59 protein-coding genes and 2 pseudogenes (2 of these 61 only partly in view) are annotated in these 57,671 nt (G+C 42.8%); 12 read left to right on the top strand and 49 right to left on the bottom strand.

The features are described from left to right. The 4 genes from EDD69_RS01245 to EDD69_RS01230 all read right to left on the bottom strand — a co-directional run. Window positions 1–552: the 5' portion of a Rok-like winged helix domain-containing protein gene (locus EDD69_RS01245; protein WP_132947148.1), read on the bottom strand. It extends 195 nt beyond the left edge of the window; the window shows 552 of its 747 coding nt (coding positions 1–552); it begins with the start codon at window positions 550–552; its stop codon lies off the left edge, out of view. A gap of 97 nt (window positions 553–649) precedes the next feature. Beyond that, on the bottom strand, window positions 650–1,024 hold the full coding sequence (locus EDD69_RS01240; RefSeq protein WP_043905169.1) for a DndE family protein: 375 nt from the start codon (window positions 1,022–1,024) through the stop codon (window positions 650–652). Then, window positions 1,012–3,027, bottom strand: coding sequence for a DNA sulfur modification protein DndD (gene dndD / locus EDD69_RS01235; protein WP_132947147.1), 2,016 nt, complete (start codon window positions 3,025–3,027; stop codon window positions 1,012–1,014). Before dndD ends, EDD69_RS01240 begins: the two co-directional genes overlap by 13 nt. Further along, window positions 3,028–3,210, bottom strand: a complete 183-nt coding sequence (locus tag EDD69_RS01230) for a DNA modification system-associated small protein (RefSeq protein ID WP_132947146.1) — start codon at window positions 3,208–3,210, stop codon at window positions 3,028–3,030. It abuts the gene before it with no gap. A 105-nt stretch (window positions 3,211–3,315) separates the two neighbouring features. On the opposite strand from EDD69_RS01230, the gene EDD69_RS01225 reads away from it, so the two are divergent. Then, on the top strand, window positions 3,316–6,150 hold the full coding sequence (locus EDD69_RS01225; RefSeq protein ID WP_132947145.1) for a PD-(D/E)XK nuclease family protein: 2,835 nt from the start codon (window positions 3,316–3,318) through the stop codon (window positions 6,148–6,150). Then, the gene (locus EDD69_RS01220; RefSeq protein WP_132947144.1) at window positions 6,137–8,188 is read left to right on the top strand and encodes a UvrD-helicase domain-containing protein; all 2,052 of its coding nucleotides are present in this window, start codon (window positions 6,137–6,139) and stop codon (window positions 8,186–8,188) included. Before EDD69_RS01225 ends, EDD69_RS01220 begins: the two co-directional genes overlap by 14 nt. Here the strand turns inward: EDD69_RS01220 and EDD69_RS01215 are convergent. The 9 genes from EDD69_RS01215 to EDD69_RS01175 form a co-directional block, all read right to left on the bottom strand. Then, a complete protein-coding gene (locus tag EDD69_RS01215) occupies window positions 8,185–9,261 on the bottom strand; it encodes a nuclease-related domain-containing protein (RefSeq protein WP_132947143.1) in 1,077 nt (358 codons plus the stop codon). The two genes, EDD69_RS01220 and EDD69_RS01215, sit on opposite strands and share 4 nt — an antisense overlap. Before the next feature lie 191 nt (window positions 9,262–9,452). After that, window positions 9,453–10,316 carry a hypothetical protein gene (locus tag EDD69_RS01210; protein WP_132947142.1) on the bottom strand — a complete coding sequence of 288 codons (864 nt, stop codon included), beginning with the start codon at window positions 10,314–10,316 and terminating at the stop codon, window positions 9,453–9,455. 108 nt (window positions 10,317–10,424) lie between these two features. Beyond that, window positions 10,425–11,216: a malonyl-ACP O-methyltransferase BioC gene (gene bioC, locus EDD69_RS01205; RefSeq protein ID WP_132947141.1), complete on the bottom strand. Its 792-nt coding sequence runs from the start codon at window positions 11,214–11,216 to the stop codon at window positions 10,425–10,427. Then, window positions 11,206–11,901, bottom strand: coding sequence for an alpha/beta fold hydrolase (locus EDD69_RS01200; protein WP_132947140.1), 696 nt, complete (start codon window positions 11,899–11,901; stop codon window positions 11,206–11,208). Before EDD69_RS01200 ends, bioC begins: the two co-directional genes overlap by 11 nt. Window positions 11,902–11,943: 42 nt before the next feature. Next, a complete protein-coding gene (gene bioF, locus EDD69_RS01195; RefSeq protein ID WP_132947139.1) occupies window positions 11,944–13,119 on the bottom strand; it encodes an 8-amino-7-oxononanoate synthase in 1,176 nt (391 codons plus the stop codon). A 469-nt stretch (window positions 13,120–13,588) separates the two neighbouring features. After that, window positions 13,589–13,972 carry a VOC family protein gene (locus tag EDD69_RS01190; RefSeq protein WP_207893231.1) on the bottom strand — a complete coding sequence of 128 codons (384 nt, stop codon included), beginning with the start codon at window positions 13,970–13,972 and terminating at the stop codon, window positions 13,589–13,591. After that, window positions 13,969–14,736, bottom strand: a complete 768-nt coding sequence (locus EDD69_RS01185) for a YhfC family intramembrane metalloprotease (protein WP_132947137.1) — start codon at window positions 14,734–14,736, stop codon at window positions 13,969–13,971. Before EDD69_RS01185 ends, EDD69_RS01190 begins: the two co-directional genes overlap by 4 nt. After that, entirely contained in the window at window positions 14,733–15,872 is a 1,140-nt protein-coding gene (locus EDD69_RS01180; protein ID WP_132947136.1) for a glycerate kinase, read from the bottom strand. Before EDD69_RS01180 ends, EDD69_RS01185 begins: the two co-directional genes overlap by 4 nt. A gap of 11 nt (window positions 15,873–15,883) precedes the next feature. Beyond that, the gene (locus EDD69_RS01175; protein WP_132947135.1) at window positions 15,884–16,318 is read right to left on the bottom strand and encodes a hypothetical protein; all 435 of its coding nucleotides are present in this window, start codon (window positions 16,316–16,318) and stop codon (window positions 15,884–15,886) included. Window positions 16,319–16,440: 122 nt separating this feature from the next. Between EDD69_RS01175 and EDD69_RS01170 the strand changes: the two genes are divergently transcribed. The 4 genes from EDD69_RS01170 (at window position 16,441) to EDD69_RS01155 (ending at window position 19,997) form a co-directional block, all read left to right on the top strand. After that, complete coding sequence (locus EDD69_RS01170) at window positions 16,441–17,673, top strand: aminopeptidase (protein ID WP_132947134.1); 1,233 nt, start codon at window positions 16,441–16,443, stop codon at window positions 17,671–17,673. A 173-nt stretch (window positions 17,674–17,846) separates the two neighbouring features. After that, on the top strand, window positions 17,847–18,833 hold the full coding sequence (locus EDD69_RS01165) for a hypothetical protein (protein WP_243643004.1): 987 nt from the start codon (window positions 17,847–17,849) through the stop codon (window positions 18,831–18,833). Window positions 18,834–18,845: 12 nt separating this feature from the next. After that, window positions 18,846–19,124, top strand: a complete 279-nt coding sequence (locus EDD69_RS01160) for a hypothetical protein (RefSeq protein ID WP_424565317.1) — start codon at window positions 18,846–18,848, stop codon at window positions 19,122–19,124. A gap of 96 nt (window positions 19,125–19,220) precedes the next feature. Next, window positions 19,221–19,997, top strand: coding sequence for an EcsC family protein (locus EDD69_RS01155; RefSeq protein WP_132947133.1), 777 nt, complete (start codon window positions 19,221–19,223; stop codon window positions 19,995–19,997). 24 nt (window positions 19,998–20,021) lie between these two features. Here EDD69_RS01155 and EDD69_RS01150 read toward each other — a convergent pair whose 3' ends face one another. Together EDD69_RS01150 and EDD69_RS15175 are read right to left on the bottom strand one after the other, a co-directional pair. Further along, entirely contained in the window at window positions 20,022–21,680 is a 1,659-nt protein-coding gene (locus EDD69_RS01150) for a glycerol-3-phosphate dehydrogenase/oxidase (protein WP_132947132.1), read from the bottom strand. 120 nt (window positions 21,681–21,800) lie between these two features. Further along, a complete protein-coding gene (locus EDD69_RS15175; protein ID WP_165871696.1) occupies window positions 21,801–21,959 on the bottom strand; it encodes a hypothetical protein in 159 nt (52 codons plus the stop codon). A 131-nt stretch (window positions 21,960–22,090) separates the two neighbouring features. Between EDD69_RS15175 and EDD69_RS01145 the strand changes: the two genes are divergently transcribed. Further along, the gene (locus EDD69_RS01145; RefSeq protein ID WP_424565316.1) at window positions 22,091–22,540 is read left to right on the top strand and encodes an Hsp20/alpha crystallin family protein; all 450 of its coding nucleotides are present in this window, start codon (window positions 22,091–22,093) and stop codon (window positions 22,538–22,540) included. Between the two features lie 83 nt (window positions 22,541–22,623). Here the strand turns inward: EDD69_RS01145 and EDD69_RS01140 are convergent, their stop codons facing one another. Next, a complete protein-coding gene (locus EDD69_RS01140) occupies window positions 22,624–22,956 on the bottom strand; it encodes a YppG family protein (protein ID WP_132947130.1) in 333 nt (110 codons plus the stop codon). A gap of 156 nt (window positions 22,957–23,112) precedes the next feature. On the opposite strand from EDD69_RS01140, the gene EDD69_RS01135 reads away from it, so the two are divergent. Both EDD69_RS01135 and EDD69_RS15170 read left to right on the top strand, forming a co-directional pair. Further along, window positions 23,113–23,319, top strand: a complete 207-nt coding sequence (locus EDD69_RS01135) for a YppF family protein (RefSeq protein ID WP_132947129.1) — start codon at window positions 23,113–23,115, stop codon at window positions 23,317–23,319. 59 nt (window positions 23,320–23,378) lie between these two features. Further along, window positions 23,379–23,546 (top strand): hypothetical protein, encoded by a 168-nt coding sequence (locus EDD69_RS15170; RefSeq protein ID WP_165871695.1) that lies wholly within the window; start codon window positions 23,379–23,381, stop codon window positions 23,544–23,546. Between the two features lie 24 nt (window positions 23,547–23,570). Here EDD69_RS15170 and EDD69_RS01130 read toward each other — a convergent pair whose 3' ends face one another. From EDD69_RS01130 to EDD69_RS01120, 3 genes are all read right to left on the bottom strand, one after another. Next, entirely contained in the window at window positions 23,571–23,795 is a 225-nt protein-coding gene (locus tag EDD69_RS01130; RefSeq protein ID WP_132947128.1) for a hypothetical protein, read from the bottom strand. A gap of 325 nt (window positions 23,796–24,120) precedes the next feature. Next, complete coding sequence (locus EDD69_RS01125) at window positions 24,121–24,459, bottom strand: ArsR/SmtB family transcription factor (RefSeq protein WP_132947127.1); 339 nt, start codon at window positions 24,457–24,459, stop codon at window positions 24,121–24,123. Between the two features lie 13 nt (window positions 24,460–24,472). After that, window positions 24,473–26,218, bottom strand: a complete 1,746-nt coding sequence (locus EDD69_RS01120) for a SulP family inorganic anion transporter (RefSeq protein WP_132947126.1) — start codon at window positions 26,216–26,218, stop codon at window positions 24,473–24,475. A 243-nt stretch (window positions 26,219–26,461) separates the two neighbouring features. Here EDD69_RS01120 and recU point away from each other — a divergent pair, with 243 nt between their 5' ends. Further along, on the top strand, window positions 26,462–27,055 hold the full coding sequence (recU, locus tag EDD69_RS01115; RefSeq protein ID WP_132947125.1) for a Holliday junction resolvase RecU: 594 nt from the start codon (window positions 26,462–26,464) through the stop codon (window positions 27,053–27,055). Window positions 27,056–27,073: 18 nt separating this feature from the next. Next, window positions 27,074–29,737, top strand: a complete 2,664-nt coding sequence (locus EDD69_RS01110; protein ID WP_132947124.1) for a transglycosylase domain-containing protein — start codon at window positions 27,074–27,076, stop codon at window positions 29,735–29,737. A 16-nt stretch (window positions 29,738–29,753) separates the two neighbouring features. Here the strand turns inward: EDD69_RS01110 and EDD69_RS01105 are convergent, their stop codons facing one another. From EDD69_RS01105 to EDD69_RS01015, 19 genes are all read right to left on the bottom strand, one after another. After that, complete coding sequence (locus EDD69_RS01105) at window positions 29,754–30,248, bottom strand: YpoC family protein (RefSeq protein ID WP_132947123.1); 495 nt, start codon at window positions 30,246–30,248, stop codon at window positions 29,754–29,756. After that, the gene (gene nth / locus EDD69_RS01100) at window positions 30,248–30,898 is read right to left on the bottom strand and encodes an endonuclease III (RefSeq protein ID WP_132947122.1); all 651 of its coding nucleotides are present in this window, start codon (window positions 30,896–30,898) and stop codon (window positions 30,248–30,250) included. Before nth ends, EDD69_RS01105 begins: the two co-directional genes overlap by 1 nt. Window positions 30,899–30,911: 13 nt before the next feature. After that, window positions 30,912–31,595, bottom strand: a complete 684-nt coding sequence (locus tag EDD69_RS01095; RefSeq protein WP_132947121.1) for a DnaD domain-containing protein — start codon at window positions 31,593–31,595, stop codon at window positions 30,912–30,914. Between the two features lie 65 nt (window positions 31,596–31,660). Further along, complete coding sequence (asnS, locus tag EDD69_RS01090; protein WP_132947120.1) at window positions 31,661–32,953, bottom strand: asparagine--tRNA ligase; 1,293 nt, start codon at window positions 32,951–32,953, stop codon at window positions 31,661–31,663. 112 nt (window positions 32,954–33,065) lie between these two features. Beyond that, window positions 33,066–34,250: a pyridoxal phosphate-dependent aminotransferase gene (locus EDD69_RS01085; protein WP_132947119.1), complete on the bottom strand. Its 1,185-nt coding sequence runs from the start codon at window positions 34,248–34,250 to the stop codon at window positions 33,066–33,068. 16 nt (window positions 34,251–34,266) lie between these two features. Further along, window positions 34,267–34,743, bottom strand: a complete 477-nt coding sequence (locus EDD69_RS01080) for a cell wall elongation regulator TseB-like domain-containing protein (RefSeq protein WP_243643003.1) — start codon at window positions 34,741–34,743, stop codon at window positions 34,267–34,269. A gap of 12 nt (window positions 34,744–34,755) precedes the next feature. Next, entirely contained in the window at window positions 34,756–34,926 is a 171-nt protein-coding gene (locus EDD69_RS01075) for a YpmA family protein (protein ID WP_132947117.1), read from the bottom strand. A gap of 181 nt (window positions 34,927–35,107) precedes the next feature. Continuing rightward, a complete protein-coding gene (locus tag EDD69_RS01070; protein WP_132947116.1) occupies window positions 35,108–35,890 on the bottom strand; it encodes a ComEC/Rec2 family competence protein in 783 nt (260 codons plus the stop codon). 55 nt (window positions 35,891–35,945) lie between these two features. Continuing rightward, window positions 35,946–38,600: an ATP-dependent DNA helicase DinG gene (dinG, locus tag EDD69_RS01065; protein WP_132947115.1), complete on the bottom strand. Its 2,655-nt coding sequence runs from the start codon at window positions 38,598–38,600 to the stop codon at window positions 35,946–35,948. Between the two features lie 41 nt (window positions 38,601–38,641). Beyond that, the gene (panD, locus tag EDD69_RS01060; RefSeq protein ID WP_132947114.1) at window positions 38,642–39,025 is read right to left on the bottom strand and encodes an aspartate 1-decarboxylase; all 384 of its coding nucleotides are present in this window, start codon (window positions 39,023–39,025) and stop codon (window positions 38,642–38,644) included. A gap of 17 nt (window positions 39,026–39,042) precedes the next feature. Further along, window positions 39,043–39,891, bottom strand: coding sequence for a pantoate--beta-alanine ligase (gene panC, locus EDD69_RS01055; RefSeq protein WP_132947113.1), 849 nt, complete (start codon window positions 39,889–39,891; stop codon window positions 39,043–39,045). Then, window positions 39,888–40,724 carry a 3-methyl-2-oxobutanoate hydroxymethyltransferase gene (gene panB, locus EDD69_RS01050; RefSeq protein WP_132947112.1) on the bottom strand — a complete coding sequence of 279 codons (837 nt, stop codon included), beginning with the start codon at window positions 40,722–40,724 and terminating at the stop codon, window positions 39,888–39,890. Before panB ends, panC begins: the two co-directional genes overlap by 4 nt. Window positions 40,725–40,970: 246 nt before the next feature. Further along, window positions 40,971–41,954: a biotin--[acetyl-CoA-carboxylase] ligase gene (locus EDD69_RS01045; RefSeq protein WP_207893230.1), complete on the bottom strand. Its 984-nt coding sequence runs from the start codon at window positions 41,952–41,954 to the stop codon at window positions 40,971–40,973. Further along, a complete protein-coding gene (locus EDD69_RS01040; RefSeq protein ID WP_132947110.1) occupies window positions 41,924–43,129 on the bottom strand; it encodes a CCA tRNA nucleotidyltransferase in 1,206 nt (401 codons plus the stop codon). The genes EDD69_RS01045 and EDD69_RS01040 overlap by 31 nt, the downstream gene beginning before the upstream one ends. Beyond that, a complete protein-coding gene (gene bshA, locus EDD69_RS01035) occupies window positions 43,126–44,262 on the bottom strand; it encodes an N-acetyl-alpha-D-glucosaminyl L-malate synthase BshA (RefSeq protein WP_132947109.1) in 1,137 nt (378 codons plus the stop codon). Before bshA ends, EDD69_RS01040 begins: the two co-directional genes overlap by 4 nt. Then, window positions 44,259–44,969 carry a bacillithiol biosynthesis deacetylase BshB1 gene (bshB1, locus tag EDD69_RS01030; protein WP_132947108.1) on the bottom strand — a complete coding sequence of 237 codons (711 nt, stop codon included), beginning with the start codon at window positions 44,967–44,969 and terminating at the stop codon, window positions 44,259–44,261. Before bshB1 ends, bshA begins: the two co-directional genes overlap by 4 nt. Window positions 44,970–44,974: 5 nt before the next feature. Then, window positions 44,975–45,376: a methylglyoxal synthase gene (locus tag EDD69_RS01025; RefSeq protein WP_132947107.1), complete on the bottom strand. Its 402-nt coding sequence runs from the start codon at window positions 45,374–45,376 to the stop codon at window positions 44,975–44,977. Between the two features lie 13 nt (window positions 45,377–45,389). Continuing rightward, the gene (gene dapB / locus EDD69_RS01020; protein WP_132947106.1) at window positions 45,390–46,184 is read right to left on the bottom strand and encodes a 4-hydroxy-tetrahydrodipicolinate reductase; all 795 of its coding nucleotides are present in this window, start codon (window positions 46,182–46,184) and stop codon (window positions 45,390–45,392) included. Next, window positions 46,181–46,516 carry a nucleotide pyrophosphohydrolase gene (locus EDD69_RS01015; RefSeq protein ID WP_132947105.1) on the bottom strand — a complete coding sequence of 112 codons (336 nt, stop codon included), beginning with the start codon at window positions 46,514–46,516 and terminating at the stop codon, window positions 46,181–46,183. The genes dapB and EDD69_RS01015 overlap by 4 nt, the downstream gene beginning before the upstream one ends. Before the next feature lie 129 nt (window positions 46,517–46,645). Here EDD69_RS01015 and EDD69_RS01010 point away from each other — a divergent pair, with 129 nt between their 5' ends. Further along, window positions 46,646–47,515, top strand: coding sequence for a YitT family protein (locus EDD69_RS01010; RefSeq protein ID WP_132947104.1), 870 nt, complete (start codon window positions 46,646–46,648; stop codon window positions 47,513–47,515). 25 nt (window positions 47,516–47,540) lie between these two features. Here EDD69_RS01010 and EDD69_RS01005 read toward each other — a convergent pair. The 11 genes and pseudogenes from EDD69_RS01005 to EDD69_RS00950 form a co-directional block, all read right to left on the bottom strand. Then, window positions 47,541–47,729 (bottom strand): annotated as a pseudogene (locus EDD69_RS01005) (sporulation protein YpjB); the annotation flags it as partial. Between the two features lie 30 nt (window positions 47,730–47,759). Next, a complete protein-coding gene (locus tag EDD69_RS01000; protein WP_132947103.1) occupies window positions 47,760–48,062 on the bottom strand; it encodes a hypothetical protein in 303 nt (100 codons plus the stop codon). 133 nt (window positions 48,063–48,195) lie between these two features. Continuing rightward, window positions 48,196–48,860: pseudogene (locus EDD69_RS00995) on the bottom strand (pre-toxin TG domain-containing protein); the annotation flags it as partial. Between the two features lie 213 nt (window positions 48,861–49,073). Beyond that, window positions 49,074–49,679 (bottom strand): class D sortase, encoded by a 606-nt coding sequence (locus EDD69_RS00990; RefSeq protein ID WP_165871694.1) that lies wholly within the window; start codon window positions 49,677–49,679, stop codon window positions 49,074–49,076. A gap of 95 nt (window positions 49,680–49,774) precedes the next feature. Next, window positions 49,775–51,178 carry an LPXTG cell wall anchor domain-containing protein gene (locus EDD69_RS00985; RefSeq protein ID WP_132947101.1) on the bottom strand — a complete coding sequence of 468 codons (1,404 nt, stop codon included), beginning with the start codon at window positions 51,176–51,178 and terminating at the stop codon, window positions 49,775–49,777. Window positions 51,179–51,206: 28 nt separating this feature from the next. Further along, window positions 51,207–53,087 carry a hypothetical protein gene (locus tag EDD69_RS00980; RefSeq protein ID WP_132947100.1) on the bottom strand — a complete coding sequence of 627 codons (1,881 nt, stop codon included), beginning with the start codon at window positions 53,085–53,087 and terminating at the stop codon, window positions 51,207–51,209. 1,211 nt (window positions 53,088–54,298) lie between these two features. Beyond that, on the bottom strand, window positions 54,299–55,078 hold the full coding sequence (ypjB, locus tag EDD69_RS00970; RefSeq protein WP_132947099.1) for a sporulation protein YpjB: 780 nt from the start codon (window positions 55,076–55,078) through the stop codon (window positions 54,299–54,301). 62 nt (window positions 55,079–55,140) lie between these two features. After that, entirely contained in the window at window positions 55,141–55,713 is a 573-nt protein-coding gene (lhaT, locus tag EDD69_RS00965; protein WP_132947098.1) for a lipoprotein heptaprenylglyceryl N-acetyltransferase LhaT, read from the bottom strand. 166 nt (window positions 55,714–55,879) lie between these two features. Then, window positions 55,880–56,647: a menaquinol-cytochrome c reductase cytochrome b/c subunit gene (locus tag EDD69_RS00960; RefSeq protein ID WP_132947097.1), complete on the bottom strand. Its 768-nt coding sequence runs from the start codon at window positions 56,645–56,647 to the stop codon at window positions 55,880–55,882. A gap of 25 nt (window positions 56,648–56,672) precedes the next feature. Next, on the bottom strand, window positions 56,673–57,347 hold the full coding sequence (qcrB, locus tag EDD69_RS00955) for a menaquinol-cytochrome c reductase cytochrome b subunit (RefSeq protein ID WP_132947096.1): 675 nt from the start codon (window positions 57,345–57,347) through the stop codon (window positions 56,673–56,675). Between the two features lie 3 nt (window positions 57,348–57,350). Further along, on the bottom strand, window positions 57,351–57,671 hold the 3' portion of the coding sequence (locus EDD69_RS00950; protein WP_132947095.1) for a Rieske (2Fe-2S) protein. Its footprint extends 189 nt past the window's final position; only the last 321 of its 510 coding nucleotides appear in the window; the start codon falls outside the window, past its right edge — the gene reads right to left on this strand; the stop codon is at window positions 57,351–57,353.

The following is a 57,671-nucleotide window of genomic DNA, read 5'->3' as shown; positions in this document are numbered from 1 at the left end:
ATCAGGAAGAACTAAATAAGTTTTATGACTAAATAGTTTATATGAGCAGGCTTGCCCGAATCCTGTAATTAACTGATTAGTATCAATTTTTATCTCTGCAGAAACAATTTCAGTTGGAAGCGGTATTATCGATCTATATTCACGAATTCCAATTACATCTGGCGTTCCCCATTTTTTCCTCAGAATATTTCCACCTAATGAGATGGCTTTACTACACTCCTCGATTTCATTTTCGAGCCATTCAGCAAAGGCATCGTAAAAATATTCTTCTTTTATTTTTTGTTCCCCAGCTATACCTTTATTATCATCAAACTCATTAGTACCCGAAATATAGTTAATATGCTTAAAATACCCTCTATCAATTTTTTTAACTTGATCTGTGAATTGCTCTAATTTTGGGATAACATTCTTTATATTGCTTTCGTGAATATCCGGACATTTATTTTCTATTGACTTTTTTATTTGAGAATATCTTAATCCCTCTGGGTGTTGCGTTAGAAGTTTTATAATTTCTTCGACAACACGACTTTGGTTTGTTTTTCTATTATTCAAATATCCACACCTCTACAATTAAAATATTCTAATATTTTTATTGAACTATGTATGTAAGGGCTACTAACGTTGAGTTAAGTAGCCCTTAAAATTATTATTATTTCCCATGTTTTTGTACCAAATACAGCAAATAACTATCAGCGTTTGAGAGTTCATTCATCTCTTGTTCCATAATTTCAAGCCCTTGCTCAACACAGCTGAGAATAAGCTTGTCCAATTTCGTTTCATCAATTTGTGTTTGTACCTTATCGATAATTAAATGTTTAACTAATAACGCTTCATCACCTTTTGCGATAACACTAGTCGGGAACTCAAAGTTTGAATGTTCCCTTTTGATTTCTTGAATTGTTTCTGATTCCGTTAAACCTTTGGCAAATGCTAGTCGAAGCACCTCTGGGCGTTCCATTTCTAACTCAGTCATTGCCCGCTCGAGAATTTGATACCCTTTTTTTGATAATTTTACGCCAGCCATGGATTTGTCACCTTCTCAAAGAAGTAACCTTCTTCAATTTTTGTATACTTTTCTTGTTCATCAAAAGTTAATAAGTATGATTTTTCAATAAATGGAGCTAACTCCTCGTAGAAATCTTTAGTAATTTCAGTATCCGTTGATAAAATAATGACTTGATCGCTTAATTTAGTAAAGTAATGATGTACAAGATTAGCCCTATGAATACTGTCTAGACGAGCAAGCGGTGTATCAATTACAAATGGAATTTGTGTTCCAGATACTTTCGTAAGTGCCCAAATCATCGCAAGAGCAATTAACTGCTTTTCCCCCTCTGAACGTGACATTAAATCGATTTCTTTTCCTTCTTGGTTATAAATTGTCAACGTAAATTTTTCTGGGTGGAACGTCACTTCGCCAAACTCGTTCTTACGGAACATTTGCTCTATGATCGTTTCTACCTCTAATTTCAGTTGCCTTGCTTTTAACAATGTCACTTGGTCAATGAATTCTTGCGTAGCATCGCGGAGTCGATTGATTAAACTGATTTTTTCTTCGATTGGACCAAGTTCACTTTTAACTCGCTCTTTTTCGGTAATTTCTCGTTGGATTCGAGCGTGTTCATCACGCAGTTGGCGAATAAGCGTAAATAATTGTTTTCTTCTTGCACGAAGTTCCCCCAATTGCTGATTGCATTCTTTAATTTTTTCATCGATTTCTGATGTATCAATTTCATCAGGTGCATCATCTAATTGTGCTTGATACTTTCGTAACATCTCTTCTGCCTTTTGCATTTCTTCTATAATTGGCTTAATATTTCTTGACTTCGCCTCAGGATAATTGGCAAGCGTTTGATAATCTTTGTTTGATAGATCATGAATTACTTTAACTTCTTCTTTAAGAACGTTTCTCTGGATGTTATTTAATTGCGCCCAAATTTCTTTGCCTTTTAATTTCAACTGTATTTTTTGTTTTTCTGTTAATGGCGGGTCAACAGTTATATCTAAAAGCTTAACAATAAAATTATCATATGGAGTAAATTTTAACTCCTCGCGATATTTGGCTTCTAAATATTCCTTTTCTCTTTTAATGTTTTGCTTTAACTTACGAATCGCTGGCAATAAAACAAGTTGTTGTAAGTCTTTTTCCTTAAATTTTTTGAAAAAGCTTTTGTATTGTTTTAGTTTCTCTTCATATTCTCCAATCCAACGGCTAAGCTGTTGCTTTGTTGCACTAGAATGAGAAATGATCTGTCTGCGTTCACGTTGTAACTCTGATTCTTTTTCACTTAAAATTGCCACTTGTTCATTTACTTGATTTTCTTCTTCTTCGTATTGATCTAATTTTTCATTAATTTCCTCTAGACGATCTAATAAAGCTTCGATATCCGCATCTTTTACTTGTTTTCGTAAGTCTCGTGTTAATTCATTTGAGATGTGATCCAGGTCTTTTAATAATTGATTGTATAGCTCTAATGATACAACCTTCTGAATCGCATGGATTGTTTCAGCACGGTCCTGTTCACCAACTAAATCACGAATTTTCTCAGCATCAAAAATAAAAAATTGTGATACATCCATTGGAATGCGTTGGTCAATAAAATCATAAAAGGCTTGTTCAGTTGTAACAATTTCTCTAACCCTTTGTAAATCCTCATTTAATTCATATACTCTGCGCGTTTCTGTGAGTTGTGTATGGTTAAAGGTGACTTCAATGGCATATGTACCAGTTTCATCGGTGAAAGCTAATTCCACAGAACCTTCATTTCCGCCCTCAGCAATATGTTTTTTATTTACCGCATTTCTCATTAACTCAGCATATTCTTTCGGTTTGAATTTTCTTCGCCCATAAAAGCAAATAAAAATAGAATTTATTAAAGATGTTTTTCCATGACCGTTTAATCCACCAATTAGAACAATATTTTTTTTATGTATTGAAAAATCTTTTTTGTTTTTATCCCTAAAATAAAGAATCTGTTCACCATAGTAAGGTCGATAATTTTTAAACTTAATATATTCAAATATCATCTATTTCCCTCCTTCCACCCATTCATTAATTTTATTTTTAATGTCTCTGTAAATCCCTGTTCTTCTTTCCATATTACGATCTGCGTATTCTTTTTCTATTTTGAATAGTTCTTTAAAATAAAATGGCTTGAGTTGATATTTTTCACATAATTCTTCAATAATTTTTTCTTCTTCCTTATGCATTTTTCTTCACCATCCAATATATTATACTGAATCATATTGTCTAGTTCTATTGTAGTATTATACTATAAAAGTTGGTAGAAACTTAATATATAGGTGGGATTAAACTTGAAAATATTGTGCTCTCCAAATACCGAAGACATTGAAACATGGCTAAAAAAACACATTGACATTACTAAAAAGAGAAAAATTTTACATATCGTACCTACACTCATCTTATATCGCAGAAGATTACAATCTTATAAATCAACAGTTCCAAATGAATTCTACGGTCTTAAGTTAAAAGAAATTGAACAAAAGCTTCGCCAAAAATATGTTGATTTATATGAAATGGATCAATTTTTACAAGAACTTATCATAAAAAGTAATTTAACAGTTCTCTCAAAAAGAGAATCTTCTATTATTGTTGAACGGATTTTACAACAAAATGAGACCACAAATAATTTAGCTTGGAAATCATCTATTCAAGAAATTACCGATTGTTTTTTAATGCTTTCACAAACAGGATTAAATATTCAAGAAATTCGTAATTTGGATCAAACTCCTTCTTGGCAAACCATTTGTGATTTATATGAAACATATCTAAACGAACTTATTAAACAAAATGTTTTAGATTTTGGCCAAGCATCTATAAAGCTTCTTCAAGAACATGACTTTAGAGATTTTGAAATGCTAATACTAGACGGAGCCTTTTTACCAATCTTATCAAAACATCACTTACTTATTGACCGTTTTAACGCTTTAAACAAACCAATAGTTTGTTTTCTTCCAGTTGATCTAGACGTAAAAGATCATCCAGCTTTTGAAGCAATAAAAACAACATATCAAAATTATGTTGCTTTCTCTAAATGGCAGTCCATCAAATCTGAAGAGAAAAAACATAATGTTGTGGAAAAGTTATCAAGCTCCATTTTTCACTCTAAAATTGATGAAGTTGATGATCTTTCTGTACAAATCGTTCGTTTTACTTCCGCAGAAGAAGAATTGGATAGAATTGTTGAACGTGCTGCGCAGTTAATTCACCACAAAATGACGACAGCTAATAAAATTGCGATCGTTACACCTAATCCAATGGAATTAAGACCGATTGTTCGAGAATTATCAGAAATATATGGCCTTGTAGTGGAAGCACCGGATAGACCGCTTATTCAATTACCTCATGGAAGAGGGATTAATAATCTTTTCAAAATTTATACAGATGATCGGCTTGAAGCATTCAATATTGATCATATTTTTGATGTTAATATTTTCACCGAATTATTACATTCAAAGCTTATAAAAAATTCCGAATCATTAATTGAACCTTTTGAGAAATTAAAAGTATTTTTTGAAGATTGCCAATCATTCGCCGATTGGTATTTTACAATTGAACAACTCATAAATGCCAAAGAACAATTAACAGAAAATTTTAGTTATCATCCTCTATTTTATATCGATAAACAAACTTTGATTCACTTAAAAGAAACAATTGAGATAATTGAAAAAGTTAGTTCTGATCTAATCTCTGACAAAGAAACTACTTTCCAAGATCATATGACTCATATGATTTCGTATATCAAAAATTCGCCGTTTATTAATGATTTAGATTCGGAAATCGAAAGCCGTTTGTTAAAAATCACTAATCAATTATCTTTACATCGGCAATTAACAATTAATCGAGTTGAATTTGCTAGAAGAATTCATGCCATTTTAACTGATAAAGGATTTGAATTGGAAGAAAACATACAAAAACAATTGGATAAAATACTAGTAACAGGTCCAAACAACATTGAGTTCCAAGAGTACGATTATATTTTTCTTGCACGCTTTACACAAAATATGTATCCTGATGTGGTTAATTATAAGTGGCCTATCACGTCTACTATTGAGAGAAAAATATTAAATCAAACAACTAAACAACATTTCCCTAATGATACATCCTTAATTCACTACTATCTTGACCGTTCTATGTATTATTTTTACATTGTACTGAATGCAGCCAAGAAAAATTTAACTATTACGTATTCTAAATTCGAAAATGGTATAGAGTTAACCCCATCCCACTATTTAAATGATATTGCAGAAACTTTTGGCATTGAGGAAAGTGAAAACTCAAAAGAAACCATTGAAGATCTACTTATAAAAGCGGGACTTCTATTCGAAGGAAGCATTATACCTCATAATATTAAGATATCTCAAAAATTACCACAAATAAAACCATTAGATGAAAATGAAATAATCACTATAGAGGACATAGCAATTTATGAATTTTGCCCGAGAAGATTTTATTATGAGAAAACACTATCTCATGAACGTGTGTATTCTACAATATTTCATATACAAAATTTTGCTATTTCATGTTTACATGAAGAAGCTATTACAAAACTTGTGGAAAAATTTCCGACTATTTCTGCAGATGACTTAAATCGAATTGAACGTACAATCCCCACTATTATTGATGAAGCAGAATCAAAGATTAAAGTGTTTTTCCCAATCGGCCAACGGTTTTGGGAAGACGTCAAAATTAAAACAAAAGTGCATTTATTGAACCTAATTGAGCGAATTTTATCGCAAACTGATCATAAATATGCAAATTTATCATTGAAAACGCAGAGTCATCAAATAAAAATTGGCCCTTATACTTTCTATGGAGAAAGACAATTACAAGTCAATTACCCTACGTCTACACACTATTACGCAATTAAAAATATGAAAAAGATCTTATCGTTTCATACTAACGAACATTGGGACGAACAAAAAAGGTTAAAAGAAATAAAAAACAATTATTTTAATTTGCTAAGCAACTTTTGCCGAAAAGAATCTGTTGCAGAAAGTTCGTTACATTATTATGCTGAAAAAATTGCCTTAAGTGATTTTCCGAAAAGGACTGGAGCCCATTGCAACTATTGCGTATTTCAAAATGCTTGTAGAGAAAAGGAGATTCACGAAAATGAGGTTGACTGATGAGCAGAAGGCAGTCATTAATGAAAATAGTAAAAAAATTTTAGTCAAAGCTGGTGCAGGTACAGGAAAAACAGAAATTCTCACTCGCAGAATTATACGATTAATTGAAGATGACCCAACATTATCTATTAGAGATATGGCGATTATTACCTTTACGAATAAAGCAACCGAAGAGCTTCAATCCCGATTAAAAAGATTGTTTTATCGAAAGTGGAAAAACTGCACTTCAATAGCAGAAAAAAAAAGATTTCGCTATGAATTAGAATCTTTAAATTCATGCCAAATATCAACAATTCACAAATTTTGCCGAGCGATTTTAGATGAAATTGGTCCATATTACAGTAAAGACGTTCTATTCAGTCCCAATTTTCAAATAAAGCCAGATTCTCATAAAAAGGCAATAGACGATGTTTTTGAAATTTGGATCCAGCAAAAGAAAGAACAACAGAAATCTATTGAACATTTAAATATTATGCCCATTCATAAATTTAAAGAAGTGGTTTCCAATGCTTACGAGTTGCTTCGTACCAAGGGACTTGATATTGCTAAAGTAATTAAACAGACAAGACGTTATGCCAATTTAGAAGATCCAATTCAAAGAAAATTAAAGATAGAATTAATTGAGCTAATCGAGCAAGTTTATGAATACCACTTAAAGCTTAAATATCACTCTCTAGATATTGATGATTTACTTGAATACTGTTATAAAATTCTCAAGGAGAATCCAAATATATTAGAAAGGGTAAAAAATAAATATCGCCATATATTTATTGATGAATTTCAAGACACCTCTTTGTATCAAGCACAAATGATTCAATTGATATGTGACGACTCAGAGAATGCACCTTCCCTATTTGTTGTTGGTGACCTAAAACAATCGATATACGAATTTAGGGGAGCAGATACGGATTCATATAGCAAAATTGAGAAGTGGATCAAGGAAAAAGGTGTTGTTTTATCCCTTTCCACAAACTGGCGCTCCGAACCTGATCTTGTGGTATTTGTAAATAAAATATTTGATAATATTAAAGAAAATAAAAAATATGTTTTCTATCACGATCCTTTAAAACCTCGAAAAAATAAAACTAAATTGGATTTTTCCAAAATTTCTGAATGGATTTTATGTAACGGTGAAGAATCTCAAGCAAAAAAAGTAGCTGAGTGGCTTAAAAATGAACTAAAACATAAGGACGCCAACAATTTTTGCTTACTCTTTCGAAAGAATTTTGAAATGAGATCATTCATTGAGGAATTCACTAAACAAGGTATCCAGTTTCGCGTAGTTGGTAGTGGCGATTTTTTCAATCAAAAAGAAATTATCGATTCATTAAAAATCATTCAATATTTAAAGAGCCCTTACCTAAAACAATATTTCGTAGAAGCAATTAATACAATTTTTATCGATAAGGAAACTGATTTACAAAATCTTTATGAAAAAATTCATAGTCATTTAGACACGTTTACACCCGCTCAAACGCTCGACTTTATTTATAAATTTACTAAAATACGCGAGCGCAGCTCCACACAAGTATATGCAAACTTAATCAAATTAAAACAATTAGCTCGCAAACTAAGCTTTAATGAAAATATAACATTGTATCAATTTGCTGAATGGCTTTCAGCAATGGTTCAAGCAGGTAAAGATGAACCGCAAGCTGATGTTCCTAAACAGGAATCTAATAACTATGTAACTTTCATGACAATTCATAAAGCGAAAGGGCTAGAGTTTCCAGTTGTCATCTTACCAAATTTAGATCAAAGTATTAGTCAACAAGCTTTAAATCCTGAAATACTATATCATCGGGATAAAGGTACGCTTGAATTTTCTTATGAAAAATATTACTCCCAAGCAGGATGGAGAATCCTATCTAGAGGGTATGATGAAGCAGTTTCATTAAACCAGTACCATACTTATTCGGAAGAGTTGCGTGTTTTATATGTCGCTTTGACAAGAGCGAAAGAAAAATTAGTTTTTGTAGGTAATGAGCGATGCCCTAAAGATAAAATTTGCTACCAGAATTGGATAAGAATCGATTAGCTGGATGCTAATCGATTCTTTAATTTTTCTGTTAAAAACGATTTTTTATTTGAGGTAAGAACAATATTGGTTTGTTTTTGCTGATAGTTTTCAATTAAACGTTTCAATTCCTGATAATCTTCACCGCCGCGAATCGTGTTAATATCAAGTACAAATAAATAATCAAATTTTATACTATAATTTACCTGTTTTATATCTGTAATATTGATCGAAAATGACTGATTTGATGGGTAAAGATTACGACTTTTTAATAAATCTTTAATAAATTGTTTAAGCGTCCCCACTCTGAGAGAGCGATTTACTGGAAAAACAATTCCTATCGTCCTCGCTGCCTCTAAACGAATTAGATGATTAATTTTATTAATAACAAAATAGATTTCATCGACATAGTTATCAAATGAAATATATTCGACCTTAAAGTTAGAAATTTCTTCATCTTGTCCATAAAAGTATGAACGTGTATTTTCATTAACAGTAAAAGTAAAATTTGGATAAATGCATTTCTTTACAAGATTTGCTTCTCTTTCAGTCAATCCTTCTGAAATAAATAATAATTCAGTTAATCTAGAAATACGTTCTCCTAAATGTGACGTTATATCTTCCTTAGAAAATATCTGTTCTTTTGGAATTATACGGTCAATCTTTAGTTCACTAATATCATCTAAAGATAAATTTGGAAAAACACAAGCTGATAATACAGGTATTTTTAACTTTCCTTGATACTTACCATTTTCCTCTAGCAACTCGTTTTCTTGTGATAGTAATGTTATCAATTCATTTCGATATTCAATAGCTTGTTTTAGTGGCGATTTAACACTTATGACCCTATTCTTCTTCTTTATTTTCCAAAAATCAGGGTTAACTTCTTGTATAATTGATTTTGTGTAATCTTTTACCTCTAGAATGATAATTCCTTGATATTCATGAAATAAAATTAAATCAGGTTGCTTACCTAAAATGACTGGCTCATAATAAATAGTCCATAAAACTTCTAATGTCTCTTCCAGTGTCTCAACGATCCGTCTTTCCCCATTGGTTCGAAATGTTGGATTTTTAGGAATGACTTTTGCCATTTCACATTACACCCATTTGAGTTTTTTACTATTTTATCACATTGTTTAGTAACTAGCACCACACTCATCCACACAAAATTCCCTCATGTGTAAAAATCCCTAACAACCAATTGCTTTATCAGATAAATGGCCTTAAAGGGTCTCTCTAGCCCTGGAAGATCATCGTTACTAATATTCCCCTATCAACTCACTTATCCAATCCCGAATAGTTTCATGCATGCTTGTTTACATTCTTCTTTTACGTATTTCATGAACGCGTCTGTTGGCGTGAAGCCTGTTTCGTCCCAGCTTCCGATCCATTCTATATTTTCTGGAGGAATGGATTCGAAAAACAGGATTTCATCATATCCTTGAACATAGCGATCCTTTTTTCGTGTTCGTCGATCATACTTGATGTAGTCTTCTAACGAACAAGAATAGCTCCAATATTTTTTCCCGACATCCTCTTTAATGAAGCGGAGACGTTCTTCATCCGTAATCGGACCGTCAGATATGCAAAAGCCTCCGTACAATTGGCTTCCCATCCAACCTTTTGTGTTTGGCAGCTTCACTGCATAGAGATCGCTTGGCGGCGGATAGCCCAGCATAAGCAAATGGTCAATTGGCATTTCTGGATACAAATAAAGCGCATTGACGCGCTGGACCCAGTCAGGAATCCATTTCGGTTTAATGCTTTCTAATAGCGCACTTGCATGGTACACATCAGATGAAACCATTGGAGAATTGGGAAGCAATCCTTTTTCCAAAATCGACTGCCTATTTTCCTGTGGCGAAATATGATAAGCAATCCTTGATTCGCGAACATCTGCAAGCATTTTTTTGCCTTTATATGCTATGCGGTATCCTCGCCTAATGAGCTCAGAGATTTGATGATTCTCTACTTGATCGCGAAACCATTTTTGCATCTGTTCATGCAATTCCTTTCGAGAACGGCCGGTGAACCAAACAACATCCTCCTCTTCGAAACCGTTCGCTTCCATATAAAGTTTTCCATCGTCTTCATACAAATCTGCTTTAAGAACCCAATCACCGTAACGAATCCGAACTCTCTTCATCATTGGTCTCTCCTCTCAAGATGCAACGACTGATACAGCCACTGTCCTAAACAACAAACTACAAAAAGGATCGCATTTTGTCTACTATTCTCGTAAAAAACACCCGCCTCATAGGCGGGTGATGTCGATGAATAAACAGTGGTATGTCGCAAAGATCTGGCCGTTTTCGGAAAAGCGATGTTCGTATTCGCGCATCATCGCTTTGAATACGGATGGACGCTGGCAATATCGACCTGTCGTGCTGTTGGTGGCGCCGATTTTGCGCAATGAAAGGAAGAAGTCGCGAACGGATGGGAAGCGTTCGATTTCGATCGTTTCGGCTGCGCTGATGGCGGCGGATGGAATGGCGCACTGGCATCGGCCGAGTAATTGATTTAGTGTTGGAAATGATTGTCCGATGCGAAGCGGTTCGTTTAGATTTTGCGTCTTAAGCGCACAGGCGAACGATGTGTGCAGCTCGTGAAACGTGCGTGCGCCAAATGTTGAAAAAACCAGTTGTCCGCCGTCGTTTAATGCGTCATAGAGGCGCAAAAGCGTGCGATCTAGATCGTTGAGCCATTGAAATGTCGCGTTGGAGATGATGAGATCGTACCGTTCGGACAGTTCGATTTCTTCGATGTCGCCGCAAATCCAATTGATCTGTTCAGCATCAAGGCGTTGTTTGGCGACGGCAATCATGCCGGGCGCTAAGTCGACAGCGGTGATGCGGGCGTGTGGAAAGTGACGGCGAAGCTTTTCGGTGAGATAGCCTGTTCCACAGCCGATTTCAAGAATGCGTTCAGGACGGATGGTGATTTGGCCGAATAGAGCATTCGCCATCTTTTTTTGAACGTTGGCAAATTGGTCATATGTTTGGGCATTCGTACTAAACCGTTTTTGCAGTAATTGTTTATCGATCATCTTTTTCACCTACAAACCATTGAATGAGTTGGGCGCATTCGTCCGTTTTTGTAACAAACGGAACGTGGCCTGTGTTTGAAAGAAGCGCGAGCGTTGCCGCGCGTGCGCGTGCGGCAATGTAACGCGACGCATCCGGCGGACAGATCGCATCTCGTTCACCGTGAATGAGCAGCATCGGCACATGAATTTTAGGTAAAAGCGAACGAGCATCCGCCGTTAATAAATAATCAAGTCCGATGAGCAGCTCCTTCGTTCGGTCGCGATGAAAATAATCGGAAAGGTCGGCGTTTTCCTCTTCCGTCAGCAGAGAAGCCAAAAAAGCATGGATTGTCTCACCGGGATGGCGCTGAAGCTGTTTTTTCATCCGCTCAACGATGCGCGGATGCCATCCTGCGTCGTAGCCTGCCGCCGTCACAAAACGGCTCGTTCCGCCGATGAGAACGAGATAAGAAACAAGTTCAGGGTTCTCGTGCGCCATTTCGAGAGCGACGAGCGAGCCGAGCGACCAACCGATGAGCACCGAACGAGCATGGAGCGCTTGTTTGGCACGTTCACGAAAAGAGGAAATACTTTCGATGCCGCCCCATTCAATGAACGATACATCTCCTAAATGACGCAGAGAGCGTGCGAGCGAAGCGAAAATCTCCCCTTTCATCCCCCAGCCTGGAATAAAAACAATGTTCATGCGATAACACCCATTTCGTTCATGCGATAACACCCATTTCGTTCATGCGATAACACCCATTTCTTTGCCGACAAGGGCGATTTGTTCGAGCGCCCAGTCGATCTGTTGTTTCGTAAGCGTCGCCATGAGCGAGAAGCGAATGCGCGCGGTGCCTTCTGGGACGGTTGGCGGACGAATCGCAACAGCCGCAATGCCGCGTTCTTGCAGCCTCTCGCTGAAACGGACGGTTCGTTCGTTGTCGCCGATGATGATCGGCACGATCTGCGTTGTGCTTGCGCCGATGTTGAATCCGAGGCGCTTCAGTTCGTTGCGAACGTAATCGCTATGGGTAAACAAGTTTATGCGGCGTTCGTGTTCTTGTTGGACGATGGAAATCGCTGCTCGAATCGATCCGAGCACCGCTGGCGGCAAGGCAGTTGTAAAAATAAAGGCGCGCATATGATTGATCAAATAGTCAATGAGGTATTTCTTTCCTGTCACATAGGCGCCAAATGTGCCAAGCGCTTTGCTGAAGGTTCCCATGTGAATATCGACGTGTTCAGCAATGCCGAGGTGATGGGCCAACCCTTCTCCTTTTTCTCCGTAGAGGCCGCTGCTGTGAGCTTCATCGATCATGAGAATCGCGCCGTATTTTTCTTTGAGGGCAACGAGTTCGCGAAGAGGAGCGATGTCTCCATCCATGCTGAAAACCGTGTCGGTAACAATGATTTTCAGCTTATGCACAGGTGTTTTTTTCAAAAGCGTTTCAAGATGGTCGATGTCGTTATGGCGATAGCGCTTCAGTTCGGCGCGGCTTAAAATGGCGCCGTCAACGATGCTGGCGTGGTTGAGTTTATCGCTAAAGATGACATCCTCACGGCTTGCTAGTGCGGAAAGAATGCCGACGTTGGCGGTGTAACCGCTGTTGATGATCAGAGCAGCTTCGGTTTCTTTCCATTTCACTAACGCTGCTTCGGCTTCCTCATATAGCGCATGGTTGCCGACAATGAGGCGCGAGGCGGTGGCGCCTGCACCGTATGTTTGCATCGCACGAATGCTCGCCTCGATGAGCCGTTCGTCATCCGCTAAGCCAAGGTAGTTATTGGAAGCGAGATTCAGCAACTTTCGCCCGTTCATCATCACCCAACCTTCATCCGAACGCTCCATGCGCGGAAGTTTCCGCTTTTGTGCTTTCTTCTCCAGTGTTGCTAATTGCGCGTTTATGTTGTCCTGCCACAAACCTCCCTCTCCCCCTCCAATTGTAAACCTTTATAATTTTAAAGTTTACATTATCGTATCATAGACAAAACATTCAGACAATTATTTTTTATGACCTCTTTAAAAACAAAGCTCTTTCAATGTTGATCTTCATCAAAAGAAAAAAAGACCGCTTTATTGCGGTCTTCGGTTGTTCTTATTCAATGAAAGCATTCGTTAGTTAAATAAGAACCTTTTCATTAAATTTTTTCAATGCTTCTCCAAGGCGAATTAAAGAGATGATTTCTCCGGTGTGATTTCCATCCTTTATCGCATGATTGAGACATAACTTTAAATATATTTCTCACGAAGATATTGATTGGAGTCAAAGTAAATTATTTCAGTTAATGAAGAAAGCTCTTCCTTTAAACTTGTTAAATTCATTCATTTATTTGTTTATTTAGAACAATGTTTTATTCATACATATCATGATTCCATCAAAAAAGCTGCCTCATTCATCGAGGCAGCTTACTTTTTGGAGAAATTCAATGCGATTTTGGAACGGGTCGCGGAATGAAAAGCGAATGACGCCTGGAATCGGTTTTTCGTCTTGCGTCGGCACGCCGTGTTCCTCCAAATATCGGCGCGCACCGAATACATCCTCTACTTCAAATGCCGGATGGCTTTTGCTGTTGTATCCTTCTCGATTCTCCACGCCAATGTGCAGTTCCACATCTCCGACTTTGTACCAAAGCCCGCCGTTCCCTTTTAGTGAATTCGGTTTTTCAATTTCTGTAAACCCAAGCAAATCGGTATAAAATGCACGCGCTTCCTCCTCTTTGCCGACAGGAATGCAAATTTGCACATGATCCAACCGCTTGATTCGAATCATCATTCTACCAACTTTCTTTTCAATTTATTCCAAACAAAGAGCGACGCGACCGCAAATAAGGCAAGCACGCCTTCAACCGCCCAAATATTTTTCAATATTCCCGCTTGGTACATCGCTGGGGCCACATCCAACAACGCATGAATGGCGATGGCGTATAAAACGTAGCGAAATCGGTTTGTTCGCACACCGAGCAACACAAGCAGCGACATCGTGATGTGGAAAATGAGCGCGCCCCCGCGCTCGAGTCCTCCAAGCACATAAAAAGCAAATGGGGTGTTCATGATCTGTTCTTTTAATGTGCTCGCCTGCTCGGCTGACAACGCCGAACCGAGCGTTTCATCGAACGTTCCAGAACGAATGAGTTGCATCAAAACGAGCGTATTGATCGCTCCAATGACGCCGATCAAAATCGCTTCGATGCCGCCATGCCCTAGACCGAACGAAAGACCGTCTTTATATTCATGCCGATCTTTCAGCCAAAAACGAAAGCCGACGTAGCGGCCAAGCTCTTCAAACACGCCGGCTGCAAGCGCGCCGTAAAGCACAAACGCAGCAGGGTGATCCGTCCATTTAAGCGCTGTCCCGCTTTGATCAATCATCGCAATATGAAGAAGCTTCTCCAATACTTGCGAAAAAAGGACAAAAACAGCGGCGCCAATCCACAACGGTTTCCAAGCAAACTGTTGCTTTTTTCGAAAATAAAGGAAAAACGCAATCGGGATAATCAAAGATATCATCAGTTGGCTAATCGGGCCTGCCAGGTTCATCTACTCACTTCCTTTCGTATCGTTTTTAACAAACGTGCAACATTGCGCGCTTTGATGTACAGCAGTTCTTCCGCGCGTTCCATGCACTCGTCTACCGTCATCGGCCCCGTCGCAATCGCGTCGCAGCTGATGAAATAGTCATACAAACGTTCAAATCCCGCACCTAAACTACCGGAAAGCAAAATCGGCTTTGCGCCATGTTTTCTCGCCAGCGTCGCCACATAAAGCGGCACTTTCCCATAAAGCGTTTGCTCATCGCTTCGTCCTTCGCCTGTCATGACGAAATGTGCGTCTTTGATCTTTTCTTCTAGCCGAACCGTCTGAGCGACAAGCTCCGCACCGGAGACGATTTTTCCGCCGAGCGTCAAAAAGGCAAAGCCTAATCCGCCTGCCGCTCCTGCACCTTTTTCATGTTGATACGCCTGGCGAAGATGTGCTTCGATTTTAGCGGCATAGTTGCTTAACGCGTTATCAAGAAAACGAACTTGTTCCGCGTTTGCCCCTTTTTGCGGTCCGAATACAAACGAAGCGCCGTTTTTTCCGCAAAGCGGATTCGTCACATCGGATGCAACAAGAAACGTACTTTCATACACGCGCGCATCAATCGTCGCAAAATCGACATGAGCAATATCGGCAAGCGATGCCGCAAACGGCGGTAAACGCTCGCCTTTTTCATTTGTAAATGTTACGCCAAGCGCGCTAAGCAACCCGAAGCCGCCATCGTTCGTCGCACTGCCGCCGAGAGCGACGAGAAAGCGGCGATACCCTGCATCAAGCGCCGCGCGAATGACCTCTCCCATCCCATACGTCGTCGTGCAAAGCGGATTGCGCTTTTCATTCGGCACGAGCGTTAAACCTGCAATGGAAGCTGTTTCGACAATGACTGTATCGCCGTTGACAACGCCATACACCGTTTGCCGCTTTTCAAACAGCGGACCTTTCGCTTCAACGGTGACCGTCGTTCCGTTTGTCGCTGTGACGATCGCTTCAAGCGTCCCTTCTCCCCCATCCGCCATCGGCACGGAAACGACGTTTGCTTCTTCATATTCAGCGGCAAATGCCCGTTTGATTATATCGCAAACGGCCGCCGATGACAAACTTCCTTTAAACGAGTCGGGCGCAAGCACAATGTTCATCGTTCATCCCCCTACGAAATGATTTTCTTTAACACGTTTTTTCCGTCTTTTCGCACGAAAATAACGGTCATGTTCTCCCCGCTTTGCCGTTTTGGAACCGGCTCTCCTTCAACAATCATTTTTTCATGATCGCGATAGGGCGAACGGTAAAGATCGAACAAAAACGTGCGCTCATCCATCCAATCAATGAAAATAATTTCCGCAAACCACTCCCCATACGCATAAGATAAAGGCGGTCCGTCTAACCGTTCAAGCGAAAGGAGCACGTTCTTTCCTTCTTTTTCGCAAAAAGCAACGCCAACCTCATCACCCGCGCAAAATCCGATGATCTCTTCTTGCGTTAAAAACGAAAGCGTTTCTCCTTTCACTTGCACTTCTACTGTATATTCGCCTTTGTGAACGAACATTCCTTCGACGTACAATAAATGTTGATCCCCGCACTCCATCTCTTGCTGCTCCTTCCCCCATTTTTTCTCTCTATTTATCATATCTGGAACATCATTTCTTCACAATAAGTGGTTATTTTTCCGAAAACATGTTATTCTACCAATATATAAGGAGGGATTGTATGCTGGAAAAAAATCTTGAAAAATATGCGGAATTAGCTGTGCGCGTCGGAGTCAATATTCAAAAAGGGCAGACGCTCTTTATTCAAGCGCCGCTTCCATCCGCTCCGCTCGTGCGCAAAATCGCAAAAAAAGCGTACGAAGAAGGAGCAAAGCACGTATACGTTGAATGGAGCGATGAGGAAATTACGTATATAAAATTTAAACACGCTCCAGAAGAAGCGCTTCATGAGTATCCGATGTGGCTTGCGCAAGGACGCGAAGAGTTGGCGAAAGGCGGCGCCGCGTTTTTAAGCATTTATGCACCAAACCCGGATTTGCTGAAAGATATCGATCCGAAACGCGTTGCTGCTGCGAATAAAGCGGCTGGCGTGGCGCTGCAAAACTATCGCAGCCGCTTGATGGCGGACCATAACTGTTGGTCGCTTATCGCTGTGCCAACTCCAGCATGGGCGAAAAAGGTTTTCCCGGATTTAAACGAAGACGAAGCGATTGAAAAGCTTTGGGATGTCATTTTCCGCGTAACGCGCGTCGATCAAGACGATCCGATTGCCGCTTGGCACGAACATAATCAACGGCTCGCTAAAATCGTTGATTATTTAAACGAAAAACAATACGCCAAACTCATCTACAACGGCCCGGGCACCGATTTAACGGTTGAGCTTCCGGAAGGACACATCTGGGCGGGCGGCGCAGCCAAAAGCACGAATGGCGTCTTCTTCAACCCGAACATTCCGACAGAAGAAGTGTTTACGATGCCGCATAAAGATGGCACAAACGGCGTTGTGCGCAACACGAAACCGCTCAACTACGGCGGCAATGTGATCGACGGCTTCACGCTCACGTTTAAAGATGGAAAAGTCGTCGACTTTACAGCGGAAGTTGGCTATGAAACGCTCAAACATTTGCTTGATACGGATGAGGGGGCGCGCCGTTTAGGCGAGATTGCTCTTGTGCCGCACCGCTCGCCGATTTCCGAATCCAATCTCGTCTTCTACAATACGTTGTTCGATGAAAATGCCGCATCCCATTTAGCGCTTGGAAAAGCGTATCCAACCAACTTAGAAAACGGAGCGAACATGAGCGCCGACGAACTTGCCGCACGCGGGGCAAACGACAGTTTGGTTCACGAAGACTTTATGATCGGCTCAGGCGAACTAAACGTCGATGGCGTCACAAAAGACGGCACGCGCGAACCGATTATGCGCAACGGCAACTGGGCGCTTCCTTTATAAAACAAACGAACAAGTTGCGGTTTTTTCGCAACTTGTTCATGTACTTTCCTGTTGATCGTCACTATAATCGAATGACTCCTGTCTCTCTCTTCTTGAAAACAACACTTGCACTCTTTGCAAAACTATACGACAATAAAATAAAGAGAGAAAATGGATGTAAGGGAGCGAATGTCGTGAAGAAACTATGGAACGTACTCACGGTCATGACCATCGTTTCAATGTTGCTTGCTGCGTGCAGCGGACAAAAAACGGAACAGCGGGTAAAGCCGGCAAAAGAAGATCAACCGGCTTCTGAACAAGCGGATGCGCTCGACCTCACTTACGTTGAGAGCGATAATCAAAACTTTGCTATTTCACTTCTTCCTGATTACACGCTAGAAGCGGAAGAACCTGGGAAAGATGTCGTCTTAAACAAAAAAGATGGCGATCAGTTGATGCGCATTGAATTGTTGCCAAGCGACATCAATGTCAATGAGTTAGAGGCAAACGCGAAAGAGCGCGCGATCGCTGTTGCAAGCGATGCAACGCCGTTTGAAGGCTTTTTGCCGTTTAAAGAGGCGATTGCGTATGAAGCGCACGTCGATGACAGCATCGTTTATGTCGTTTTCGTTAAACAAGACGTGCCGATGTTTTTAACCGTCTTTACGAAAAACGAAACCAACTTGTTTGAAGAATTTATGACGATGGCCAGAACGATTATACCGCTCGATTCAGACACATCTGAAGCAAACGAAGATGAGAAAGCGAACAATGAAACGTTCTTATACAAAAGCTCCTCCCAGCCGTTTCAAGCGCGCGTCATAAACGGCTACAATGCAGAAGCGATCGAACCGGGAAAAGATATGATTTTTCAAGATGAGAACGAAGCGTCAATGACGATCGAAATTCTGGACGATGAAGCAGATTGGGCGCTCGTTTCCGAACAGGCGGAAACCTATGTAAAAGAAAGCAGTAAAGACGGAAATGTCGAAACAATGACGTGGCAAGAAGGAAACAAACTAAAAGGCGCCGATGTTTATCAAGCTCAAACGAAAGACGGTGCTGTTTACGTATTTGTTGTGAAAAGCGTGCCGATGCGCTTAACAATCTTCACAACCGGTGAACAAAAAGACCTTTCACCATTTTTAACGATGGCGGAAACGATTGAACGAATCGATTAAGGGGTGAGCAGAATGACCGATTTGGAATTGCTCGAAGCGTATCGCTCATTATGGTCGAATCGTTCGCTGCCAGCAGCGGCGGAAGAAGCGCGCGCAGTGCTCATCGAAGCGATTCAGCGCGATTTAAAAGATGAAATGACCCATCCGCGCCTTCGCAAATCGCCATATGAAAAATTTGCGCTTGCGCTAAAGCGAATTAGCGATTCTTCCTTAAGCACTGAAGCAAAATATCTCCTCATCCGCATCTACGTCACCGAAGCGGAAAAACTAATCAAGCTGCCTCATGCATGAGGCAGCTTTTTTGTATAAGCCTCCTTATTTTTTCGAAACCTCTTTTATCCCCGTTCGTATAAATAAGCATCACGTAAAAACAAAGAGGTGTCGCTGTTGGAATCAAAAGCTTTTCTCGAAGAACAACTCTCCATGATCGAGCAATGGGAGAAAGAACAAAAAGATTTATGGTTTTGGGAAAAGATCGGGCGGCTGCCGTTTCAATGGCTCGATCGTCTCACTCCTAAATTCGTCCATGACAAACTTGGACAACTGCTCGATGAGGTTGGTCATTACATTCAAACAGGAGGACAATATTTAGTCAACAAAGAACACATCCTCCGCCTTTTTTCTGAAACGGAGCCGTACACGATTGAAGACATACGCCGTCTTCCGCTTGCCAAAATGGATGAAGTGTGCGATCAACTTATTGCCAAGCGGCAAACATTTGCAAAATATCAAGGTGCAACAACAGGATTTGGCGGCATTTTTACGTTGGCCATTGACATTCCTGCCTTGCTTGGACTCGCGCTTAAAACATTGCAAGAGATTGCGCTTGCTTACGGTTTCGATCCGCATGACAAACAAGAGCGAATGTTTATCGTCAAATGTTTGCAGTTTGCTTTATCGGACATCGTCGGCAAAAAAGCCATTTTAGACGAACTTTTTAAAACGAACCGTCAACAAACGCTTTCTCAACTGCAAGGATGGCGAGAAGTCGTATGGACGTTTCGGGATCAATACGGCTGGAAAAAATTATTCCAAGCCATTCCGATTGCCGGCGTTTTATTCGGTGCCTGGATGAACAAAACGATGATTAGCGATATCGCCGAAGCAGGAAAAATGCTTTATCGGAAACGGCGCATTATCGAAAAGCTCGCAGCGTTTCAATAAAAAAGAGGCGGGATCTCCCGCCTCTTATGCTGACAGCGTTTCATCGCACGGAACAACCGCGTCGTGAAGCGCTTGTTCCACTTCACGGCGATACCGTTTTTGCTCCTCTTCCGTCCATCCAGCATATTGCGCCATGAACGAAAGAACCGCATCTTTCCACCGTTTCACCCAATCAATGCGGAAGAAAAGCGCCCCTGTGCGACGAATGAAAAAGTCAAGCGGCGTGACGGCCATTTCTTCCTCAATCGCATACACCAACATCACATACAAATCAAGCGGCATCGATTGCGAACGATCATACGTTTTCGCGAGCGCAAACAAACGATCGACGTTTGTTCCGTATTGGCGCGCCAACTGCTCCCCTTGTTCGCGCGTAAAACCGTAAGCGAGAGCTTCTTCCGCTTTTTTGCGGATAAATGATGGAAGATTTGCGGAACCGCCTACATCGCCGCCGGAAATCGGCAAATGTTTCGTCTGGCACGGCTTGAATGTTTGACCGGTTTCGTTTGCGAGCTGCTTGGCGACAAGATCGACGACCGTTTCCGCCATTTTGCGATATCCCGTTAATTTTCCTCCGGCGATCGTAATCAATCCAGACGGCGATTGCCAAATTTCATCTTTGCGCGAAATCTCTGATGGATCTTTTCCTTCTTCATAAATGAGCGGCCGCAATCCTGCCCAGCTTGACTCGATGTCCGCCTCCGTCAATCGAACGTTTGGAAACATATAATGAATGGCTCGCAATAAGTATGCCCGATCTTCGGATGTCATTTTCGGATTGGCGATATCGCCATCATAAAACGTATCCGTCGTACCGACATATGTCTTTCCATCGCGCGGAATCGCAAACACCATGCGCCCATCAGGCGTATCGAAATAAATGGCTTGCTTTAACGGGAATCGTTTTTGGTCAATAACGATATGGACCCCTTTCGTCAAACGCAGCTTTTTCCCTTGTTGCGATCCGTCTTTTTCGCGCAATGAATCCACCCACGGCCCAGCGGCGTTAATGATTTTTTTCGCATAAAGGTCATACGTTCGATTCGTCGTTTGTTCGCGGCAACGAACGCCAACGACGCGGCCGTTTTCATATAAAAATGATTCAACCTTTGTGTAGTTCACCGCATCCGCTCCCATTTCGACCGCCTTTTTCACGACTTCGATTGTCAAGCGCGCATCATCGGTCCGGTATTCGACGTAATACCCGCCGCCGATGAGGCCATCTTTTTTAATGAGCGGTTCTTTTTCAAGGGTTTGTTGCGCATTTAACATCGTGCGCCGCTCTTCTTTTTTCACGCCCGCTAAATGATCATACACCCACAGCCCGATCGATGTGCTCCATTTGCCGAATGTTCCCCCTTTATGAATCGGCAAAAGCATCCATTCAGGCGTCGTGACATGCGGACCGTTTTCATACACAATGGCGCGCTCTCTGCCGACTTCGGCAACCATTTTGACTTCGAACTGCTTTAAATAGCGCAACCCGCCATGAACAAGCTTCGTTGATCGGCTTGATGTACCAGCGGCAAAGTCCTGCATTTCGACAAGGGCGGTTTTCATGCCGCGCGTCGTCGCATCTAACGCGATGCCGCATCCTGTAATACCGCCGCCAATCACCAACACATCGTACACCTGTTTACTCATTTCTTCTAATTTTTCTAATCGTCGCTTTGCTGAAAACATGTTCTCTTCCCCCTCTTTCAAAATAAAAAGAGACCACAACAAGCACGATGAACAAGCGCTCATCATGCATGCATGGTCTCTCTTGATCTCTTGACGAATATTAACTTTGTCTTTATTGTATCACAAATCGGAAAAAAGGCAACCTTTATGCCCGCGAAACCATTTCATCGTCGCCCGCGGTTTGCAGGCGCTAATGTTAATTCCTTGTTTTTCATATTTTTCAATGATCGCTCTAATTTTATTGGATGACGGTTTTGGCGTTTCATTCGTCTTCCGCATCGTTTTTCCCGCCTTTCGCATAAACTCCACTTATGTATACGAATGTGTTCAAAAAAAGTTTCGTGAACATTTTTTCTTTTCGCTCATATATTACGAATGAACGGTTTTTTTAAAGGAAGGAGCTGGTCATGTTGTCAAACGAATTTCAACCGCCGATGAAAAAGAAAAAAGACGTCTCACATATGCTTGATTCGTTTTTTGATGATCGTCCGTTAAAAAAGTTATTGCACACGCTCGATGAATATGTCCATCGCACCTTTTCGCCGCTTTACATTCCGATCGATGTGCATGAAACGAGCACAGAACACGTCATTATCGCTCATTTGCCAAGCGTCAAGCGGGAACAAATCCAATTGCAATTCGATGAAGAGCGCCTCATTCTTTCCATTTCTCATCAAGAACGCATCGAAACGATCGATGAACAAGGAAATCTTTTTCAGAAAAAAGAAGCGCAGCAACATATCACCAAATCGATTTTTCTTCCGTATCCTGTTTCAGAAAAAGAGGTACAGGCTTCATTTCAAGACGGAAAACTCGTCATTCGTCTGCCGCAAAAGAAAAAATATATCGACATTGACTAAAAGGCGCATACTCGCCTTTTTTTATTATAGCACAATTTTTCTGAATTTTATATCATTTATTACCAATAAAAAAAACGCAAACTTTACACTTTGAAAGTTTGCGTTAGTCCTTTCACCATACCGCCCATTTGGTTTACCATGCTCATCATTTGCCCCATCGTATTCATCATCTTCGGAATGTCATATGTTCCGTCTGACGTTTTAAATTGCGACAAAATTCCAGCTTGCTGCATCGGCGATGTCATGGATTTTGGATATGACGTCATTGGATTCGGATATGACATGATCGGCTTCGGATATGGAGTCGGGTACGGTGAATGGACCGAAGGCATTCCATGATGATAAGGCGTATATGGATGATAAGGCCCCCACCATTGTTGCGCCATCGGCCAATTGGTTTGCGGAGCATACCACATATCTTCATCCCCTTTCTTATCCTTATATGTATTCGTTTATTTTGTCCGCTGTGCACCATAAATATTGTCAATCATTGTCGGAAGTCTTAATTTTTTGAAATTAACAATTACTATTTTTTTTATGATATGATAGGGCAAAAAGGGGGAGGATGTAAGATGACGGTCACAGAATTAAAAAACAAATTTATTGCGACGAGAAACTATGAGCCGATGGATGCCAACGAATTGCTTGATTATGCTCGCCAATTGTACTTGCGGAATGAATTACCGCTCGGCGTTTATCGCCATCTTGTCCGCGATTTAGAAGCGTTAGGCGCATACAAACCAGACGACGATCAAATAAAGGAATATATTGAGTCGTGAATCGTTTGCCCTCAAATGAGCCATGCTAAAGAGGACTTTAGCATAAAGGGGGCACCAAGATGGGCAGAGGCGTCCATTTTCATCATAAGAAAAAAGGGCACGAAAGCAAGCGGCCAAGCCACGGCTATGATGCTCCGGCGAAGCGGGAAGAAATCGCTGACTATGCGATTGAGACGGTCGGCAGCGAAGGCGAGCGCCCTGTGACAATTGAACATGTAAAAGAATAAAGGTGGCGCATCGGCCACCTTTTTTTAAACCGCTCGAACAAATAACGGTTTGTATCGTTTATCCATTTTTTCTTCTATTTTTTGTAACGAATCATCCACTTCTTGCAAGCTTGATTGTTGCGTTTGACAGTGTTCTTCTATTTGCATCACGGTCCGCTCTTTAATCTTTCCTTCAAGTTGTTCAAGCGCATGAAAAAGAGCCTCTAACTCAGCATGTACTTCCTCCATCGACATTGAACGCTTCTCCACCCTCATACCTCCCCTTTCTGCTTTGCCATACACATTCGCCAAAAAAAGGGCGCTTCCTTCCACGTTGACAAAACTAGAAGAAATTCGGCAAACAAAGTGGTTTCTATTCAAAATTCGACAAAACCATGACATGTTTTTCATCAAAATGGCTCACACTACTCAAAGAAGGAGGTGTCCAAACATGGCGAAAAAAGAGCAAAAAAAGAAGCAGCAGCCAACCAAGCAAGAAGAAACAACGACTGGCTTTGGCGACAAAAAATTAGAAGGACCAAACCGCCCTTCTACATAAGCTCAAAAGGTTCTTGCAGAACATGCAAGAACCTTTTTACGCTCCTCCTTTTTCATCACTAAATTTATCAAGCAGGGAAATCGCATCGATAAGATGATTATTAAAAATTTGTTTGGCGATATTTAGCAAATCAACAATCATCGGATCTCGAAGCGAATAAATCACCCGATTTCCGTCTTTTGTGCCGTATACGATGTTTTTCGCACGCAATACGCTAAGTTGCTGGGAAACAGCAGATCCTTCCGCGCCAATTAATGTCTGTAGCTCATTAACGTGCTTATCCCCTTCAGCTAACAACTCTAAAATACGAATGCGTAATGGATGAGCCAACGCTTTAAAAAATTCCGCTTTAAATTGTTGTAACTCTAAGTTCATTTGCTTCCTCCAACTATTTTAAGTTTCCTGATGAACGGTAAATGCCCATCGTTTCACTTTGAGGACGAACAAGATTTCGACATTCCTCAAACGCATAATGTCTGCATCCGATGCATCGATCTCGTTGAATATGAGCGAAAGCGGCGTTCAATGCATCACCTGTATGTTCAAAAAAGCAGCCCTCACCAATTCTATCATACAAACCAGATTTTTTTAACATGTCTTGTGGTTGCGGCTGAATGCCAGAAATCAAAATGGTGCCCCCATGTTTTTGGAAGTGATCGACCATGCTTGCCAAGTTCGCTTCCCCTGTTTGATCAATATATGGAACTTTACTCATGCGTAAAATTAACACACGCGGTTGATGATGAATGGTGCTCATAATCGATTGTTCAAACATTTGAGCGACGCCGAAAAAAAGCGGCCCTTCGATCGTATAGATGCTAATTTGTGGACAATCACGTCCCTTCTCCACTATTTGTGAGCTGACTTTCATTCTCTTTTTTGTCGGGTCAGGAAGGACTTTTGCAACCGTAAAGATGTCACTCATTCGTTTCACAAATAAAATGATCGCTAAAATAAGCCCAACTTCAACCGCAATCGTTAAGTTTGTAAATATGGTTAAAAGAAAAGTAATCACAAGGACAATGGAATCTGTCGACTTCGTTTTGAGAACATGAACAAACTCTTTTCGTTCGCTCATATTCCAAGCAACGATCATTAAAATAGGAGCCATGCTTGCCAACGGAATGTGAGAAGCATATGGTGCAAATAACAATAAAGTAACCAAAACGACGAGCCCGTGAATGACACCGGATAGCGGCGATGTCGCACCGCTTTTGATATTGGTCGCCGTTCTAGCAATCGCCCCTGTCGCCGGAATCCCTCCAAAAAAAGGAGTCACGATATTGGCAATTCCTTGGCCGATTAATTCTCGATTGCTATGGTGTTTTGTCCCTGTCATTCCATCAGCCACAACAGCCGATAACAACGATTCAATGGCCCCTAACATCGCAATCACAAAAGCCGGACGCAACATCGCAACTACTTTTTCAAGCGTTACATTCGGAAATGAAAGATGTGGTAAATGATTCGGAATTTCCCCAAAAGTAGAGCCAATCGTTGCGACTTGTTCTGGAAATAACAGCATCGCTACTCCGCTTGACACAATTAAACTGAGCAATGGTCCAGGAATTTTAGGCACATATTTCGGAGTGATGATGATGGTCAACAGTCCAATGGTTGCGGTGATCACACTATATACGTTCAACGTATCTAAATGAAGGAATAACTCTCTCATATTTGAAAGGAAATCTTCATGTTTCTTAATGCCTTCTAATCCTAAAAAGTTGGCGATTTGTCCAGTAAAAATAATGACAGCAATTCCTGACGTAAAGCCAATTGTCACAGGTCTCGGTATAAATTTAATCAATGATCCGAGCCGAAACAATCCCATCAACACCAACATGATCCCAGATAAAAAACCAGCTATTAATAAATTTTCATAACCGTATGTTAAAACGATTCCCAATAAAATCGGAATAAATGCTCCCGTCGGTCCACCGATTTGATATTTAGACCCTCCGCATAAAGAGATGAGTATTCCTGCAACAATGGTCGTATAAATTCCGTATTCAGGCTTCGCTCCTGAAGCAATCGCAAATGCCATTCCAAGCGGCAAAGCAATCACTCCAACAATCAATCCAGCCAATAGATCTTTGCGAAAGTGAGCAATGGTATACCCTTTAAACCGCTCCAAGCACAAGGCCTCCTTTTTATCTATGTATATTTGAATTTTTGAATATGCACATATACAAACTATATAACATTATGAAGTTTTAGTGTCAAAGATTTTTTGATTGATTTTCAGCGCGAATAAGATTTGCCCAAACGTTTTTTTCTTCGATGTTTGAAAATGAAGTTTCTCTTTTCTCACTTTTGTGAAAATGACGGTTTGTTTGTTCATATGGTATAATAATAGGCATTCGAAGGAGATGGTGCTATGTTTAAATATCCCGGGGGACGAGTGTACGAAAAACGTGAACAAGTCGCAGCGGGCAAAGCAAATGCCACCTACGGAAACCGTGGCATGACGCTAGAGGCAGATTTGAATGAAACAAATGCCTACTATTTAGAGAGAGGCATTGCCGTCATTCATAAAAAGCCGACCCCTGTGCAAATCGTTCGCGTCGATTATCCGAAGCGAAGCGCAGCCGTCATTAAAGAAGCGTATTTTAAGCAACCGTCAACAACAGACTATAACGGCATTTATCGCGGCAAATACATCGATTTTGAAGCAAAAGAAACGAGAAATAAAACATCGTTTCCGTTACAAAATTTTCATGAACATCAAATTTACCATATGAAGCAAGTGCTTGCTCATGGGGCTATTTGCTTCGTCATTTTGCGGTTTACCACGCTGGACGAAGTGTATTTGCTGGATGCCCATCACCTTCTTGAATTTTGGGAGCGAAAAGAAAAAGGTGGTCGAAAATCGATTACGAAAACCGAAATTGAGCAGTATGGACATCTCATTCCACTTGGCTATCAACCACGAATCGATTATATTAAGGTAGTGGACAAACTATATTTCTAGAAAGATAGGAGGAACAGCATGTCCAACAACTATCGTTCGCGCACAGAGCGAAAACAAGCACAAAAAACGAAACAAAACCCACGAAAGCGAAGTGGTTCAATATTGAAAAAAATCGTACTTGCTATGCTTGTCCTTATGACGTTTGGCATGTTTTCAGGAGTCGTTGCTTTTGCGTGGATGATTAAAGACGCACCGCCGCTTGATGAAACGTTGTTGCGCGACCCGCTCGCCTCCATCGTTTACGATCAAAACGGTGAAAAAGTAACGGAGCTTGGACAACAAAAACGCATTTACGTTTCCTACAAAGATATTCCGAAAGTGCTGGAAGATGCGGTACTCGCCACTGAAGACGCTCGGTTTTATGAGCATCACGGCTTTGACATCATCCGCGTTTTCGGCGCCATTGTAGCGAATATTCGCGAAGGATTCGGCGCAGAAGGCGGAAGTACCATTACCCAACAAGTCGTCAAACTTTCGTTTTTAACGCCAGAAAAAACGTTAAAGCGAAAAGTGCAAGAATTGTGGTTAGCCATTCGCCTTGAACAAAAATATTCTAAACAAGAAATTCTAGAAATGTATTTAAACAAAATTTATTATTCAAGCCGTGCTTACGGTGTTGCCAAAGCAGCCGAAGTGTATTTTGGCAAAAAAGATTTATCGGAGTTGACGCTCCCAGAAGCAGCGCTTTTAGCGGGTATTCCGCAAAGCCCAAACAACTACAATCCGTTTAAGCACCCGGAAGCGGCGGAAAAACGTCGCAATACCGTTCTTTCGCTCATGGTTAAACATGGATTTATTTCAAAAGAAGAAGCGGAAAAAGCGAAAAAAGTTCCGATCCAATCGATGCTTGCGGAATACAAACAAGAAGACGAGATTCCGTATGACTCCTTCATTGATCGCGTCATTGAAGAAGTAACGGAAAAAACAGGATTGGACGTTTTTACTGCCGGATTAAAAATTTACACGACACTTGATCAAGATGCCCAATCATACGTCGATGAACTGCTAAACTCAGATGAAGTGATTCGCACAGACAAAGAAGATTTCCAAGCAGGTATTGCCCTTGTTGATACGAAAACAGGCGAAATTCGCGCGCTCGGCGGCGGTCGTAAACAAGACGGAGTTACATTCGGTTTTAACTATGCGACCGATGCGAAAAAACAACCTGGATCAACGATTAAACCAATTTTAGACTACGGCCCAGCGATCGAATATTTAAAATGGTCAACGTACCATCAATTAACAGACGAACCTTACCAATATTCTGATGGAACACCGATTAAAAACTGGGACGGCAGATACGAAGGACAAATGTCGATGCGCATGGCGCTTGCCCGTTCCCGTAACATTCCAGCCCTTAAGGCTCTTCAAGAAGTTGGTTTAGAGCGTGCAAAAGAATTTGCAAACCGACTCGGCATGGGCTTTGACGAAATTTATGAAGCATACGCGGTCGGAGGAGTAGGCACCGGCGTCTCCCCTCTCCAAATGGCAGGAGCGTACAGCGCATTCGGTAACGGCGGCATTTACATTGAGCCGCATGCGGTAACAAAAATCGTCTTCCCTGACGGCACAGAAATGGATGTACGTCCAAAGCCAAAAGCGGCAATGAAAGACTATACAGCCTTTATGATTACGGACATGTTAAAGACGGTCGTTCAATCAGGAACAGGAACGGCTGCGAACGTGCCGGGGCTTCACATCGCTGGAAAAACAGGAACGACAAACTATGATGAAAAAGATCGCAGAAGATATGGGCTATCAGAAGGTGCAGTGCCAGATAGTTGGTTTGTCGGTTATACGCCGAACTATACAGCAGCCGTATGGACAGGATTTAGCAAAAAGAGCAGCGAAGCGTATTTAACAAGAGCGGAACAACAATATGCAAAGCTGTTGTTCAAGAATATCATTTCGCACGTCGATGACGGCAGCGGCGGCGACTTTAAGAAACCAAAAAGTGTTGTTCAGCTTGCCGTTAAAAAAGGAACAAATCCGCCGCAATTAGCAAGTAAGTATACGCCAAAAGATGAAATTACGTATGAATATTTCGTTCGCGGCTACGAAGAACCGATAGAAGTTGCTGATGATGAACCTGAAACACTTGACCCTGTTACAGACTTACAAGCAAAATACGATCCGGCAACAAACACGATTTCGCTTGCTTGGTCGTATACGATCGACCCAGAAAACGATATTTCGTTTGAAGTGCGGCAAACAGTCGATGGCGGCAAGCCGGTCGTGATTGGCACGACGAAAGATTCGCAATTGACGGTCAACGCCGGAGACGGTTCAGTGTACTTGTTTGAAGTATACGCGGTCAGCGCAGACGGTACGCGCAGCGCTCCAGCAACAGCGCTCGTGCAAATTCCGAAAGAAGAACTGTCAACGCCCAGCGATGAAAAAACACAGCCAGGACAAGATGAAGAAACAGAAGAAACGGAACAGCCGGAGCAACCGGAAGAACCAGAAACATCAGAACAACCAGAAAATCCAGAGCAACCAACAGACCCATCGAATCCAAATCCGAGCGCGCCAACAAATCCGACAAATCCAACAAATCCGGCACCAAGCAATCCGACAAATCCAAGCCAAGGAAGCACAAACACAAACAACAACACCATTAACAATAGCAACAACCAACTGCAAAAACCAACACAAGGAGAAACAAATGAAAAAAGAGGCTGATCCATTCAGCCTCTTTTTATTTTGTTATTTTGCGTTTAGCGATCGTTTTGTAAACGAGTTTCGTTAATTCTTCAAACAGTTCATCAAGTTGAATAAATGAGTGATAAAGGTCAGGACGGGCAAAAATAAACGCAAGCCGATCGAGGCAGTTCAACGGTTGAAGGGGCAATGCTTTCACTTCTTTTTCCCATTCGCACACATTGCTCACTTTTCGTTCGTTCAGCCAAAAGAGCGCGCTAAGAAAATACGCTAAGCTGCGAATCATCGGCTCGCGCGCGGCTTTCCGATCTCGCTTGGCAAACAGCGACGCCAGCGTTTCTTTTTCGTCTTTCCAAAGCTCTAATAATGGCGGAAGCGATTGTTCCATGTTTGTCCACGGCTGTTCTTCTTCCGTTATATCGTAATAAAACGGAACGTGCTTCATCATGTTCGGAAATGGTTGAGCCGTTTCAACCGTAATTTCATCTTTTGAGAAAAATAACGGATGCATAAAAGAAGCTGGAATGCGCATTAAACCGCTCCTTTCATTCGTTTTTTTCCTTCTCGGCATAGATGAAGAAGCGGACAAACGTCGCATTTTGGCGCTTGCGCTTTACAATGATAGCGGCCAAAAAAAATGAGGCGATGATGGCTCACCGACCATTCTTCTTTTGGAATTTTCCGCATTAACGTCTCTTCGACTTCAAGAACCGAATCTTTCCAACGGCAAATGCCAAGCCGTTTGCTGACGCGCTCGACATGCGTATCAACCGCAATCGCAGGGACGCCGAATGCAACGGAAACGACAACGTTCGCCGTCTTCCGCCCGACTCCCGGCAATTTCATGAGTTCATCGCGATCGCGCGGCACTTCGCCGCCGTATTGTTCAATTAACATGCGGCACAAGTTTTGAATGTTTTTCGCTTTGTTGCGATATAATCCGATCGAGCGAATATCTTGCTGCAATTCTTCAAGCGGCACTGCGATATAGTCTTCAGGCGTTTTATATTTTTGAAATAGATTTTTCGTTACTTTATTGACTAATGCGTCGGTACACTGCGCTGACAACACAACGGCAATCAACAGCTCAAACGGATTGCGATGAACAAGCTCGCAATGCGCATTCGGAAACATTTTCGCCATTTCGTCTAAACAGTAGCGAATTTGCTGCTTCGTTAACATAACACCATCCTTTCTACGATTGCTCGAGCCAATTGTAAAATGGGACCGTTGGCTTATACGCTCCTTGTTCTTGCTTCATTGGCGGTTTGCGAAATTTTTTGCCATATTGCTGAGCTTGTTCGATCGTGCGAATTCCATTCTTTTTCCATTCAAATAAAATGCGGTCAATGTAGCGAAAATTGAGCTTTCCTGATAACACCGCTTCACGCAGCGCCGCTTTAATGATGAGCGGATCGTGTTCATCTTGATCGATCCACATCGCTAACGTTTCGCATTCCATCGGCGAAAGCGGACGGCCGAATTCCCGTTCAAAGAGCGTATATAGCTCTTCTTCTTGTTCGTTTTCCTCGCGCAACGGCTCTTTTAACAAATGGCGCACAATTTTTTCCCAAAGCGGCTCAAGCGAATAATGTTCGCTGCGAATCTGTTGTTCATCGATTCGTTCTTCAATCGCCACGAATCCTTTTTGTACAAGCTTGCGCAATTGCTGCATGCATGTTTCGGGGGAAAGCGTCATTCGCGCGGCAATTTGTTCTGGCGTTGGAAAGGTGATTCCGCTGTCAATAAAGGAGTGGATGTGCAAAAGCAACATAAATTCGGTTTCATTTAAACCGAGCTCTTTATAGTTCGTTAACAGCACGCGTGGAATCGCGATGCTTCCTTCACGAAACCATTGGATAATTTTATTTCGATCCATCTGCAAACACCTCAACGATGATTATACCACAAAATAAATCCCCCATGGTGCTGGGGGATTTGCTTTTACGGATATAAGCGATTTAATAAGCGCGGGAACGGAATCGTTTCACGAACGTGTTCGACGCCGCAAATCCAAGCGATTGTCCGCTCAAGGCCAAGACCAAATCCTGAATGCGGCACAGAGCCGTATTGGCGAAGTTCCAAATACCATTTATACGCATCGAGCGATAAGTTGTGTTCTTCTAACCGCTGTTTTAATAAATCGTAATCGTGAATGCGCTCCGAACCGCCGATAATTTCGCCGTATCCTTCCGGTGCGATTAAGTCAGCGCAAAGAACGACTTCTGGGCGGTTTGGATCTGGCTGCATGTAGAACGGCTTTAATGTCGTTGGATAATGGGTAATGAAGACAGGCTTATCAAAGCTTTCCGCTATCGCCGTTTCATGCGGCGCGCCGAAATCATCGCCCCACTCGATATCGTCAAAGCCTTTGTCATGAAGCAGCTGAATCGCTTCATCGTACGTAATGCGCGCAAACGGCGGCTTGACGTTTTCTAATTTCGTCGTATCGCGTCCGAGCGTCTTTAACTCAAGCTGGCAATTTTTTAAGACGGATTGAACGATGTATGATACATACTCCTCTTGCACTTTCAAGTTATCTTCAAACTCATAAAACGCCATTTCCGGCTCAACCATCCAAAACTCGATTAAATGGCGCCGTGTTTTTGACTTTTCAGCACGGAACGTCGGACCGAACGAAAATACTTTGCCAAGCGCCATTGCTGCTGCTTCCATGTAAAGCTGTCCGCTTTGCGAAAGGTAAGCATCTTCATCAAAATATTTTGTATGGAACAACTCTGTCGTTCCTTCTGGCGCACTTCCCGTTAAAATTGGAGGATCGACTTTCACGAAGCCGTTGTTGTTGAAAAATTCATACGTCGCGCGAATCACTTCGTTGCGAATTTTCATAATCGCGTGTTGACGTTTTGAACGAAGCCATAAATGACGATGATCCATTAAAAATTCCACGCCGTGCTCTTTCGGCGTAATCGGATAATCCACCGCTTCATGAATAAGCTGCAAGTTCGTTACCGAAAGTTCATAGCCAAACGGCGAACGCGCATCTTCGCGCACGATGCCTGTCACATATAATGAGCTTTCTTGCGTCATGCGTTTTGCTAGTTGAAACACATCCTCGCTCACTTGCGCTTTTTCAACGACCCCTTGAATAAAGCCCGTTCCATCGCGCAATTGCAAAAAGGCAATTTTTCCGCTTGAACGCTTGTTCGCCAACCAAGCGCCAATGGTCACTTCTTGTCCTACATAGTTACGTACTTCTGCAATCGTTGTTTTCACAAAAAGTCCCTCCAAAGACGTTCAAAAACTGTATGTACATCATCCATATTATACATTTCGACAAAAAAACGCAAGAACAAAAAGGCCAGCCTTGATCAGCCAGCCTTCTCCCTTATTTCGTTTTGGATTCCATAAACGCTTGAATGCGGTCGATCGCTTTTTGAAGCTGCTCTAACGATGTCGCATACGATAAGCGAACGTTATCCGGCGCGCCGAATCCAGAACCCGGCACGAGCGCAACTTTTGCTTCTTCTAGCAGCGCCTCAACAAAGGCATCCACGCTGTCATATCCCGCCATCAACGCGGCTTTTTTCGCGTTCGGGAACAAATAAAACGCTCCTTGCGGCTTGACGCACGAAAAGCCCGGAATTTGAATGAGGCGTTCGTAAATGATATTTAAGCGCTCTTCAAACGCTTGTCGCATGCGCTCAACCGGCTCTTGTGAACCGCTATAAGCCGCAATCGCAGCGTATTGCGCAATCGAAGTCGGGTTGGAGGTGCTGTGGCTTGCAAGGTCCGTCATCGCGCGAATGATTTCTTCATCGCCTGCCGCATACCCGATGCGCCATCCTGTCATCGAATGCGACTTCGATACGCCATTAATGATGATCGTTTGTTTTTTTAGCTCTGGCGAAAGCTGAGCGATCGAGATGTGCTCATGTCCGCCGTAAACGAGCTTTTCATAAATTTCATCAGAAACGATCAAAATGTTATGTTCTAGACATACATCGCCGAGCGCCTGCAGCTCTTCTTTCGTATAAATCATCCCGGTCGGATTGCTTGGCGAGTTAATGATCACCGCTTTTGTGCGCTCCGTGATCGCCGCTTTCAATTGCTCTGGCGTCATTTTAAATGAGTTTTCTTCCGCTGTTTCAACGTAAACAGGAACGCCGCCAGCGAGCTTCACTTGCTCCGGATAGCTGACCCAATACGGCGTCGGGATGATCACTTCGTCCCCTTCATCTAAAATCACTTGGAAGAGAGTGTAAAGCGCATGTTTCGCTCCAACGCAAACGATGATTTCCGATGGTTTGTAGTCGAGCTTTTGATCGTTTTGAAACTTTTTAATAATTTCCGCTTTTAATGCCGGCAAACCGCCTGAAGGGGTGTATTTCGTATGCCCTTCATGCATCGCGCGCACAGCCGCTTCCATAATGTGCTCTGGCGTATTAAAATCAGGTTCACCTGCTCCAAGGCCGATTACATCGTGCCCAGCCGCTTTTAATTCTTTCGCTTTCGCTGTGATCGCTAACGTGCTGGACGGTGTCAATGATGCTACGCGTTTCGCTAATTTCATAAAATCCTTTCCCCCTTTATGGTGTAAAACTGTATCTTTTGATAAAAGCGCCATCTTCAAACCGGACATAGTAAAAAGAATAGCGGTCTTGCTCATCAATATATGTAATCTCCCAAAGCGGAATCCCTTTTTCCATTCCTAATTTCGCCGAAATGACTTTTTTAGGGGAATATTCCGTTTTTAAAATCGCAAGCGCCTCCTTTTCCGAAATGCCGGCTGATAGCGGTTTTACTTCAATATCGTCCCCTTTTTCCGGGACCCATACGACCATTTTTTCATGTTCTTCATTTTCCCCAATGACGACCACATACGTTTCATTGCCGCGATACGTATCAACATCAATAATGGTCGTTAAGTCTCCTTCCTCTTTTGCGCGCTCAATCGCTTTCTGTTCGCTCTCTTCCTTTGATGAGATCGCCGCATGATACGCATCGGCAAACAGCCAAACCGTCCAGCCAAGCAAAAGAAGCAACCATATTGCCCACTTTTTCACAGGAATCCCTTCTTATGTGCGATAAATGGTAAATACCGCTTTTTCTTTGTCTTCGTCATCGAGCGCCAAACCAAACATTAAATCTTTTTCTTTCAGCGTTCGATTTAAGCAATCCACAATTTTGTACAAATCAGCTGAATTCTGAACTTTCACTGTTGCCAATACTTCAATTTTGCTTTCCACGTTCATATCCTCCATGTGCACAAATTTTGTTACTTATATGGTCAACATGTCAAGGAAACAATACAGATACAACACAATTGTGTTGTAAACATCTTCATTTTAGCAACGGTTTCCTACATTGGTCAATTTCATTTAAAAAAATTCCTACCGTACACACCATGGGCCATTTTTGGCCCTTTTTTTACAACGTTATTACTTCGTAATGATCGAGATCGCACTTCACGACAACCGACCCAACACGTTCGGTTTGATAAATATCGATCCATGATTCATATAAGCGCTCTAATAACCGTTGATTTGGCACGTGATCGCGCTTTTTAAAAAAGATGGTCACTTGCGGATCGACATGTTTTAAAAATGCGGTGCTCGGGCGATCGTATAAGCCGAAATGAGCGATTTTTAAAATGTTCACATCGTTCAACGGCAACGCAAGCAGCCGTTTTTCGACCTCCTCGCTCGCATGTCCCATATAAAGAAGCCGAAGATCGCCATATTGGAGCGAAAATGTCAGATCGTCTCCTTCTGTGCACAACACTTCCGCACGCAAATGGGGAAAAATCTCGTGCACCTCTCCTTCTTTCCACACTTCACAATTATATGGAAGGGCCATTTTCAAACGGCAAACGATCAGCTTTTCAGGGGCAAATGTGTCGATGACCCAATCGAGATTCGCAACATATTCTTTTTCATCGTTTGTGACGATGACTTCATCGATTTCCGTCACATGAAATTGATCTAACCATTTTTTTAATTGTCGCTCCGTTCCAATTCCGCCTGTATTAATAAGCACGTTTTTGCCGCTCGCGTGCTTTAAAAGCGTTGCCTCTCCATTCGCAAGCGGCAAAAACACAATCGCCATTTCTTCCCCTTCAAGCATTAAATCAATTTTCCGCACCGCCCCTTCCGTCACGGGCGGATCGACCAACCCGTACAGCGCGAGACAAAACAGCAATAACCATCTCATTCAGTTCCACTCCTACGACCAATCTATCTATTATCTTTCACTCATTGACTAAAAATTATAGCCATTGATCGAGGCGTGGCAAAAGTTGATCAAGCGGTTCTTCATATACGCGAATCGGCGGAAGCGATTGTAAAAAATATTTTCCATATGAAGCGGTCATCATGCGTCGATCAAATACAAACATGACACCGCGATCGCTTTTTGTTCGAATCAAGCGGCCAAATCCTTGTTTAAACCGCAAAACCGCTTGCGGCAGCGCTAAATCGTAAAACGGATTGCCTCCTTTCGCGCGAATATGTTCGCTTTTCGCTTCAATGACAGGGTCATCTGGCGGTGCGAACGGAAGACGAACGATCACAAGGCAAGATAAGTCGTCGCCAGGAATGTCAATCCCTTCCCAAAAGCTGCTTGTACCGAATAAAATCGCCTGCTCAAATTGTTGGAAGTTTCGCGTCAGCTTCGCCGCGTTGCCGCCGCTTACTCCTTGAGCCATTAAAACGAACGCTTCGTCATCGTTTAATTGTTTCGCAAACGAATGCGTCAATTTTAAAAGCTCGTAGGAAGTAAACAAGACGAGCATCCGCCCCTTCGTATGGTATGCGATTTGCAGCAGCTGCCGCGCAACCGCTTCAGCGTATTCTTCAAGCGAAGCAACTGTTAACGACGGCAAATCGCTCGGAACCATCAAAAGCGCCTGTTCTTCGTAACGAAACGGCGACGGAATAATGTGCGCCATCGGATAAAAATCTTCTAAGCCGAGCCGCGAAATGATGTATGCAAACGAACCGTTCATCGTCAACGTCGCAGATGTTAAAATGACGCTTTTTTTCCGCGCGAACAGTTGATCAGCAAAAAACGCCGCCAAATCAATCGGCTGTGCGTACAACGTCACCGCGTTCACCGCTCCTTTTGGCTCGACTTCCATCCAGCGCACAACGGCATCGTCATCGCTTAACAGCAAATGCCGAAGCGTCGTAAACGTCGACACAAACGCATGAAAAGGGGCAGCATCCTCTTCATCGATTCGTTCAATCATCGTCTCTAAACGACGCACATCGCTTGCAAGCCGCATCGTCAATTCAACAAGCGCATTCCATTCGCGCCCATACTCTTTAAACGGGGTAAAGCGGTAACGTACGCGCGTCGCACTTTGTTGACGATGCAATGCGTAGCTGCGAATCATCCGGAATAACTCGCTCAGTTCATATTCCAAATCGGCAAGCAACGACCGCATTTCGGTCATGTGCCATTTCGCTGCGATTTCATTCATTCGCGTCCACAATAACCGAACATACGCATAATCGACTTGCTGACCGAAAAAGTGTGCCGCCACTTCTTCGAGATGATGCGCTTCATCAATTACGAGTTCGCTGTAAGGAGGAAGCGCCTGTTCATCCGCCGTTAAATCATGAAGCAAAAAGGCGTGATTCGTAATGATCAAATCGGCCGTTTGTGCTTTTTGTTTCGCGCGCATAAAAAAATCGTTTGGATCGATGGACGCTCCTTCACTTTGCACTTCTTCCCAAAACAATTTTCCTCCCGCTGTTAAATTAAGCTCATCCACATCCCCTGTTTCCGTTTCGGTTAGCCAAACGAGCAATTGGCATTTCGTAAAGGCGACGTCATAATTTTCATCCATTTCATGAAGCGTGCGCGCAAATTTCCGCAAGCTCAAATAATTGCGCCGTCCCTTCAGCACCGCTGCCGTAAAAGAAAACGGAACGATGCGCGCAAGCAGGGGAAGATCGCGCTCCAGCAACTGCTTTTGCAGTTGAAGCGTATGAGTGCTTATCACAAGCGGGCGTTTTTGCTTTTTTGCAAAGAAAACAGCAGGCAGCAAATACGCAAGCGACTTTCCAATCCCTGTTCCCGCTTCGATCAGCGCATGTTGACACGTATGCAATGCACGATCGACATGTTCCATCATTTCCCACTGTCCATCGCGATGCTCATAGTGGGCAAACGGAAACGCTTTTTGATCAGCAAAAAATTGCGAAAAAGTCGGAAGCGGCTCCGTCAGCGTTTGTCTGCTCGGCTTTTCCTGCTTTTTTAACGCGAGCCCTTCGTATTCATCAAAACGGTCATCCCTCTCAAGCGACCGTTCTTTTTTTGCGATCGCTTCATCCAACAGCGCAAGCAAATCGCTTTTTAATGCTTTTGCGTGAACGCGCAATTGCTGCAACGTCACAAGCGGCAACGAAGCAAGTTTATCGAGCAAATGCAACAATAGTTCCGCCGTCACTTCGGCATCGGAATCGGCTTGATGGGGCCGTTCGTGCTCAACGGAAAGGAGAGAAGCTAAATCCGTTAATTTATAGCTTGCTTCAGTCGGCATTAACATGCGCGCTAACTCAACGGTGTCAATCATCGGGCAAGAAGGAACGTCCATTCCGATTCGGGAAAACTCCTCCTGCAAAAATGACCAATCAAAGTGAACATTATGGGCGACGAAATAAGCGCCATTTAACTGTTTGAAAAGGATCGGAGCGATTTCGTCAAAGCTCGGTGCTCCTGAAAGCATCGTTTCATCAATTCCTGTAAGCTGTTGAATAAACGGAGGAATGTCGCGCTCTGGATTAATAAAACTCGAAAAGCGCTTCACAATTTTTTTGCGCTCAATGACGACAAACCCAATTTGAATGATGCGATCTCCTTTTTTTGGCGTATTTCCTGTCGTTTCAAGGTCGACAACGACAAAACGTCCGTTCATGCTTTCACCTCACAAACAAAAAGAGGCGGCTCCGCCTTCGTTTATAAAACGGTGGCCGCCGGCTCTTGGACGATTAGTTGCTGAATGCGATTGTTTTCATCCATAATCGCGATTTTTGGACGGTGCGATGCAATTTTTTCCTCTGGTACTAACGCATAAGAAATGACAATAATAATATCGCCTTTTTGAACGAGACGAGCCGCTGCTCCGTTTAAGCAGAACACACCGCTGCCACGTTCGCCAGGAATAATATATGTTTCAAACCGTGCGCCGTTATTGTTGTTGACGACTTGCACTTTTTCGTTTGCGACCATGCCGACCGCATCTAAAATATCTTCGTCAATCGTAATGCTGCCGACATAGTCTAAGTTCGCCTCTGTCACGCGCGCACGATGAATTTTTGCGTTCATTAATGTGCGAAACATGTTTCTTCCCTCCGTTTCTACTTTACGTTCATTACGATATTATCAATTAGGCGTGCATTTGTAAATCGGACAGCAATGGCAATAATGATGTTGCCAGCCAATTTGTCTAACGGTTTTAAGTCAGGATAAGAGTAAATATCCACATAATCAATCGTCCCGCTCGTTTTTGTTGAAATTTCGGTGATAATCGCTTGGCGGATCGTTTCAACGTTTCGCTCGCCTTTTTCAATAAGCGCTTTTGCTTTTTGCAAGCTCGCATATAAAACGGGCGCTTCCTTTCGCTCTTGCTCGCTTAAATAAACGTTGCGCGAACTTTTTGCTAAGCCATCCGCCTCGCGAACGGTCGGAACAGCGATCAGTTCAATCGGAAAATGAAAGTCGCGAATAAGCCCGTCAATGACGGCTACTTGTTGCGCATCTTTCATGCCGAAATACGCGCGATGCGGCATGACGATATTGAACAGTTTCGTTACGACGGTAGCGACGCCGTCAAAATGTCCCGGGCGCGATTTTCCGCACAGCACATCCACGCGTTCTTTCACCGTAACGATCACCGACGGCTCGTGCGGATACATTTCTTTTACATCCGGATAAAAAAGCACATCGACGCCCGCTTCTTTAGCGATTTTCTCATCGCGGGCAAAGTCGCGCGGATAGCGATCAAAATCTTCGTTCGGCCCAAATTGAAGCGGATTGACAAAAATGCTTAAAACGACAATGTCGTTTGCTTTTCGCGCTTCTTGCAACAAAGCGACATGTCCTTCATGCAAGTACCCCATCGTCGGCACGAATCCGATCGTTTTTCCGTTTTGACGATATTCTATCATTCGTTTTTGCATTTCTTCAATGGTGCGAATCGTAATCAATTGCTTTTCCCTCCATATAACGCAAGCCACGCTTCTTCTTTCATCGTAAACGACTGCTGATCAGTCGGAAATTGGCGCGTTTTTACTTCAGCCACATATTCAGCAAGCGCCTGTTGCATCGTCGTTTGAACGTTTGCATACTGCTTAACAAATTTCGGAACACGTTCGACGCCGTAGCCAAGCACATCGTGATACACGAGCACTTGCCCGTCTGTGCCCACTCCGGCACCGATGCCGATCGTCGGAATTGAAAGCTCTTTTGTAATCGCCTCGCCGAGCTGCTTTGGCACGCATTCAAGCACAAGCGCAATCGCTCCTGCTTGTTCGCACGCTTTCGCATCTTGCATTAATCGGCGCGCGCTTTCCGCATCTTTTCCTTGCACTTTATATCCGCCTAATACACCAACCGATTGCGGCGTTAACCCGAGATGAGCAACAACAGGCACGCCCGATTCTGTCAATGCCGCAATCACTTCAAGGACGCTTCCTGCGCCTTCCACTTTTACGGCATTGGCTCCCGATTGCTGCATGATTGCTTTTGCGTTTTTAAGCGCTTCTTCGCGCGAATAATACGACATAAATGGCATATCGGTGACGATGAACGTATTCGGCGCTCCGCGGCGCACCGCTTTCGTATGATGAATCATATCATCGACGGTAACCGGAATCGTTGAATCGTACCCTAAAACGACCATGCCGAGCGAATCGCCAACTAAAATCATGTCGACACCGACCGCTTCGGCCAATTTGGCTGATGGATAATCGTATGCCGTCAGCATCACAATCGGTTCATTCGTTTTTTTCATGTTTAAAAAATCGATTTTTGTTTTCACTTTTTTACCTCCTCTCAATTTCAGAGGCAATGGACAAAAAAATCCCTCTTTCTGCCTAAGCGAGAAAGAAGGATTGTGCTTTCTTTCATCCATCCCTCTGTCCCCGTCCGCATTCGGATCAAGGCAGAACATTTTCATTTTCATTTTAATTTTGATTTGAATATATGAAACAATGGTGCAGTTCTAACAAAGATACTGCCCAGTTTCAATCGGTTTCATTTTAACAAATTTTTCTCAATTTTCCTACTACTTTTTGATTTCAATATCAGCGGAATAAATGTAGTGAATGTCTCCATCCTTCGTGCGCAATTTCAACGTTCCTGTATCGGTGATGCCGAGCGCGACGCCGCTTACCGTTCCCGATAACGTTCGGGCAACGACTTCTTTTCCAATCGTCACCGCATATCCTTCCCATAACAATTTAATCGGTGAAAAACCGTGTTGTAAATATTGATCGTACAACGTTTCGAATTTAGACAAAATCATTTGAACGAGCTGCGCGCGATTGACAGGCTTGCCGGCTTCCAGGGCAAGCGACGTGGCGGTGGAAGCAAGTTCAGAAGGAAAATGTTCGCGCGTTTGGTTGACGTTAATGCCGATGCCGACGATTACCGCGTGCACTTGATCCGGATCCGCCTGCAATTCGGTCAAAATGCCGACCGCTTTTTTTCCGTTCAATAAAATATCGTTTGGCCATTTAATATCAGGAACAAGCCCCGTTACTTCCTGAATTCCTTGAGAGACGGCGACCGCAGCCAAAAGCGTTAACTGAGGCGCTTGTTGCGGCGGAATGGCTGGACGTAAAATGAGACTCATCCAAATGCCGGTTCCTTTTGGCGAATGCCACGAACGATCCAATCGTCCCCGTCCAGCCGTTTGTTCTTCGGCAATGACAAGCGTCCCTTCCTCTGCTCCGTCGTGAGCTAATTTATGAGCAATTTTTTGCGTAGAGGGTACGCTTTCTTCATAATAGACGTTCCAACCGAGCCGCTTCGTTTTTAGGCCGAGCTGAATTTCGTTTCCTGTCACTTTATCGGGTGCACTTTTTAAGCGATAGCCAAGTCGGCGCACCGCTTCGACTTCAAAGCCTTCTTGGCGCAAATCTTCGATATGTTTCCAAACCGCGGTGCGCGAACAGCCGAGCTGATCGCTAATTTTTTGTCCAGAAATAAATTCCCCGTTCGCTTCCGCAAATAGCTTTAACAATTTTTTTCTTGTTTCTGATTGCACGCAAGCAGCCACTCCTTTATCGCTTCCTTCTCATTCTTAACCTCTCCGTGCAGCACGGCGCGTTCGATCGTTTCTAGCGTTTCGGCGATCCACCGTCCTCGCTCGCGGCCAAACCACGCCATCACATCATTGCCATTGACCGCCAATTGCTTTCGCTCTTGAATCGGCAATGCGGCCAAACGTGCCGCAAGTTCGTCTGTCGCTGCACTTTCATCCTTCAACGTTGCGCGAACTGTTTCAATAAGCGGCATATACTTTTGCCCATAACGATAAAGGCGATCGATCGTCCAGTCATCTTTCTCCCGAATCTCTGTGAGCCCTTGTAAGCAAACGGAAACATCGCGAATGACATGGTTCGGCAGTTTCCACTTTCGCAAAAACGAATGTGGATCAACGTCAAGCAAGTAAACAAACAGCGCCCACGCTTCAATGCGGTCATGAAGACGCCGCCATTGATATGCAGACATTTTCGCTAACGGTTCTTTCTTTTCGGAAAGCCCCGGCAAATACAAAAAGAGATTCGTTTCAATCAACAGCGGAAACGCTTGATGCACAAAAGGACCGCATAGCATTTTCTCAAATTCAACCGTGATGCGCTCAATGGCAATTTTCTCAAGCAAATGTCCGTGTTGCTCAATCGCCTGTTTCGTATCAACCGCAAGCGAGAATCCAAGCTGGCTGACAAAGCGAAGAGCGCGCATCATTCGAAGCGCATCTTCACTAAAACGTTCAGCCGCTGCTCCAACCGTTTCAATGAGCTGCTTTTCAAGCGCTGCTTTTCCGCCAAACGGGTCGATCAGCTCGCCCCGTTCATTCATTGCGATGGCATTCATCGTAAAATCGCGCCGCTTTAAATCTTCTTCAAGCGAACGAACGAACGTCACTTCTGCCGGACGGCGATAATCTTCATAACGGCCTTCCGTCCGAAACGTCGTCACTTCATACGATGTCCCCTTATAAATGACCATGACCGTGCCATGTTCGATGCCGACGGGAACGGTTTTTGGGAAAAGAGAGATAACCTCTTGCGGCAGCGCGGATGTCGCAATGTCGACATCCCCGATTGGCCGATCAAGCAAAAAGTCGCGCACCGCTCCCCCGACAAAATACGCTTCATGCCCATGACGTTTGAGTGTTTCGATGATCGGTAACGCTTGACGAAATTTCTCGTTCATCGTTTCTCCCCTTTAACGAGTTGAAAATAAATTTGTTCATATTGTGCCACAATTTGCTCCGAATAAAATTTTTCATAAACAGAAGCAAGCGCTTGTTTTCCCATCGTTTGCCGCAGTTTTTCATCTTTCAGCAACAAGAGCGTTTTTTCAGCCGCTTCCTCCACATCGCCAAGACGGCATAAAAAGCCGGTTTTTCCATCTTCAATCACTTCCGGAATGCCGCCGATGTTCGTTCCAACACACGGAACTTCACACGCCATCGCTTCAAGCAATACGAGGCCGAAGCTTTCTTTTTCCGACAACAACAACTTTACATCGCTAATGGAATAAAGGTCGGCTAAGTTTTCTTGTTTTCCTAAAAAACGAACGTGCTCAGCCAGACCAAGCTCGTTCACTAAACGACAAACGACCGTCATTTCTGGTCCATCGCCGACGAGCAACAGCTTGGCTGGCACTTCTTTGACGATCAGGGAAAAGGCGCGAACGAGATCCGGAACACGCTTCACTTTGCGAAAGTTAGAAACATGAATGAGCACTTTTTCGTGAGGTGCGATGCCGTATTCACGGCGCAGCTCATCGTTTTCTCCTTTTTTATATACTCGTTCATCCACGAAATTGTATACCGTTTGAATCGGTTTTTGCACATCAAGCAGTTCATACGTTTGCAAAACGAGCGCATTCGACACCGCCGTGACAGCATCCGATTGCTCGATGCCAAACTTAATCATATCGCTCAATGACGGATCGTAACCGAGCACCGTAATGTCCGTTCCGTGAAGCGTCGTTACAATTTTTAAATGCTCACCGACCATTTGTTTCGCTAAGAAAGCACAAAGCGCATGCGGAACAGCGTAATGAGCGTGAATGAGATCTAGCTTCTCCCGCTTCGCTACTTCGGCAATTTTGCTTGCGAGCGCTAAATCATATGGCGGATATTGAAAAACAGAATATTGGTTCACGCTCACTTCATGATAATAAATATTGCCATATACTTTGTTTAAACGAAACGGGATGCTGGATGAAATAAAATGAATTTCATGCCCGCGTTCGGCAAGCAATTTTCCTAATTCGGTGGCAACGACACCCGAGCCACCCACCGACGGATAACAAACAATGCCGATTTTCAGCTTCATCTTTCTTCACCTAACAAATCATTTTCAAGCAGCAATGGCTTTGTTGCAATAAACCCTTCAGCAAAAGCAACGCCCACTTCCTTGCCAAAAAGGCGCTCGCGGCTTTCGACCGTCTCGATATATCCGTTCGTTAACGGCGTTTCAACAGAGCCTTCCGCGCGCTGAAACTGGCTTTCGTATGCGCGCAAGCTCGCTAATTTTTGCTCGATCGTCTCGCTAATATCGACAACAAAACTCGGACGGTGAAATCCGTTAATCATGTAAAAATAAAGAGCATCAACGCGATGGGCAGGAAGATGTTGTTCATCTTCATAGCGCCGAATCGCCGCCGAAAATACCGCCTCTTCCACCAATTTCGCACAATGGCCATGATCGGGATGACGATCGACCCAATACGGAGCGAAAACGAGTTTAGGGCGGTATGTGCGAATGACGGTGACAAGCTGGCGAATATATTCTTCCTTCCGTTCAAGACCGCGATCCGGAAAGCGAAGTTGAAGGCGCGTATGCACCTGTAAAATATCCGCCGCTCTTTTCGCTTCCTTTTGGCGCGTTTCGACCGTTCCGTTTGAAGACAGTTCAGCTAATGTTAGATCACAAATGCCAATTTTATATCCTTTTTTCGCGTATTTGGCGATCGTTCCTCCCATGCCGATTTCGACATCATCCGGATGGGCGCCAAACGCTAACATATGCAGCCGTTCCATGTCCTTCACCCTCGCTCGACGACGTTGCGCCATGCAAAATCGCCGCGCTCCAATCCGCGAATGAGCACTTCCGCTGTTCCCATATTCGTCGCAAGCGGGATCGCGTACACATCGCAAAGGCGAATGAGCGCGCTCACATCAGGCTCGTGCGGCTGCGCGGTGAGCGGATCGCGGAAAAAGATGACCATGTCCATATCGTTTTGGGCAATCATCGCCCCGATTTGTTGATCGCCGCCGTATGGTCCTGAACGGAAGCGATGGACAGGGAGTTCCGTCGCTTCTTGAATGCGCAAGCCGGTTGTCCCTGTCGCATATAGTTCATGCTGCGCGAGAATATGTCGGTACGCAATCGCAAATTGAACCATATCCGCCTTTTTCTTGTCATGAGCAATTAACGCAATTTTCATCTCCCGTCCCTCGCTATTCAATTAAATTTTCCAATCCGTACACAAGCGTCTGTAAATGCATCACCGTTTCGACAGAAAATTTAACCCCCGACATAAACGATGCGCGATTGAATGAATCGTGACGAATCGTTAAGGTCTGACCATCGCCGCCGAAAATGACTTCTTGATGGGCGACCAAACCTGGAAGACGCACGCTATGAATACGCATGCCATCATAAGCAGCGCCGCGCGCATGCGGAAGCGTTTCTTTTTCATCTGGATGCCCCTGCGCTTTTGCCGGACGCACCGCTTGAATTAATTCTGCTGTCTTTAATGCCGTGCCGGAAGGGGCATCGAGTTTTTGGTCGTGATGCAGTTCAATAATTTCAACATCGTGAAAATATTTCGCTGCCATTTGGGCAAATTTCATCATCAAAACCGCACCGATGGCGAAGTTTGGCGCAATGATCGCCCCGATTTGTTTTTCTTCGGCTAGCGCCGTCAAACGGGCGATATCTTCGTTTGTAAATCCCGTCGTTCCAACAACTGGACGAACGCCGTAACGAAGCGCTGTTTCCGCGTGAATTTTACCGACTTCCGGCGTCGTTAAATCAATGAGCACATCCGCTTCCACTTGCTGAAGGCAACGTTCCAAATCCGTAAAAATCGGCACAGATAGCGGCGGAAATCCTTCCAGATCCGCCAATGTTTTCCCTTCATTTATTCGGTCAACGACCGCTACTAGCTCAAAATGTTCGGTCTTATGTACAAGCGATACCGCTTCGCGCCCCATTCGGCCGCGCGGTCCAGCGATAATAATGCGAATCATGACTCCTGCTCCTTTCTCGTCCAACGATCGCGATCGCGTGTGCGAAACTTATTCATGACGCGATCATGCGCTTCTTGCAAATCAATATGTAACGAATTAGCAAAACAAATAAGAACAAACAACATATCTCCAAGTTCTTCTTCAATCGTTTTTTCTTGTTCTGTTTTCTTCTTCGGCTTCTCGCCGTAATAATGGTTCACTTCGCGCGCCAACTCGCCAAGTTCCTCCGTCAAGCGCGCAAGCATCGCCAGCGGGCTGAAATACCCTTCTTTAAACTGGCCGATGTATTCATCGACCTCCCGCTGCATCTCTTTCATCGTTTTTTCTGCCATCGTTTTCACCTCTTCATGTTCATGTTAGCTAAAAGTGCCTCATTTGACAAATGTTTTTCACACGCATTGCTTACATTTAGCAGTTCCTCTATAATTAAAACGCAGTCATTCAAAGGAGGTGGAGTTCGAGTGTTTGGATTACGTCTTAAAAACATTCTCTTCATTTTACTCGGAGCTTCTATTTTTGCGTTCGGCCTTGTTCATTTCAACATGGAAAATAAATTAGCGGAAGGCGGCTTTACAGGGATCACCCTTCTTTTATATTTTATCTTTGGCATTGATCCATCCATTTCAAACTTAGCGTTGAACATTCCGCTCTTTTTTATTGGTTGGAAACTGCTTGGACGGACGACGTTTTTATATACGATCATCGGTACGGTCGGCTTATCTTTGTTTCTTTGGATTTTCCAACGCTACGGTTTTGACATTCCGCTCAATAACGATTTAACGCTCGCTGCGTTATTTGCCGGCGTGTTTATCGGTGTCGGCCTCGGAATTATTTTTCGTTATGGCGGTACAACGGGCGGCGTCGATATCATCGCTCGTCTCGTTTACAAATATAAAGGCATTAGCATGGGAAAAACGATGTTCGTCTTTGACACGTTTGTCATCCTGTTTTCGCTATTGACATATTTGCCATATCGCGAAGGAATGTATACGCTCGTTGCAGTCTTTGTCGCAGCGCGCGTTATCGATTTCCTCCAAGATGGAGCGTATGCAGCCAAAGGAGCGACGATCATTTCCGAAAAAAGCGATCTCATTTCAGAGAAAATTATGACCGAAATGGAACGCGGCGTCACGATTTTAAAAGGAATCGGCTCGTATACGAAACGCGAACGCGATGTGCTTTATTGTGTCGTTGCTAAAAACGAATTGGCACGCTTAAAGTCCATCATTACGTCAATCGATCCACATGCATTTGTCGCCATTAGCGATGTGCATGACGTTCACGGCGAAGGCTTCACATTAGATGAAAATAAACAGCCCATTAGTGAATAAAGGGTACTTCGGATGTGAAGTACCCTCAATCTTCTCCTTGAACGATTCGCTTTTCTTTTTCACCGCGATATTTGCGCCAGCCAACATATGTGAGCGTCAATACAATCATCCCGCCGATCGATGTCATCACCCACCAAAGCGATGGCACGGCGGCTTCTTTTTTTCCGTCGGCAAAGAGCGCCTCTAAATCTTCTTCCATTTGTTGAAGCTCTTTTGGTGCACCCTCTAAAATAGTTGTTATTTATCAATTCATATCATGCCATATCAATACACCATTCTCCAAAAAAATTTTATTTGGTTTGTCATGTTTTGATACTTCTAATAAATTATTTTCGCTTAAAACATTACCAAACGGATTGTTCTCAATGGACAGAATTTTTAAAGTACAAGCAAAGTATTCATCGTAATCCTCATCTTCTAATTCCAGCCCATTGTCTGTTTCATAAATGGTGTCTAATAAACCTTTAATTCGTAATCCACCTTTCCACTCTATTATCAGTTTTGTTCCATTGGGATAGTGATTTAACACCTTGATAAATTTATCCATATTTAAATTTACCCATACCCTTGCCAACCATCCCTAGTTTTGCCAATCATATTCATTGTAGCCTCTTTTAATTCTTTATGACTTCGCTCATCTATACGCGGAGTGCTGGACCAATTCCCGCTAAGGCTGGCTACCACTGGACAAATCGAACGCTGTCAAAAAGGTCGTCCCATTGCTTTTTGAACGAACGGATCGTGTTGGTAATCAGCGCTTTTATTTACCACTTGGCTGTATACCGTTTGAAGGGCTGGCATGATTTTATCGTAGCGGAGAACATGTTTCGTTTGCGAGACCAATTTGGAAACATCCGCTGCTGTTCCCACCGCTTTCGTTCCTTTGATCCTCGCTTTGTCGGCGATTCCCACCCCTTTGACAGGAGGAATAAAAAAAAGCCAATAACATTCCTCCCGCAAGCAGGCGGTCCCATCCTGAAATCCGTTCTTCAGTCACTGGATCATATTCTCCAAACCATCGCTGCTAGTCATACCAACCAAGGAGCTTCAGAAAGAATTTTGTCATGTTGTCGGCAAGTATTTAGTCTGCCTAGCACATTGCCGCAGCTGTTCGATACAACAGTTCTTCCGCTTCATTCATCTTTTCTTCATTGCGGTGGAGCCAATGAAGAAGTTCGTCTTTGAGCTCATGGATAGCGGCAGAGCCGATTCCGAGAATCTCCATCACTAGAGAGGAGAGTCCCTAGAAAAGTGAGATCCGCGCACTTTGACAGACATCCTCTGCATTGGGAACATGCTTTGCTACTGTTTCCAGCTCTTCCGGCTTGACTCGAATCGCAGTCATTGCAACTCCTCTACTTTCGCTAAGTTAAGGTGGTTTCCCTTCTTATTTCGTAAAAAGGAGCGTCTGTGCAGTGTAAATATGTAGATTGATGTACAGTTTCAGAGAATGAACCGAAATAATTTGAAAAAGGATACCCGAAATAATATGCTAATTTACACTGCTCCCTTCAGATCCGCATTGACACGGACAACCCGATGACAGGCACGCATCTCATTAAAATTTATCTCGTCCATCTTTTATTTGTTCCGTCTCCAGTTCAGCAAAAACAATCAGTCTTTGTTTATTTGAGTATTTTGGATGACACGTAACTAACGTAACCATTGACTTATTCTTAATTGGATAAATTACATCAATTTCTGTAGGCTTTACAATCTTCTTATTAAAGACCTTATAGGTCAGTACTTTGTTTTGTACATAAATGATGATATGATCATCTTTCTGCAATTCATCTAGTCGATTAAAAAACTTCCCATAAGTGTGGGAACGATGACCAGCGATAACAAAATTTTGATTCTTCTTCCCTAAATTATAAATAGAGCTTGAAGCAGGTAAATGTCCTACCGCATATTTTATATCTTCAGGTCGTGCTCCTTCCTTAATAGGAGTTTCTAAATTAATTTTTGGGATTTTTAGAATTCCAATCACTTGTCCTTCTTTTATTGGCTTTTCTGGTTCATTAGAAGGTTGTTCTGTAAAAGACAACGAAGTGTATTCTTCTACTAATTTCTTTTGTTCATAAAATGTTTTCACCTTTGTAAACACAATAAATAGCAACAAAAAAACCCCGATAACAATGAACACACTACCTAACTTTTTCACGGTTATAACACCTTCCTTAAAAAAAAGGAGGGTGGCCAGCCCTCCATACAAAAATTTCTACCAATTGGTATACAGAAAGTCGTACAATTCAATTATTAAGCTAGCTTAGAGTTAAATCTTCTTAAAACGAATCCTACTAAAATCATCATAATGGAAGCAAGTAAAAGGATAAAAGAATCTAATGCTGAACCTGTTTTAGGTAATGTTTTTTCAGAATTGTTATCAGGTGTATTAGGAGTTTCCATACTTGTTTTTTCAGGTTGTTCCGGATTGCCTGGTTGCTCCGGATTGCCAGGCTGTTCTGGATTGCAGTTGCAAGGTTGTTTTGGATTATCAGGTTGTTCCGGATTGCCTGGTTGCTCCGGATTGCCAGGCTGTTCCGGATTGCTTGGTTGTTCTGGATTGCTTGGTTGTTCTGGATTGCTTGGTTGTCCTGGATTGCTTGGTTGTCCTGGATTGCTTGGTTGTTCTGGATTACTTGGTTGTTCTGGATTACTTGGTTGTTCTGGATTACTTGGTTGTTCTGGATTGCCAGGCTGTTCCGGATTGCCAGGTTGTTCCGGATTGCCAGGCTGCTCCGGATTGCCAGGTTGTTCCGGATTGCCAGGCTGTTCTGGATTGCAGTTGCAAGGTTGTTCTGGGTTGCCTGGTTGTTTTGGTTGATTTGGAGCAGAAGGCTGTTTAGTTTCAAACTTTTCAGTCTCTCCAATACCAGTATGCACATCTCCAAGAATTGGAGTGTTTCTGGTGTCTACAATTACGATGCCGCTATGTTGCCATGTATACTCGTCAGTTTCCACCTTTTCACGTTCAATGACACCAACATGCGCATCTCCAACTACTGATTTTTTAACATCAAGATCAGCCACTGCACCATGTGTATATTCGTAATCATCTGTTTTAATTTTTGTGCCTTCAAGCACACCCAAATGTGTATCTCCGAGTAAATCAGAACCTTTTAAATCAGCTTGAACAACCCCGCCAGTAGTAAGAGTGCTGCCATCTTTTGTTTCGACTTTTTTGCCGCCGATGATATCGATATTGATATCACCAGTTATTGGCTTTAAAAGACTTCCTCCTAAACCAATGCTGATAAGAGAAGCTTTTTTCTCGCTTTTAATATTATCGTCTTTTCCAGCAGGATCCCCTGTTTTTACAGGTGGATTTTTTGGAATGATAGACTGTTCATCGCTAGCTGTGCTTGTTGCTTTCTCTTGGTTATTTTCGCTAGTTGTGTTTGTTGCATTTACCTGGCTATTTTCATTTGATTGAACCGCAGTATTTGTAATGTCTTTAGATCCCACTGGCTGAGCTACAGCATTGGTTAGAGTTTGCGTATTAGATACCACTGACTGAGTTACACCATTAGATAAAGCTTGTACATCTTGATTATTTATTTCCTCTGCACTAACGGCATTTCCAAAAAGTGAGATGCCAATAACGAATGTTCCTGCATAAACAATATTTTTCAACGATTTTACAACAACTTTTTTATTCATTTTCCTTCCCCTTCTTCTTAGTTTTTTATTATGCGACTAAGAAGAAGGAAGATTTCGGTGGTTCTATAGGCGGACCTTTAACCCATTGATCTGATAACTCATCTAGAATACGGATCATTTGGTTATTTAAATCTATGTCATTGGTATAAGCATAGTCTAGATAAGCTACTATTCCAGATCCTCCGTTTGAACCTGCAGAACCCGATGAACCATTTGTTGATGATCCGCCATTAGTCGGGCTCGAAGAAGTAAATATTAAAACCACTTGTGAGCCTAATGGATGATTGCTATTTTTTTGTTTTTCATCCAATACATTTTGTAATTGGCTCAAATCATCTGTATTTGACTGATTGAGAATTATTTTATTTCCTGCATCCACCAATTCTTCAATGAACTTTGCTATAGGATCATTTTTTTGTTCTTGGCTACCATCATTAACCGATGTAGATGGTGGAATTTGACTAGGATTCACAGAATCACTTGGTTTTGCTGGATTACTTGGTTGTTCTGGATTGCTTGGTTGTTCTGGATTGCTTGGTTGCTCTGGATTGCTTGGTTGCTCTGGATTGCTTGGTTGCTCTTGGTTAATTGGTTGCTCCGAATTCTCCGGTTGAGTGCTTCCATTTCCATCTTTATTTCCAGGATTGCCCTCTACCGGCTTCGTATCAGGTTGTTCTTCTTGTTTTGGTTCCTCTTTTGGTTTCTCTTGGGTTGGGGCAGGATCCTTTTTCTCTACTTGTTGAAATTCACCTATACCAATATGCGAATCATCTATTATCGGTGAATCTTTTATGTCCCCAATCACTAATCCACCATTAGAAGATTTATATTCGTCTGTTTCTGTTTGTTTATATTCAATAAGCCCTAAATGTGCATCTCCTAGAGGTGTGTTTGTAACATCACCTATAATTAGCCCAGAGTGAAATTCGCTATAATCAGGTGTTTCAACCTTTTTCACTTCAGCTATTCCAAGGTGTCCGTCTCCTAAAGGAGTGTTATTGACATCAGCTATGACTAAGCCGGTGTGTACTTCTTTATAGTCTGGGGCTTCCACTTTATTGAATTCGGCTACTCCAAAATTAGCATCCCCAAAAGGAGTATCCTTCAAGCCCGCCAACAATAATCCGCTTTGAAGTTTATTTATATTTCCAGATGTTTGTTCGAGAACTTCAGCTACTCCTAAGTGTGTTTTCCCAAATATATTGTCTAACTCTACAACCGCTAGTCCGCCATTACGTTCTTCTTCATTATCACGAAGAACTTTTCCGCCTTCTAACACTCCTATGCGGGCATCGCCTACTAGTTTGGAACCTGTTATGTCTACTCCTAGCAAGGTATTGCGAGTAGATTGCTCTTCTGCAGAGCTTGCTTTCGTTTGCCCTAAAATGTTTACGTTTACATTTCCTACAACCGGTAAGCCTAATCCAATTCCAAGCAAACGTTTTTCTCCTAAGACATTGATATTAATGTTTAATCCCCCAATGCCTAGGCTTAAAGATGGGGTAGCTTTTTTATTATCCTTTTTAGCAGGGAGTGCGTTAGTATTTAATGCACCTTTATCCTCTTTCTGAAGCACTTCCTTGCTTGGTTTAACAGAAAGTTCACCCTTGTTTTCGCCGGAATTTTCAGCAATTTCTTTTTCTAGCTCGCCTGTAACATTCGCTTTAGATTCGGCGACTTGTCCTTTAGTGGATGTGAATGGCGCATCTGCAGATGCTAGATTCAGATTATAGCTTTCTTGAGTATTTACTTTTTCAGAATCCAGACTATTTAGAGGATACGTAATCGTCTCGTTCTGTATTAAAGGCTCAACAGATTCTTTAGATTCACCCAATTCCTGGGCTTGAGTTATGGTAGGCACCCCTAAAATAAGGCAAGTGGATAATATATACGTCAGGCCCTTTCGCATCATTTCACCTCCTTTCCGCAAAGAAATTACTGTTTAATTTTACATCGTTTTACAATGTTTAATTTTACACATAAAACCATTTAAACCCAATACATATTATGTAATTGTTAAAAATTTGTCAAAATTAGCATTTCATGATAAACGTATCATTTAATTGTTGTTTATTTCATATTCTGTACTTTGAGTTGAGCTATAGAGGTACCAATCATCGCCGTACATAAGGTCATCTAGCAGCTCATTTTGATCTTGATTTTGTTTACTTTAAATCTGTTCATTAAATACTTATATTAAAAACCTGTGGGTGACTCAATTTCGTTGGTATCGTTAAAATCCAGGCATTCCAGACACTATAAAAAAGGTGAAAAGAGAAAAGGAATCAGATTTTATAGTCATTTTCATCTGTTTCGTAAATCACTTTATCCTAATGATAATGGAAGTACACTGTTCCATCAGCCGTGGTCATGCTTTTGCGTTTTCCATTTTCATCATATGCAAATTCGGCCATCCATTGTCCAGATGCATCTCGAACTTTGATTAATTGGTCAAACGCATCGTAAATATACGTTCGCTCGCCATCATTCGTTAAATTTCCGTTATGATCATACTGGTACGCTTACCTGTTTACTTCTGTTAATTGATTCTTCGCATTGTATGAATACGAGGTTGTTATACTGTTTCCATTCTTCGTGACGATTTTTTCTTTCGGTTCCCAACCAAATCGTATTCATAAGTAATCACTGTACCATCTAACAATGTTTCACGAACTAATTAATTTAGCTTATCATATTGATAAAAAATGGTGCCATGATTGTTAACAACACTTTCTATATTGCTATTCCGATCGTATTGATAGGTATATGAGTTTAATTGTGTCCCATTCGCCAGTTTGTTAGTGAAGGTTTCTAAACAATTCGCTTCGTCAAACGTTTTACTTGTAGATGTTCCGTTTCCACGAGTGATGGACTGAGTAGCTCCTAAAGAGTTATAACCAAATGTAATGAGTATTTGATTACATAAATTTCAACAATTGTAGGATATTTTTACGAATCATTTTTAAATCCTTGACTGTCTTCACTGAATATCATGTGTTGCCTCACCTTTCTAGTCATTCACACATATTTGTTCCATGCATACGATAAAGCCAATCACGAGCACTAGCATGTGTCAATAAAACGATAAAAAGAGTGTCCCAACCCTTCTGGGACACCCTCTTACTCCTCTCCTTGAACGATTCGCTTTTCTTTTTCACCGCGATATTTGCGCCAGCCAACATATGTGAGCGTCAATACAATCATCCCGCCGATCGATGTCATCACCCACCAAAGCGATGGCACGGCGGCTTCTTTTTTTCCGTCGGCAAAGAGCGCCTCTAAATCTTCTTCCATTTGTTGAAGCTCTTTTGCTTGTTGATTCGCGTCTAACTGGTAAAAAGCGGGAGCCTCAAGCAAAGAAATGTGCGCAGCAACGCGCTGAAACCGCTCGGGTTCGACATTAATTTTCGCGCTCGGTTCGATCAGTTTGTAGCGCTGCAAAAACTGTTGAAACGCTTGTTGAAACGCCCCTTCATCTTCATGTTCCATCGCTTCTTTCATGCCCGCAAAAGCAGACATGATCGTTTCTTTCATTTCTTTCCAAAGAGGCTGGTGTTTCGCTTGGACCGCATCGACGACGAGACGAAATTGGGCTACTTGATTCACGCGCTCTTCAATCGGCAGGGTCGAAGCGGTCACCGTTTTTACCGCTCCTTCATGCGTCACGGTCAGCGCATGAAGCGCATCCATTGATTGTATTCCTTCACGCGCATTGAACTGCAAAAATTGTTGCTCGAAATATTCAAGCAACTGCTTCGCCTCTTCAAACCGTTGATTTTTTGTCATTTGCAACGCTTCGTCAGAAATACGATCCAGTTTGTCCCACTCTTGTCCGCCACTGGCATACGCTGTATACGGAAATAGGCAAACGAGCATCCATATGAGCATTCGAATTCGCATCCTTGTCCCTCCTTACCCTCTCACTACTCAATGTATGACGGCAAGGAAGAACATAGACCTGTTTAGCGATGACGAACAGCAAAAAGATACGTCACCGCAATCGAAGCAATGCTTAGCCAAAACGTGAAATAGCCGATTTGGGGTATGTATTCATTCAACATGCGATACTGCGGCATCATGCCAAATACATAGTCAATGACATCGTTATGTAATGTCCAAATGGCTGCAATCGCAAGATGAACAGGCCGAATGCGATAATGCGGAGCATAAAGCAATCCTTGCACTGCCATTGCCCCGTGCGAAGCGACGAGCATCCATCCCGCCCAACCGAGCGTTCCTGTCACAAATAAAACTAGAAGGTTCATCACGACCGCCCAAATGCCATACTTAAACAGCGTCACCATCGCTAACGCTTCAAAAAGAGGCCAGTTTGTCCGAAGCAAAAACGCCAGCAAAACCAATACGAAAAATAAGCTCGCCGTCGGACTGTCGGGAACAAAAAGTAAAAACTTCGGCGGCGTTTCCGAAAGCTGCGGGCCGTACCAAATATAACCGTAAATCGTTCCGACGATGTTGATGATCAACAGCCATATTAAAAATGTTCGTTGCATAAGCAGAGCGCGAATATAGGCCATCGCATTTCCCACCTTTCGATATGTATATAATAAGCTTCATTTTCCGAAACAAACAAGCCTTTTTCTTGCCGCCTTACGACATCGATCCGATTAGAACCTTAACCATTTATGTAGAAAAAAAGTTATATAGAAAAAAAGCTGACTGAATCAGCCAGCTTTTTCATCGTTATTCTGCTTTTAAACCTGCGACAAATTCGGCAAGTTTTTTCAGTTCTTCATCCGTACCTTTGAAAATTCCAGCAGGCATGCTGCCTTGTCCGTCTTTAGCGATTTTAGCAATTTCTTCAGCAGAAAGCCCTGTGCCAACGAGCGACGGTGCAGCAGGACCGCCTTGCAAGTTTTCGCCGTGACATGTTAAACATGTGTTAGCCTCTAAAATTTTATAGCCTTCCGCATTTTTATCAATTTCGACTTCCGCGCGAATTTTCCCTTGTTCCGCCGCTGCTTCCCAGTCATGCGTCACAACGGATTCCCACGTTAAGAAAACAATCGCAGCAAGCGTCAATAACATCATGCCAACCGCTACCGGACGCTTTGTCGGACGGCGCTCTGGACCGCGATCTAAAAACGGAGCTAACAAAAGCGCACCGAAAGCAAGTCCTGGCATGACGATTGCTCCGATAACCGTGTACGGACCAGATGCATATGAATATTTTAAAAGCTGATACAAGAACAAGAAATACCAGTCAGGCAGCGGAATGTAGCTCGTATCCGTCGGATCGGCAATGCGCTCAAGCGGCGATGGATGAGCGACCGTTAAACATAAAAAGCCGATTAAAAAGACGGAACCGACCATCCATTCTTTCAATAAGAAGTTCGGCCAAAATGCTTCCGTTTTTCCCGGATATTCGGAATAGTCTTTCGGAATGTTCGGCTTTCGAACCGCAGGCACACGCGAGTCGCCGACAAATTTCATTCCTTTTCCGCGATGCATAGTGTTCCCTCCCTTTTGCTAAATTTTACAGTGGACCAGAAATTCCTTGTTTGCGAATCATTAAGAAGTGCGCTGCCATAAGTCCTAACAACGCTCCTGGCAAGAAGAAGACGTGAATCGCAAAGAAGCGCGTTAATGTTTGCGCACCAACGATTTCTGGATGGCCTGCTAAAAGCGTTTTCACCATCGGACCAATCACTGGCGTTGCTTCCGCAATTTGCAAACCTACTTTTGTCGCAAAGAGCGCTTTCATGTCCCAAGGCAATAAGTATCCTGTAAAGCCTAAGCCCATCATAACCATAAAAATAAGAACACCGACGATCCAGTTCAATTCACGCGGTTTTTTGTATGCTCCTTGGAAAAATACGCGCAACGTATGTAAAAACATCATCACAATAACAAGGCTCGCACCCCAGTGATGCATGCCGCGCACGATTTGCCCAAACGCGACTTCGTTTTGCAAATAGTAAACAGATTCCCATGCGTTTTTAATATCTGGCACGTAATACATCGTTAAAAACATACCCGATAAAATTTGGATGACGGTAACGAAAAATGTTAAGCCGCCAAAACAATAAACAAACGCAGAAAAATGGTGTGCAGGGTTAACATGTTCAGGAACTTCGTGGTCAGCGATATCTCGCCACAAAGGCGTAATATCTAGCCGTTCGTCAACCCAATCATAAAGCTTGTTTAGCATCTATTACGCCTCCCCTCGTGGTTTCGCTTTACCTAAATACAATGTACCATCCTTCACTTTGTACTCGTAACGATCTAACGGCGCAATTGGCGGTGTTCCCGGTACGTTCGTGCCGTCTTTTTCATACAAACCGTAGTGGCATGGACAGAAGAAGCGGTTCGGATTCGCTTTGTCCCCATTCCAGTTCACCGTACAGCCAAGATGCTTACAGATTGGGGATAGCGCGACGATTTCTCCTTTTTCGTCCTTATACACCCAGGCAGATTTTGGCTCTTCTGATTCGTACCAGGCATCCTTCACTTTCACTTTGAAGTCGAAACGCTG

It is taken from the genome of Thermolongibacillus altinsuensis, assembly GCF_004341205.1.
Lineage (GTDB): Bacteria > Bacillota > Bacilli > Bacillales > Anoxybacillaceae > Thermolongibacillus > Thermolongibacillus altinsuensis.
The sequence above is the reverse complement of the archived record's forward strand: the minus strand, read 5'-3'. Positions and strand labels throughout refer to the sequence as shown.

Bases quoted from the DNA above. Each gene is read 5' to 3' on its own strand.
- qcrB (WP_132947096.1), bottom strand. From the start codon at position 57,347: ATGCTAAACAAGCTTTATGATTGGGTTGACGAACGGCTAGATATTACG.
- EDD69_RS01095 (WP_132947121.1), bottom strand. From the start codon at position 31,595: ATGGATCGAAATAAAATTATCCAATGGTTTCGTGAAGGAAGCATCGCG.
- nth (WP_132947122.1), bottom strand. From the start codon at position 30,898: ATGTTAACGAAGCAGCAAATTCGCTACTGTTTAGACGAAATGGCGAAA.
- EDD69_RS00960 (WP_132947097.1), bottom strand. From the start codon at position 56,647: ATGCATCGCGGAAAAGGAATGAAATTTGTCGGCGACTCGCGTGTGCCT.
- bshA (WP_132947109.1), bottom strand. From the start codon at position 44,262: ATGAAGCTGAAAATCGGCATTGTTTGTTATCCGTCGGTGGGTGGCTCG.
- EDD69_RS01125 (WP_132947127.1), bottom strand. From the start codon at position 24,459: ATGAACTTAGAGTTACAACAATTTAAAGCGGAATTTTTTAAAGCGTTG.
- EDD69_RS01150 (WP_132947132.1), bottom strand. From the start codon at position 21,680: ATGTTTTCAGCAAAGCGACGATTAGAAAAATTAGAAGAAATGAGTAAA.
- EDD69_RS01105 (WP_132947123.1), bottom strand. From the start codon at position 30,248: ATGCGCATTCCAGCTTCTTTTATGCATCCGTTATTTTTCTCAAAAGAT.
- panD (WP_132947114.1), bottom strand. From the start codon at position 39,025: ATGTTTCGCACATTAATGAACGCAAAAATTCATCGTGCGCGCGTGACA.
- EDD69_RS01085 (WP_132947119.1), bottom strand. From the start codon at position 34,250: ATGAAATTAGCGAAACGCGTAGCATCATTGACACCGTCCAGCACGTTA.
- EDD69_RS01190 (WP_207893231.1), bottom strand. From the start codon at position 13,972: ATGATGATTCGAATCAAGCGGTTGGATCATGTGCAAATTTGCATTCCT.
- lhaT (WP_132947098.1), bottom strand. From the start codon at position 55,713: ATGGCCTATATTCGCGCTCTGCTTATGCAACGAACATTTTTAATATGG.
- EDD69_RS01175 (WP_132947135.1), bottom strand. From the start codon at position 16,318: ATGGAGTGCGGGGATCAACATTTATTGTACGTCGAAGGAATGTTCGTT.
- bshB1 (WP_132947108.1), bottom strand. From the start codon at position 44,969: ATGGAACGGCTGCATATGTTAGCGTTTGGCGCCCATCCGGATGATGTC.
- EDD69_RS01160 (WP_424565317.1), top strand. From the start codon at position 18,846: ATGACCGATTTGGAATTGCTCGAAGCGTATCGCTCATTATGGTCGAAT.
- EDD69_RS01200 (WP_132947140.1), bottom strand. From the start codon at position 11,901: ATGAACATTGTTTTTATTCCAGGCTGGGGGATGAAAGGGGAGATTTTC.
- EDD69_RS01240 (WP_043905169.1), bottom strand. From the start codon at position 1,024: ATGGCTGGCGTAAAATTATCAAAAAAAGGGTATCAAATTCTCGAGCGG.
- EDD69_RS01210 (WP_132947142.1), bottom strand. From the start codon at position 10,316: ATGAAGAGAGTTCGGATTCGTTACGGTGATTGGGTTCTTAAAGCAGAT.
- EDD69_RS00985 (WP_132947101.1), bottom strand. From the start codon at position 51,178: ATGAATAAAAAAGTTGTTGTAAAATCGTTGAAAAATATTGTTTATGCA.
- EDD69_RS01230 (WP_132947146.1), bottom strand. From the start codon at position 3,210: ATGCATAAGGAAGAAGAAAAAATTATTGAAGAATTATGTGAAAAATAT.
- EDD69_RS15170 (WP_165871695.1), top strand. From the start codon at position 23,379: ATGGGCAGAGGCGTCCATTTTCATCATAAGAAAAAAGGGCACGAAAGC.
- dapB (WP_132947106.1), bottom strand. From the start codon at position 46,184: ATGATTCGCATTATTATCGCTGGACCGCGCGGCCGAATGGGGCGCGAA.
- EDD69_RS01025 (WP_132947107.1), bottom strand. From the start codon at position 45,376: ATGAAAATTGCGTTAATTGCTCATGACAAGAAAAAGGCGGATATGGTT.
- bioC (WP_132947141.1), bottom strand. From the start codon at position 11,216: ATGATCGATAAACAATTACTGCAAAAACGGTTTAGTACGAATGCCCAA.
- dndD (WP_132947147.1), bottom strand. From the start codon at position 3,027: ATGATATTTGAATATATTAAGTTTAAAAATTATCGACCTTACTATGGT.
- ypjB (WP_132947099.1), bottom strand. From the start codon at position 55,078: ATGCGAATTCGAATGCTCATATGGATGCTCGTTTGCCTATTTCCGTAT.
- EDD69_RS01170 (WP_132947134.1), top strand. From the start codon at position 16,441: ATGCTGGAAAAAAATCTTGAAAAATATGCGGAATTAGCTGTGCGCGTC.
- EDD69_RS01000 (WP_132947103.1), bottom strand. From the start codon at position 48,062: ATGGATAAATTTATCAAGGTGTTAAATCACTATCCCAATGGAACAAAA.
- recU (WP_132947125.1), top strand. From the start codon at position 26,462: ATGTTTAAATATCCCGGGGGACGAGTGTACGAAAAACGTGAACAAGTC.
- EDD69_RS00980 (WP_132947100.1), bottom strand. From the start codon at position 53,087: ATGCGAAAGGGCCTGACGTATATATTATCCACTTGCCTTATTTTAGGG.
- dinG (WP_132947115.1), bottom strand. From the start codon at position 38,600: ATGAACGGACGTTTTGTCGTTGTCGACCTTGAAACGACAGGAAATACG.
- EDD69_RS01220 (WP_132947144.1), top strand. From the start codon at position 6,137: ATGAGGTTGACTGATGAGCAGAAGGCAGTCATTAATGAAAATAGTAAA.
- EDD69_RS01040 (WP_132947110.1), bottom strand. From the start codon at position 43,129: ATGAACGAGAAATTTCGTCAAGCGTTACCGATCATCGAAACACTCAAA.
- EDD69_RS01185 (WP_132947137.1), bottom strand. From the start codon at position 14,736: ATGAACCTGGCAGGCCCGATTAGCCAACTGATGATATCTTTGATTATC.
- EDD69_RS15175 (WP_165871696.1), bottom strand. From the start codon at position 21,959: ATGCGGAAGACGAATGAAACGCCAAAACCGTCATCCAATAAAATTAGA.
- EDD69_RS01015 (WP_132947105.1), bottom strand. From the start codon at position 46,516: ATGGCAGAAAAAACGATGAAAGAGATGCAGCGGGAGGTCGATGAATAC.
- EDD69_RS01135 (WP_132947129.1), top strand. From the start codon at position 23,113: ATGACGGTCACAGAATTAAAAAACAAATTTATTGCGACGAGAAACTAT.
- EDD69_RS01140 (WP_132947130.1), bottom strand. From the start codon at position 22,956: ATGTGGTATGCTCCGCAAACCAATTGGCCGATGGCGCAACAATGGTGG.
- EDD69_RS01215 (WP_132947143.1), bottom strand. From the start codon at position 9,261: ATGGCAAAAGTCATTCCTAAAAATCCAACATTTCGAACCAATGGGGAA.
- EDD69_RS01070 (WP_132947116.1), bottom strand. From the start codon at position 35,890: ATGAGATGGTTATTGCTGTTTTGTCTCGCGCTGTACGGGTTGGTCGAT.
- EDD69_RS01110 (WP_132947124.1), top strand. From the start codon at position 27,074: ATGTCCAACAACTATCGTTCGCGCACAGAGCGAAAACAAGCACAAAAA.
- EDD69_RS01180 (WP_132947136.1), bottom strand. From the start codon at position 15,872: ATGAACATTGTGCTTGCGCCCGACTCGTTTAAAGGAAGTTTGTCATCG.